Source organism: Modicisalibacter sp. (assembly GCF_055145905.1).
Map to the genome: position 1 here is coordinate 168,007 of NZ_JBSREH010000016.1, position 45,505 is coordinate 213,511.

48 protein-coding genes, 1 tRNA gene and 1 pseudogene (1 of these 50 cut by a window edge) are annotated in these 45,505 nt (G+C 64.8%); 19 read left to right on the top strand and 31 right to left on the bottom strand.

Annotated features, from left to right (window positions below; translation table 11 throughout):
- On the top strand, positions 1–445 hold the 3' portion of the coding sequence (locus ACTCB7_RS06325) for a helix-turn-helix domain-containing protein (RefSeq protein WP_224414906.1). The gene continues 185 nt to the left of window position 1, outside the view; only the last 445 of its 630 coding nucleotides appear in the window; its start codon lies off the left edge, out of view; it ends in the stop codon at positions 443–445.
- A gap of 25 nt (positions 446–470) precedes the next feature.
- Here the strand turns inward: ACTCB7_RS06325 and ACTCB7_RS06330 are convergent, their stop codons facing one another.
- The 9 genes from ACTCB7_RS06330 to ACTCB7_RS06370 form a co-directional block, all read right to left on the bottom strand.
- A complete protein-coding gene (locus tag ACTCB7_RS06330; protein WP_463005987.1) occupies positions 471–1,019 on the bottom strand; it encodes an acyl carrier protein phosphodiesterase in 549 nt (182 codons plus the stop codon).
- Positions 1,020–1,023: 4 nt separating this feature from the next.
- Entirely contained in the window at positions 1,024–1,377 is a 354-nt protein-coding gene (locus tag ACTCB7_RS06335; RefSeq protein ID WP_463005988.1) for a TusE/DsrC/DsvC family sulfur relay protein, read from the bottom strand.
- Positions 1,377–1,667 carry a sulfurtransferase complex subunit TusB gene (gene tusB, locus ACTCB7_RS06340; protein WP_463005989.1) on the bottom strand — a complete coding sequence of 97 codons (291 nt, stop codon included), beginning with the start codon at positions 1,665–1,667 and terminating at the stop codon, positions 1,377–1,379. Before tusB ends, ACTCB7_RS06335 begins: the two co-directional genes overlap by 1 nt.
- Before the next feature lie 21 nt (positions 1,668–1,688).
- Positions 1,689–2,063 (bottom strand): DsrE family protein, encoded by a 375-nt coding sequence (locus ACTCB7_RS06345; protein ID WP_463005990.1) that lies wholly within the window; start codon positions 2,061–2,063, stop codon positions 1,689–1,691.
- A gap of 9 nt (positions 2,064–2,072) precedes the next feature.
- Positions 2,073–2,465 carry a sulfurtransferase complex subunit TusD gene (tusD, locus tag ACTCB7_RS06350; RefSeq protein WP_463006023.1) on the bottom strand — a complete coding sequence of 131 codons (393 nt, stop codon included), beginning with the start codon at positions 2,463–2,465 and terminating at the stop codon, positions 2,073–2,075.
- A gap of 99 nt (positions 2,466–2,564) precedes the next feature.
- Positions 2,565–3,233, bottom strand: coding sequence for a Bax inhibitor-1/YccA family protein (locus ACTCB7_RS06355; protein WP_463005991.1), 669 nt, complete (start codon positions 3,231–3,233; stop codon positions 2,565–2,567).
- Between the two features lie 156 nt (positions 3,234–3,389).
- On the bottom strand, positions 3,390–3,665 hold the full coding sequence (locus tag ACTCB7_RS06360) for a hypothetical protein (RefSeq protein ID WP_463005992.1): 276 nt from the start codon (positions 3,663–3,665) through the stop codon (positions 3,390–3,392).
- A gap of 51 nt (positions 3,666–3,716) precedes the next feature.
- Positions 3,717–3,974: a hypothetical protein gene (locus tag ACTCB7_RS06365; RefSeq protein WP_463005993.1), complete on the bottom strand. Its 258-nt coding sequence runs from the start codon at positions 3,972–3,974 to the stop codon at positions 3,717–3,719.
- A gap of 26 nt (positions 3,975–4,000) precedes the next feature.
- On the bottom strand, positions 4,001–4,261 hold the full coding sequence (locus ACTCB7_RS06370) for a CsbD family protein (protein ID WP_463005994.1): 261 nt from the start codon (positions 4,259–4,261) through the stop codon (positions 4,001–4,003).
- Positions 4,262–4,411: 150 nt separating this feature from the next.
- Here ACTCB7_RS06370 and ACTCB7_RS06375 point away from each other — a divergent pair.
- From ACTCB7_RS06375 to ACTCB7_RS06385, 3 genes are all read left to right on the top strand, one after another.
- Positions 4,412–4,501, top strand: a tRNA-Ser gene (locus ACTCB7_RS06375).
- A 125-nt stretch (positions 4,502–4,626) separates the two neighbouring features.
- Positions 4,627–4,950 carry a hypothetical protein gene (locus ACTCB7_RS06380; protein WP_463005995.1) on the top strand — a complete coding sequence of 108 codons (324 nt, stop codon included), beginning with the start codon at positions 4,627–4,629 and terminating at the stop codon, positions 4,948–4,950.
- On the top strand, positions 4,943–5,086 hold the full coding sequence (locus ACTCB7_RS06385) for a hypothetical protein (protein ID WP_463005996.1): 144 nt from the start codon (positions 4,943–4,945) through the stop codon (positions 5,084–5,086). The genes ACTCB7_RS06380 and ACTCB7_RS06385 overlap by 8 nt, the downstream gene beginning before the upstream one ends.
- A 110-nt stretch (positions 5,087–5,196) precedes the next feature.
- Here ACTCB7_RS06385 and hrpB read toward each other — a convergent pair whose 3' ends face one another.
- The gene (gene hrpB / locus ACTCB7_RS06390) at positions 5,197–7,641 is read right to left on the bottom strand and encodes an ATP-dependent helicase HrpB (protein WP_463005997.1); all 2,445 of its coding nucleotides are present in this window, start codon (positions 7,639–7,641) and stop codon (positions 5,197–5,199) included.
- 139 nt (positions 7,642–7,780) lie between these two features.
- Here hrpB and ACTCB7_RS06395 point away from each other — a divergent pair, with 139 nt between their 5' ends.
- Together ACTCB7_RS06395 and ACTCB7_RS06400 are read left to right on the top strand one after the other, a co-directional pair.
- Positions 7,781–8,050 carry a hypothetical protein gene (locus ACTCB7_RS06395; RefSeq protein WP_463005998.1) on the top strand — a complete coding sequence of 90 codons (270 nt, stop codon included), beginning with the start codon at positions 7,781–7,783 and terminating at the stop codon, positions 8,048–8,050.
- A gap of 83 nt (positions 8,051–8,133) precedes the next feature.
- On the top strand, positions 8,134–8,343 hold the full coding sequence (locus ACTCB7_RS06400) for a hypothetical protein (protein ID WP_463005999.1): 210 nt from the start codon (positions 8,134–8,136) through the stop codon (positions 8,341–8,343).
- A gap of 18 nt (positions 8,344–8,361) precedes the next feature.
- Here the strand turns inward: ACTCB7_RS06400 and ACTCB7_RS06405 are convergent, their stop codons facing one another.
- Positions 8,362–10,068 carry a potassium/proton antiporter gene (locus tag ACTCB7_RS06405; RefSeq protein WP_463006000.1) on the bottom strand — a complete coding sequence of 569 codons (1,707 nt, stop codon included), beginning with the start codon at positions 10,066–10,068 and terminating at the stop codon, positions 8,362–8,364.
- A 150-nt stretch (positions 10,069–10,218) separates the two neighbouring features.
- Here ACTCB7_RS06405 and ACTCB7_RS06410 point away from each other — a divergent pair, with 150 nt between their 5' ends.
- Positions 10,219–11,367, top strand: coding sequence for an ABC transporter substrate-binding protein (locus ACTCB7_RS06410; protein WP_463006001.1), 1,149 nt, complete (start codon positions 10,219–10,221; stop codon positions 11,365–11,367).
- A 54-nt stretch (positions 11,368–11,421) separates the two neighbouring features.
- Here ACTCB7_RS06410 and ACTCB7_RS06415 read toward each other — a convergent pair whose 3' ends face one another.
- The 6 genes from ACTCB7_RS06415 to ACTCB7_RS06440 form a co-directional block, all read right to left on the bottom strand.
- Positions 11,422–12,204 (bottom strand): alpha/beta fold hydrolase, encoded by a 783-nt coding sequence (locus ACTCB7_RS06415; RefSeq protein WP_463006002.1) that lies wholly within the window; start codon positions 12,202–12,204, stop codon positions 11,422–11,424.
- A gap of 63 nt (positions 12,205–12,267) precedes the next feature.
- Positions 12,268–12,933 (bottom strand): 7-cyano-7-deazaguanine/7-aminomethyl-7-deazaguanine transporter, encoded by a 666-nt coding sequence (locus ACTCB7_RS06420; protein ID WP_463006003.1) that lies wholly within the window; start codon positions 12,931–12,933, stop codon positions 12,268–12,270.
- A 140-nt stretch (positions 12,934–13,073) separates the two neighbouring features.
- A complete protein-coding gene (gene nudC, locus ACTCB7_RS06425) occupies positions 13,074–13,853 on the bottom strand; it encodes an NAD(+) diphosphatase (protein ID WP_463006004.1) in 780 nt (259 codons plus the stop codon).
- Complete coding sequence (gene dnaQ, locus ACTCB7_RS06430) at positions 13,850–14,605, bottom strand: DNA polymerase III subunit epsilon (protein WP_463006005.1); 756 nt, start codon at positions 14,603–14,605, stop codon at positions 13,850–13,852. The genes nudC and dnaQ overlap by 4 nt, the downstream gene beginning before the upstream one ends.
- 36 nt (positions 14,606–14,641) lie before the next feature.
- On the bottom strand, positions 14,642–15,103 hold the full coding sequence (gene rnhA, locus ACTCB7_RS06435; RefSeq protein ID WP_463006006.1) for a ribonuclease HI: 462 nt from the start codon (positions 15,101–15,103) through the stop codon (positions 14,642–14,644).
- A complete protein-coding gene (locus ACTCB7_RS06440) occupies positions 15,096–15,890 on the bottom strand; it encodes a methyltransferase domain-containing protein (RefSeq protein WP_463006007.1) in 795 nt (264 codons plus the stop codon). The genes rnhA and ACTCB7_RS06440 overlap by 8 nt, the downstream gene beginning before the upstream one ends.
- 135 nt (positions 15,891–16,025) lie before the next feature.
- On the opposite strand from ACTCB7_RS06440, the gene gloB reads away from it, so the two are divergent.
- The 6 genes from gloB (at position 16,026) to ACTCB7_RS06470 (ending at position 23,892) form a co-directional block, all read left to right on the top strand.
- A complete protein-coding gene (gloB, locus tag ACTCB7_RS06445) occupies positions 16,026–16,793 on the top strand; it encodes a hydroxyacylglutathione hydrolase (protein WP_463006008.1) in 768 nt (255 codons plus the stop codon).
- 46 nt (positions 16,794–16,839) lie between these two features.
- A complete protein-coding gene (locus ACTCB7_RS06450) occupies positions 16,840–18,144 on the top strand; it encodes a LysM peptidoglycan-binding domain-containing protein (protein WP_463006009.1) in 1,305 nt (434 codons plus the stop codon).
- A 132-nt stretch (positions 18,145–18,276) separates the two neighbouring features.
- Positions 18,277–20,109, top strand: coding sequence for an extracellular solute-binding protein (locus ACTCB7_RS06455; RefSeq protein ID WP_463006010.1), 1,833 nt, complete (start codon positions 18,277–18,279; stop codon positions 20,107–20,109).
- 6 nt (positions 20,110–20,115) lie between these two features.
- Positions 20,116–21,195, top strand: a complete 1,080-nt coding sequence (locus tag ACTCB7_RS06460) for a microcin C ABC transporter permease YejB (protein WP_463006011.1) — start codon at positions 20,116–20,118, stop codon at positions 21,193–21,195.
- A complete protein-coding gene (locus tag ACTCB7_RS06465) occupies positions 21,195–22,325 on the top strand; it encodes an ABC transporter permease (protein ID WP_463006012.1) in 1,131 nt (376 codons plus the stop codon). The genes ACTCB7_RS06460 and ACTCB7_RS06465 overlap by 1 nt, the downstream gene beginning before the upstream one ends.
- A complete protein-coding gene (locus tag ACTCB7_RS06470; RefSeq protein WP_463006013.1) occupies positions 22,315–23,892 on the top strand; it encodes an ABC transporter ATP-binding protein in 1,578 nt (525 codons plus the stop codon). The genes ACTCB7_RS06465 and ACTCB7_RS06470 overlap by 11 nt, the downstream gene beginning before the upstream one ends.
- A 41-nt stretch (positions 23,893–23,933) precedes the next feature.
- Here the strand turns inward: ACTCB7_RS06470 and ACTCB7_RS06475 are convergent, their stop codons facing one another.
- Positions 23,934–24,641 (bottom strand): pseudouridine synthase, encoded by a 708-nt coding sequence (locus ACTCB7_RS06475; RefSeq protein WP_463006014.1) that lies wholly within the window; start codon positions 24,639–24,641, stop codon positions 23,934–23,936.
- Positions 24,641–25,444 (bottom strand): amidohydrolase, encoded by an 804-nt coding sequence (locus ACTCB7_RS06480; RefSeq protein ID WP_163648590.1) that lies wholly within the window; start codon positions 25,442–25,444, stop codon positions 24,641–24,643. Before ACTCB7_RS06480 ends, ACTCB7_RS06475 begins: the two co-directional genes overlap by 1 nt.
- 139 nt (positions 25,445–25,583) lie before the next feature.
- Between ACTCB7_RS06480 and rarD the strand changes: the two genes are divergently transcribed.
- Positions 25,584–26,492 (top strand): EamA family transporter RarD, encoded by a 909-nt coding sequence (gene rarD, locus ACTCB7_RS06485; RefSeq protein WP_163648589.1) that lies wholly within the window; start codon positions 25,584–25,586, stop codon positions 26,490–26,492.
- Between the two features lie 57 nt (positions 26,493–26,549).
- On the opposite strand, the gene ACTCB7_RS06490 is transcribed toward rarD, so the two are convergent.
- From ACTCB7_RS06490 to aptA, 3 genes are all read right to left on the bottom strand, one after another.
- Positions 26,550–27,566, bottom strand: a complete 1,017-nt coding sequence (locus tag ACTCB7_RS06490; protein ID WP_163648588.1) for a hypothetical protein — start codon at positions 27,564–27,566, stop codon at positions 26,550–26,552.
- A gap of 183 nt (positions 27,567–27,749) precedes the next feature.
- Positions 27,750–29,342 (bottom strand): methyl-accepting chemotaxis protein, encoded by a 1,593-nt coding sequence (locus tag ACTCB7_RS06495; RefSeq protein WP_163648587.1) that lies wholly within the window; start codon positions 29,340–29,342, stop codon positions 27,750–27,752.
- Positions 29,343–29,444: 102 nt separating this feature from the next.
- Positions 29,445–30,800: an omega-aminotransferase AptA gene (gene aptA / locus ACTCB7_RS06500; protein WP_463006015.1), complete on the bottom strand. Its 1,356-nt coding sequence runs from the start codon at positions 30,798–30,800 to the stop codon at positions 29,445–29,447.
- 250 nt (positions 30,801–31,050) lie between these two features.
- Here aptA and ACTCB7_RS06505 point away from each other — a divergent pair, with 250 nt between their 5' ends.
- Complete coding sequence (locus ACTCB7_RS06505; protein ID WP_163648586.1) at positions 31,051–32,790, top strand: SulP family inorganic anion transporter; 1,740 nt, start codon at positions 31,051–31,053, stop codon at positions 32,788–32,790.
- 39 nt (positions 32,791–32,829) lie between these two features.
- On the opposite strand, the gene ACTCB7_RS06510 is transcribed toward ACTCB7_RS06505, so the two are convergent.
- The 7 genes from ACTCB7_RS06510 to ACTCB7_RS06540 form a co-directional block, all read right to left on the bottom strand.
- A complete protein-coding gene (locus ACTCB7_RS06510; protein ID WP_163648585.1) occupies positions 32,830–33,954 on the bottom strand; it encodes an ABC transporter ATP-binding protein in 1,125 nt (374 codons plus the stop codon).
- A gap of 14 nt (positions 33,955–33,968) precedes the next feature.
- Entirely contained in the window at positions 33,969–34,847 is an 879-nt protein-coding gene (locus ACTCB7_RS06515; protein WP_163648584.1) for a carbohydrate ABC transporter permease, read from the bottom strand.
- Positions 34,840–35,772, bottom strand: coding sequence for a carbohydrate ABC transporter permease (locus ACTCB7_RS06520; protein ID WP_205596227.1), 933 nt, complete (start codon positions 35,770–35,772; stop codon positions 34,840–34,842). Before ACTCB7_RS06520 ends, ACTCB7_RS06515 begins: the two co-directional genes overlap by 8 nt.
- A 72-nt stretch (positions 35,773–35,844) precedes the next feature.
- The gene (locus tag ACTCB7_RS06525; RefSeq protein ID WP_463006016.1) at positions 35,845–37,098 is read right to left on the bottom strand and encodes an ABC transporter substrate-binding protein; all 1,254 of its coding nucleotides are present in this window, start codon (positions 37,096–37,098) and stop codon (positions 35,845–35,847) included.
- A gap of 37 nt (positions 37,099–37,135) precedes the next feature.
- Positions 37,136–38,335, bottom strand: a complete 1,200-nt coding sequence (locus tag ACTCB7_RS06530) for an AGE family epimerase/isomerase (protein ID WP_463006017.1) — start codon at positions 38,333–38,335, stop codon at positions 37,136–37,138.
- A gap of 116 nt (positions 38,336–38,451) precedes the next feature.
- Positions 38,452–39,915, bottom strand: coding sequence for an ATP-binding protein (locus tag ACTCB7_RS06535; RefSeq protein ID WP_463006018.1), 1,464 nt, complete (start codon positions 39,913–39,915; stop codon positions 38,452–38,454).
- Positions 39,912–40,625 carry a response regulator gene (locus tag ACTCB7_RS06540; RefSeq protein WP_463006019.1) on the bottom strand — a complete coding sequence of 238 codons (714 nt, stop codon included), beginning with the start codon at positions 40,623–40,625 and terminating at the stop codon, positions 39,912–39,914. Before ACTCB7_RS06540 ends, ACTCB7_RS06535 begins: the two co-directional genes overlap by 4 nt.
- 249 nt (positions 40,626–40,874) lie before the next feature.
- Between ACTCB7_RS06540 and ACTCB7_RS06545 the strand changes: the two genes are divergently transcribed.
- Positions 40,875–41,429 (top strand): sigma-70 family RNA polymerase sigma factor, encoded by a 555-nt coding sequence (locus ACTCB7_RS06545; protein WP_163648580.1) that lies wholly within the window; start codon positions 40,875–40,877, stop codon positions 41,427–41,429.
- Positions 41,408–42,118 carry an anti-sigma factor gene (locus tag ACTCB7_RS06550; protein WP_163648579.1) on the top strand — a complete coding sequence of 237 codons (711 nt, stop codon included), beginning with the start codon at positions 41,408–41,410 and terminating at the stop codon, positions 42,116–42,118. The genes ACTCB7_RS06545 and ACTCB7_RS06550 overlap by 22 nt, the downstream gene beginning before the upstream one ends.
- Positions 42,119–42,134: 16 nt before the next feature.
- Here ACTCB7_RS06550 and lhgO read toward each other — a convergent pair whose 3' ends face one another.
- On the bottom strand, positions 42,135–43,328 hold the full coding sequence (gene lhgO / locus ACTCB7_RS06555) for an L-2-hydroxyglutarate oxidase (RefSeq protein WP_163648578.1): 1,194 nt from the start codon (positions 43,326–43,328) through the stop codon (positions 42,135–42,137).
- 134 nt (positions 43,329–43,462) lie between these two features.
- Between lhgO and ACTCB7_RS06560 the strand changes: the two genes are divergently transcribed.
- The gene (locus ACTCB7_RS06560) at positions 43,463–44,008 is read left to right on the top strand and encodes an isochorismatase family protein (RefSeq protein WP_163648577.1); all 546 of its coding nucleotides are present in this window, start codon (positions 43,463–43,465) and stop codon (positions 44,006–44,008) included.
- Positions 44,009–44,015: 7 nt separating this feature from the next.
- Complete coding sequence (locus ACTCB7_RS06565) at positions 44,016–45,380, top strand: nicotinate phosphoribosyltransferase (RefSeq protein ID WP_163648576.1); 1,365 nt, start codon at positions 44,016–44,018, stop codon at positions 45,378–45,380.
- Positions 45,381–45,397: 17 nt separating this feature from the next.
- On the opposite strand, the pseudogene ACTCB7_RS06570 reads toward ACTCB7_RS06565, so the two are convergent.
- Positions 45,398–45,505 (bottom strand): annotated as a pseudogene (locus ACTCB7_RS06570) (IS481 family transposase); the annotation flags it as partial.

A 45,505-nucleotide genomic window follows, 5' to 3' on the forward strand; every position in this document is an offset into this window, starting at 1 on the left:
CTCTCCGACCTTCACGGCCGTGCAGAAGATGATTCGCGGTCTGGACATCGACCTGCCGCAGCTGCTCAGCGCGCCCCGGGCCCAGACCCGCACCATGGGGCGCCGGGACCTGACGCGCGGCGGCGACGGGCAGCGTCACCCCACCCCCACCTACGAGCACGAGCTGCTCTCCCATCAGCTGGCGCAGAAGCGCATGATTCCCTTCAAGACCATCGTCCGGGCCCGCGACTTCGCGGCGTTCAGCGAGTGGGTCCGTCACGACGGCGAGGAATTCCTGATCGTGCTCGATGGCAGCATCATGCTCTACACCGAGTTCTATGAACCCGTGCGCCTCGACCAGGGTGACAGCATCTATTTCGACAGCGACATGGGGCATGCTCTCGTTTCGTTGAGCGAACAGGATGCCACGGTGCTCTCGGTCTGCACGCGAGCCGACGGCACCTGACCCACCGGCTGTCGCGCTTGTCGCTTCAGACGGCGAGCGTTTGTGTCAGCGCCGGCCAGAGTTCGGCGAAATCGCGCTCGAGCCGCGCGTAATCGGCCTCGATCCACTCCGCCAGCTCGACCATCCGGTTCGGCCCGCGGAGACGGTTGCCGATTCCCTGCAGGGCCCGACAGGTGAAGTGAAGATCGGCGTAACGCGACAGCCAGTCCTCGGCGATCATGACGGGCACCATGCCCGCCAGTCTGTCCGGTGCGGGGCGTTGCTCCAGCACCCGATAGCAACGTTCGATCAGCGCCGGGTCGGCGATATCACGAGCCAGAAAGTGATCCCAGACCATGTCGAGCGCAATGCCGGCATAGCGTCGCCCGTCACGCGGTGCACGAGCCCGCGCTTGGTGCACCACCGGATGCTGGTCGACGCCGGCGTCGACCCGACGGTGATGGCGGATGCCTGCGGCGACGGGGGTATCCCAGGCCTGCAGATCGCTTCCCTTGACGCCGTCGGCGATCAGGTTGCCATAGAGGAAGTCGTCCGAACCGCCCCGGGCCAGCCAGCCATGCGCCAGGAAATTCATGATCCTAGAGGCAGTTGGTGGGCTTGGGCAATCCGGCGAGCCGAGCCGCCACCTTGGCGGGGCTTTCCGGGAACAGCCGCATCAGATGCAGTGAGCGGCCCTTTTCCGGCCCGAGCTGCTGTCCAGCCGCCTTGACCAGCGGACGCATGGCCGGGGCCATCTCGTAGCGTCGATAGAACTCGCGCAGCAGGTCGAGAATCTCCCAGTGCTCGGCGGTGAGCGTGCGGCCTTCCTCGGCAGCCAGGGCTTCGGCGACGGCAGGCGTCCAGTCGTCCAGGTCAACCAGATAGCCTTCGGGGTCGAGCGCCACGGTGCGGCCCCCGACGTCAAGGTGGCGGGCGATGCTTGTGGTTGCCATCAGTACCAGCTCACGGTGCGTTGGGTTTCGGCGGTCAGGGCCACGAAGCCGGCCATGTCCACGGGAATGATCCAGTCGGCATGGCGCTCGGCCAGGCCGCGGGCCGACAGATCGTCCTGCAGCGCGTAACAGCGCCCTTTCAGCGTTTTGAAACAGTCAGCCTGGGGCGACACGGCCCCATAGACACCCGATTCGATGAGCAGCAGGCGGTCGTCGGGGCCCATGGCGCGCAGCACGTCTTCGGGCAGACGGCTGCCGGCCGGGGAGCGGTTGAGTAGGTGCAGTAGCATGGCGCTTTCCCGTGCCCGGAGTCAGAAATTGAAGACGGGGGCAGCCGACGCGATCACGGCAGGTAGCTGCTCGGCGGTCACGGGCGTCGCCGACCATTGCAGTTCCGCCGTGGACAGCCCACGCTCGGCCAGCGAGATCGCGTCGACACGCAGATCCTCGATATCGTACATGGCGAGCATGTCGAGGGTGGGATGCGTCCCCTTCTGCCCCAACGGCCCCGCCGTCTGCCCCGGGCGCAGCGCCTCGACGCCGTCCCCCATGAACAGAAGTGTAACCGTGCGGCCGAAGGCGGCGGCGACCAGGGCCACGTCCAGCCCTTCACGCAACCAGCTGCCGTCATGCGGTGCATGACGCAGAATCACCAGCAGTGGCCTGTCAGCGGTGTCGTCGCTCATGTGGGCTCCTCAGGGGGCGAAGGTCACCATACGATCGTGGGTGATACCCGCCTCGACCAGCTGGCCGATCCCGGCGAGAACGAAGGGCGGCTCGACCGAAAAGGCGGGCTTGCCGTAGCGTTGTGCCTCGCGTTCATCGAGCAGGCCCCGGCGCAGCGCAGCGGCCACACAGACCAGCAGCTCCGTCCCCTGTTCGTTCGCCAGGCGCACCCAGGCATCGACCAGGTGGGGCTCGTCCTGGGGCGGCGCCGCCAGGCGCGACGTATTGTAGACCCCATCGTGATAGAAGAACACGGTATCCAGACGGTGGCCCTGCGTGATCAGTGCCTCGCCGAAGCGAAGGGCGGAATGGGTGGCCGCCTGACTGTAGGGGGCGCCCAGCACGACCAGTGCATAACGCAGCTTGCCTTGTTCGCTCGCCACTCTCGTTCTCCTGCCTTCCTTCAATGCAATGGCCCCGCCGACAAGGGCGGGGCCGAACTTGACGCGCTCCGGGAAGCGTCAGTCGTCGCTCATCACCCCCAGCAGGGACAGCAGGCTGAGGAAGAGATTATAGATAGAGACATAGAGCGTCACCGTGGCGAGGATGTAGTTGGTCTCGCCGGCACGGTGCACGATCTCGCTGGTCTGGTAGAGAATGACCGCCGAGGAGAACAACACGAAGCCAGCGGAGACGGCCAGGGCCAGCGCACCGATGTTGAAGAGCATCGCCACGACCATCGCGATGACCAGCACGATCGCGCCGGCCATCAGGAAGTTGCCGAGGAAGCTGAAGTCCTTGCGGGTCACCAGCGCCACGGCGGACAGGCCGATGAAGGTGGCACCGGTCATGGCCAGCGCTGTCATCACCAGCTGGGCGCCGTTGGGGATCGAGAGATAGAGGTTCAGGATCGGCCCGAGCGTGAAGCCCATGAAGCCGGTGAAAGCAAAGATGGATAGCAGCCCGGCAGCCGAGTTCGCGGTCTTGTGCACCAGGAACATCAGACCGTAGGCGCCCAGGAAGAAGATCAGGATGTTCATCTGGCCCATGCCCAGTGCCATGGCGCCGGCGGCCGTCACCGCCGAGAACAGCAGGGTCATTGCCAGCAGCAGGTAAGTGTTGCGCAGTGTCTTGTTGGTCGCCAGTACCGACTGACTGCGGTCTGTCGCATGCGAGGAGGGATAGGCCATGGGGTCGGCTCCTGTCGTTTTATAACGGCAATAATTGGACCTAGCATGCCCACTCGCGGTTCCCTGCGCAAGCCTGGCTCGGCCCCGGAACGGCGCAGCGTCAGGGGGATCCCGACACACACGGCGCGTGCCGGGATAACGATCGCCCACGGCGATTCAGGGTGCCTTGTCGCCCGCCAGATTGAGCTTCAGGGCGATGCCGGCATCGGGGGAAACATTGTTGACCTGCAGTGCGTGCTCGGTCATTTCCGCCTCCAGACGCTCGAAGGCCTCCGGATCATCACGCTGCATGGCAAGCAGCTGATTCTCGGAAAGGTTCCGGGAGCCGATGAAGTCCCTGCCGGTCTTGCGCAGGGCCGTACCGGTCTCGCCGGCAGCGGTTTCATGAAAGCTGCTACCGGGCTCGCCGGCATTCTGTAGCGTAATTTCCATGGCGGTCTCCTTGTGCCGGGTCATGGCGTGTCGATAACGCCAGAAACAGCGTCACTCCGCCCTGGTGACGAGCGCTGCATAATGTGCGGGAACATCGCCGATCTCGGGTTGAAAGCCCGGTTCGGTCACGGTCAGGCGTGTATCGCTCTGGTCGGAACGCCGGTGAATCAGTACATCGCCCGAGGCAATCTCGTGAATGGCCTCGACAATGACCCGATCGGCTTCAACGGTTCCGTGCAAGGGCCCCAGGCGCTCGCCGGAGCCCTTCTCGATGAACAGCGTGTCGTTGTACGGGGTTTCAGTGGGCATGGCCTTCTCCTTGGCAGCGCAACGCATCAAAGCGTGTCGTAGAGCGCATCGACTTCCTTCTTGGCTTGCTCGCGTTCCAGTCCGTGGCGCTCCTGCAGCTTGCCGACCAGCTTGTCATACTCACCGTCGACCACATCGAGGTCGTCATCGCTGAGCTTGCCCCAGCGGCGTTTGACCTCGCCCTTCACCTGATTCCAGTTACCTTTGACCTGATCACGGTTCATGATCGTCTCCTTGTCGAGGATGTCCTTCGGTTGCAGGCAGCCGTCCCGGCCACCCAGTTTCAACGTAGCAGTCCTGTCGGTGCTGCGCCTACCCCGTGATAAAAAACCATCTCGATATTGCCTCTCGTTGCTGGGAATCGAAATCGGGGCGACGTAAATCACCGAAGGAGTTGACGCCAAAAGAAAAAGTGGTAATATACAGCGCCGTGAGCCGGAGGGATGGCAGAGCGGTTGAATGCACCGGTCTTGAAAACCGGCGAAGGTTAACGCCTTCCCAGGGTTCGAATCCCTGTCCCTCCGCCACTTCGAACATGACGCCCCGAGATTTCAGTCACTTACTGGTCTCGGGGCGTTTTCGTTTCGGGCTGCCCCACCACCCTGTTACACTCCAATCCCTACACAAGCCCCACAACTTTACTGAGCCGGTCATGCAGAAACCCGGGCGCATGCGCAGGCGGCTTAAGCGGCTGATCCTTCGCGAGCAGGCCAAGCGGGCCAATCCCTCGCCTTACCGCAAGGCAGGAACGCACGCCACCCGGCAGCAGTTCCTGGAGGCCACGCGAAACGTGGGTGTCATTGTCGTGGCCACCTGTTTTACCGCCGGCTGGGTCATCACCAACCCGAGCGTCAACACGGATGGCGTCGGCTGGGGCGTGCTCATGGGGCTCGTGTTGATATTCATCGGCGCGTTCGGCTATGGTTACGTGGAACGCGACAAGGCCTCCGACGAGCGAGGTGATGCTCATGAATGAATGGGTACTGGCAGGTCTGCTGATGACGTTGGGCGTCGTTTCCTGCCTCATGGTCTGGAGCCAGAACCGTGAGCGGCACGGGAAACGCTCCATTGCCGACAGCCTGCTCAACTGGATCGCCAGGCACGTTGCCTGATATCGACACACGCCTCCATGCCAAAAGGGCTGCCATCGGCAGCCCTTTTTGTTGTTCCTGTTCCTGTTGCCTGCCCCGCCGTGGCACGGTGCTCCTCGACTTTCGACCAATCACAGACGCCGCTTGGTCCGCGCCGTGGGTATGGCGGTAGCCGGATCGTCGGGCCAGGGGTGCTTGGGATAGCGCCCGCGCATGTCCTTGCGCACCTCGAAGTAGCCTTGCGCCCAGAAGCTGCCCAGATCACGAGTGACCTGCAACGGGCGCCCTGCCGGCGAGAGCAGGTGCAGCAGCACCGGCACACGCCCGCCAGCCAGCCGCGGCGTTTCCGCCAGGCCGAACAGTTCCTGCAGCTTGACTGCCAGTACCGGTTCATCGCCGGTATAGTCGAGTCGCACGCGCGAGCCGCTGGGCACGCGGAGATGGGTCGGCGCGAGGCCATCCAGGGCCTGCTGCTTGGACCAGTCGAGCCGGTCGTGCAGGATCCGCGCGAACGGCAACGCATCGAGCCGGTCGAGTCGGCGTATTCCATTGAGATAAGGGGTCAGCCAGGCTTCCAGGGTGGCCAGCAGCGCCGCCTGTGACCAGTCTGGCCAGTCGTCGCCGAGCTCGCGACGCAGCAGGGCCACCCGGGCACACAGCTGCAGCGCCTCGCCATTCAGTGCCAGGCGCCCTCGCCGCCGGACCGCCCCCAGCAGGGCCTCCTGCACGGCGCTTTCGGGCAGTTCACGCAACAAGGGGCGCCGAGCCAGAATCAGCTCGCCCAGCGCCCTGACCTCCTCGCCCACCACGCGCTCCTCGGCATCGTCCCACGTCAGGCGAGGCCGATAGACACGAGCCTCGGGAAAAAGCGCGGTGATTGACTCCTTGTCGATCTCGGCCGCGCGGAAGATCCGCGCGCCCTGGGCCTGACCGTCGAGTTCCACCGCGACCAGCGCCTCGGCATGGGCCAGCGGATGGCGCTCATCGAGCCAGGCCTGATTGCCCGCTGCCAGCTTGAAGCGCCCGGGGGCCTGGCGTAGCGCCACCCGCTCCGGGTACGCCATGGCCAGCAGCTTCCCCAGCGGGGCCAGGGTGTCCACGGCCAGCCCGCATCTCAGCCGATCGGCCAGACGCCGGGCCTCGCGGTACCAGGACCCGGTCGGATCCTGCGCCTGACGTGCGGGGCGTCGCGCCACCACGGTCGCCAGATCGGGGTCGTCATTCGCCACACCGCGCCCCTCGAGCAATGCTGCCAGCCAGCAGGCCAACGGCCGGGCCCCGAGCTGTCCGGCGCGTTCGAGCATCACGGCCAGCCGCGGATGCGTCGGATGGCAGGCACAGGCACGCCCGAGCGCGGTCAGGTGGCGATGCTCATCCAGCGCGCCCAGGCGCTGCAGCAGGGCCTGCCCCGCCGCCAGCGCGGCGACCGGCGGCGGTGTTACCCAGGTGAGCTGGTCGGCGTCATCGATCCCCCAGCGGGCCAGCTCGAAGGCCAGTGGTGCCAGGTCCGCCTGCTGGATCTCGGGCTCGCCATGGGCCGGCAGCGGCTGTTCCCGTGCCCAGAGCCGGTAGCAGGCGCCGGGCCCCTGCCGCCCGGCTCGCCCGCGGCGCTGATCGGCACTGGCCTGATTGACACGGCGTGTGGCCAGACGCGTCAGACCGTGACGAGCCTGGAAGACCGGCACACGCTCGAAACCGCTGTCGATGACGGTGTGCACACCCTCCACTGTGACACTGGATTCGGCGATCGCTGTGGCCAGAACGATGCGTCGCCGACCCTCGGGATCACGGGCGATCGCCTGCTGCTGGGTATCGATCGACAGCCGCCCGTGCAGTTCGCGTACCACCATGCCGTCGGGAAGCGGCGCGAGCTCGCGGGCCAGGCGCCGGATCTCGCCGACGCCGGGCAGGATGACCAGCAGGTCCCCCGCTTCGTGGTCGAGTGCTTCATGCACTACCCGGGCCTGCTGCCGGGCCGGGTCGTCACGGGAGTCGAGTGGGCGATAATGCGTCGTCACCGGAAAGTGGCGCCCGGCGCACTCGATGAGCGCCGCGTCGGCGAGCACCGCCTGCAAGGCTTGAACATCGAGGGTAGCCGACATGACCAGCAGTCGCAGGTCGTCGCGCAGCCCGGTCTGGGCGTCCAGGGCCAGTGACAGGCCCAGGTCCGTCTCCAGGCTGCGTTCGTGGAACTCATCGAAGATGAGGCCGGCAACCCCCTCGAGCATGGGGTCGTCCTGGAGCAGGCGTGTCAGCACTCCCTGAGTGACGACCTCGAGCCGCGTCGCCTCGCTGGTACGGGTTTCGCCCCGCATGCGATAGCCGACCGTCCGCCCCACCGGCTCGCCGAGCTGCTCGGCCATGTGGCGCGCCGCCAGTCGAGCGGCAACGCGGCGCGGTTCCAGCAGCAACAGCTTGCCGGTACGACACCACTCGGCCTCGAGCAGGGCCAGTGGCACACGCGTGGTCTTGCCGGCCCCGGGTTCGGCGACCAGGATCGCCCGGGTGCGTGCTTGCAGGGCGTGCTGGATGTCTTCGAGGCGAGCCTCGATGGGAAGCTCTTGTGGCACTGTCATTCTCTCGTCGTTTCGTCAGGGTGCGACCATGGTACACATCGGCAGCCGTCGGCGGCGGTTGCGCGGCCTGTGTCACACTTTGTATCGTCGGTGGTTCACCCATGAATAATGCATTCCAGAACGATTTACAGGTGATGGCATGTCCGTGTACGCAGTGAACTACGATCTTCAACGCCCCGATACCTACGACGGGTTCTACGACATTCTCGAATCCGTACCGCACGTCGCCGTCATGGATGGCTTCTGGCTGCTGGAAGCCGAGGGCGATGCCGGAGCCCTGCGCGACCGGCTCAAGCGTCATGTCCATCAGGAGGACGCCGTTTTCGTCATGCATGTCGACGAGGACTGGGCCGGCGCCGGCACGCGCTGCGGCGCCTGGCTGAATGCCGAGGAACGGCGTGCGGGTTGACGCACGTTATGGACGCGTTGCGGGGGGTGGCGCCTATCGTGTCACCTTGGAAGCGCAATTCCTTCATGCAGGTAGGAGGCCCCATGTTGCAGCAAGCCCTGGCCGTCCGCGAACTTCGGCCCTCGCCGGATGACGCCGCCACCCGTTACGAACTCTACGACAGCGATACCGGAACGCCGCTGGGTACCTTTCCCAGTCAGGCCGCGGCGCAGGACGAGGTCGCACGTCTCGAGGCTTCGAACCGGGCCGCGCTCGACCCACCCGGCGGCCGGGAAGACCCCGGCACCGGCTAAGTCGCTCCCGGCGGCGTCTCAATAGAGGCGCAGCCCTACCCGGGTTACCTGGTTACCCTGCATCTCGCTGACCACCCAGTGGATCCCGTGCCAGTCGACATCGTCGCCGATCACGGGATGCCCGCCGACCCGCAGCGACACGAACTCCCCCAGTGTCATCTCCTGCTCTCCCGGGCTGAGCGTCAGCCCATAGGCATCCGCCACATCACGCATCAGCGCATGACCATCCAGGGTGAAGGTGCCGAAGAAGGCCCTTTCCTGCTTGAGTCGAGCGTCGCCATTGAACAATCGGTTGAGGGCCGGCAGATCGGCACTGCGGCCGATCACGCACAGCACGTCGCCCAGACGTAGCCGGGTGCTGCCCTTGGGATGCAGCATGGTGCGCTGACGAAATAGGGCGGAGATCAGGGCGCCGGAGGGAAAACGCAGCAGACGGATGGGCACGTCCTCGAGGGCGTCGTTTTCCACCTGATAGACGAACATCTCATAGTCGTTTTCCGGCAGCACGCCCAAGGGGCCGCGCCGATTGGGGGTGACTTGCGCTGGAATCTGGACCCGGGTCCAGCGAGCCACCAGCGACAGGGTGCCGCCCTGGACCAGCAATGACATGATCACGGCGAAGAAGGCAATGTTGAAGTAGACCGCCGCGTTCTCGACCCCACCGATGACCGGGAAGATCGCCAGTACGATAGGAACCGCACCGCGCAGGCCGACCCAGGCGATGAAGACCACCTCGCGCCACCGGAAGCGGAAGAACGGCTTGATGGCCAGCACCACAGCCAGGGGGCGAGCCAGAAAGATGAGCACGAACGAGAGTGCGGCGCCGGGCAGCGCGTAGGAGAGCATTTCCCGCGGGCTGACCAGCAGGCCCAGCACCAGGAACAGGCCGATCTGGCTCAGCCAGGCGAAGCCGTCATGCACCGGCAGGATGAAATTGAGGTGGCGCCCCGGGCGGTTGCCGATCATCAGCCCGGTCAGGTAGATGGCCAGAAAGCCGCTGCCGCCGAAGGCGCTGGTCAGGCCGAACACACAAAGCCCCAGAGCCAGCGTCAGCAGTGAATACAGGCCGGGGGCCAGGTCCAGCCAGCTCAGCAGGCGGGCGATCAGCCAGCCGGCTCCCACACCGACCACCATCCCCAACCCGAACTGATTGACGAACATGCCCAGCGTATCGAGCGGCCCGCCGATATCGCCGGTCAGCAGTGCGACCAGGGTCAGGGTCAGGAAGATCGCCATGGGGTCGTTGGTGCCCGACTCGATCTCCAGGGTCGCGCCCACCCGCTCGTTGAGATTGACGCCCTGCCCGCCCAGCAGCGAGAACACGGCCGCGGCATCGGTGGAACCGACGATGGCGCCGACCAGCAGGCCTTCCGCCGGGGACAGACCCAGCAGCCACATGGCGAACAGGCCGACGATGCCGCTGGTCAGGAAGACGCCCAGGGTTGCCAGCGACAGCGCCGGCTTGAACCCCACGCGGAACGTCTTGAGCCGGGTGCGCAGGCCACCGTCGAGGAGAATCAGCGCCAGGGCCAGATTGCCGATGAGAAAGGCCAGCGGGTAGTTGTCGAACTCGATGCCCAGCAGGCCGTCCTCGCCGACCAGCATGCCCAGGGCGAGAAAGACCAGCAGCAGCGGTACGCCGAACAGCGATGACAGCCGGCTGGCCAGTATGCTCAGGGCCAGCAGGGACCCGCTGAAGAGAAACAGGGTATTGACGCTATCCATGGCCGATCCTTGCCCAGACAGAGCACTATTATGCCATGGTCGTAGAAACCTGAGCAGGTGCCCCCGTTCTGGTCACTCCCTCGCGGCAAGGATAGACTGGTTCGCCGCCCGCTCGGCGGGCGTCTCATCGCGATCTACAAGGAATCCTTCATGCTGGAGCGACGCCTTTCGACACTCCTGATGAGTGTCTGGCTGGTGATCAGCCCCTCGGTGCCGGCGGCGACCACGGTCGACGCCGAAGCCGCTGCCTCGGCACAACAGGTAGCCGCGGGCGACGCCGCCCCGGTACTGCGCCTTCATGACAACCCCCTGATTCGGCAGCTGGCGGAAGGCGCTGAAGCGGCCTTTCTCGCCGCCCCGGACGAGCCGTACTTCGCCCGCAGCGAGCCGGAGCCGATTACGCCGCCCCCGACGCACACCCTGCGCGTGATGCTGGACTGGTACATCAATCCCTATCACGCACCGCTGATCGTCGCCCGGGAACGCGGGCTCTTCGACCGCGAGGGGCTCGACGTGACGCTGTCGGCACCGGCCGACCCCAGCGTACCGGCCAAGCTGGTCGCCGCCAATCGGGCGGAACTGGCCCTGACATCGCAGCCGACCCTGCATCGTCTGGTGGCCAGGGACATGCCGCTGGTCCGGGTTGCCACGTTGATCCCGCTTCCCTTGAGCGGCTTGCTGGTGCGTGACGACGCCAGGATCGACTCGCTGGCCCAGCTCAAGGGCAAGACGGTCGGCTACGCTACCGAAAGCGTGGCCCAGGTCTATCTTGATGCCCTGCTCGAACAGCAACCCCTGACCCCGGATGACGTTACGCTCAAGCCGCTCGATTTCGCCCTCGGCCGGGCGCTGGCGGAGGGCGACGTGGACGCGATCATCGCGCCCCTGCGCCCCACCGAGCGTGACGGCCTGGCCCAGCAGGGTGTGGCCACCCATGAGTTGACGCCCGAGGAGAGCGGGCTGCCGTTGTACGATGCCCTGATCATCGTCGCCAATCGCGACACGCTCGGGCAGCACCGGCGAGATGTCTCGCACTTCCTGAAGGCGCTTGAGCAGTCCACGCTGTGGATCATCCAGCATCCCGACAAGGCTTGGGATCTGATCCGCAAGGCCGAGCCGGCGCTGGATACCCAGGCCAATGCCGATGCCTGGCCGAACGTGGTGCGCTACTTCGCGTTGCGCCCCGCCCTGCTCCAGCCGGAACGCTATCGGGGCTTTGAGCGTTATCTGAAGGCACGGGGGCTCCATAAGACTATCACCCCGCTGTCGAACCTGGCCGTCGAGCTGGATGTGCCGTGACGGCGCTTGCAGCAGGCCCCCTGGAGCCGGCCGAGAGCCGGCTCCGTCGCGATATCAGTCGCCTTGCGCCAGAAAGGCGTCCACCGCCTCGCGGAACGGCTTGGGTACCTCGGCGTGTACCCAGTGGCCGGCCTCGAGGGTGACAATCTCGGCATTGGGGAGCACTTCACGCACGGCTGGCAAGGAACTATCCGGCACATACGGGGATTGTGAGCCCCGGATCACCAGCGCACGGCCCTCGAAGGGTCCCTCGCCGGCCGGCAAGTCGACGATGGCGTCGTAATCGGCCGCTATCTCGTCGAGGCCCACCCGCCAGCGCATGACCCCTTCTTCCCTGACCAGGTTGGTCGCCAGGAACAGGCGCGTGGCCGAGGTCTCGATTTCTTCGGCCATCAGGGCGTCGGCCTCCTGGCGCGATGCCGGCCGGGCTCGCTCGACGCGGCGCATGGCGGCGAAGATGCTGTCGTGGCCATGCGCGTAGGTGATCGGCGCGATATCGGCCACGATCAGTGATGCGACACGCTGTGGCGCCAGGCGCGCCACACTCATGGCGACCTTGCCGCCCATCGAGTGCCCCAGCAGGTCGCAATCCGTGATTTGCAGCCGGTCCAGCAAGGCGATCACGTCGTCGGCCATGGCGGCGTAGTTCATGCCCGCCACATGCGGCGAACGGCCGTGATTGCGCAGGTCGACGGCCACGACCCGGCGGCGACGCTGCCACTGTTTGGCATGGGAGCGCCAGTTGTCGGCGCTGCCGAACAGGCCGTGCAGGATCACCAGCGGGCGTGTGTCTTCCGGGCCTTCCGCCTGATAATAAAGCTCGACAGTGTCACTCATGGAAGCGTTCCCTTTCCGGTCGCGGGATGATGGACCGCCTCGCATCCACGAGGCGGCGACGATTCAGACGCCCTCGCGTGCAGGCTGCGCACCCCAGGACAGCAGCCGGCGTGTCATGACACCCAGCAGCAGGCCGTACATGGGCAAAAACAGCAGCAGCGAGATGGTCAGCTTGACGGCATAGTCCACCCAGGCGATCTCGACCCAGTGGCTGGCCATGAAGGCGTCGGGACTGTGATGGAAGGCGATGGCAAAGAAGGCGAAGGTATCCGCCAGGTTGCCGAACACCGTCGACACCGCCGGGGCCACCCACCAGCGCGCATTGCGCCGCAGGCGATCGAAGACCTGGATGTCCAGCAACTGCCCGATCACGTAGGCCATGAAGCTCGCCAGGGCGATGCGCGCCACGAAGAGGTTGAAGGTCCCCAGGGCGGCCAGGCTGCGAAATTCTCCCTTCTCGAACAGGACCGACAAGAGATACGAGATCACCAGCGCCGGCAGCATGACGCGGGCGATGATACGCCGGGCCGAGGTCTTGCCGAACAGGCGTACGGTCAGGTCGGTAGCCAGAAAGATGAAGGGGAAACTGAAGGCACCCCAGGTGGTGTGGATCCCGGCAACGGTAAACGGCAGTTGCACCAGATAGTTGCTGGCGGCGATGACCAGGATGTGAAAGGCGGCCAGTGTGGCCAGGCAGCGTCGGTACTGGCCGTGACTCAGCGATAGCATGCGGCGGTTATCCTTTTTGGGTAATGGCGCGAGGGGTGAGGGAACCCTCGGGGCGAGCCTTCCGGCCCGCCGGACTCAGGGGCGCGGATTATACGCGAAATCGTTTTCCGCGTCGCGACCCTGAACGGCCAGGTGCGATCTCAGCGAGCGTGAGCGTCAGCCAGAAAGGCGTCGATCAGTGCACGCGATATCGAGTAGCTTGGTGGCAACTGCGGCAGCCGACGCGGGGTAAACCAGGCCGCATCGGCAATTTCCACGCCATCGATGCGAATGCGCCGGCTGGTGGCTTCGGCGAAGAAGCCCAGCATCAGGGAATGGGGAAACGGCCACGACTGGCTGCGGAAGTAGCGCAGCCGGCCGATGGTGACGCCCACCTCCTCGAACACCTCGCGATGCACGGCATCCTCCGCCGCTTCGCCGGGCTCGATGAAGCCCGCCAGTGTCGAGTAGCGCCCTGGGGGGAAGCGAGGGCTGCGGGCCAGCAGCAGGTCATCGCCATGGGTAACCAGCGTGATGATACACGGCGAGATGCGCGGGTAATTGCGATGCCCGCAGTGATCGCAGTGCATGGCGAATTCGCCGCTGACTCGCCGTGGGGGATGCCCGCAGCGCCCGCAGAAACGGTGATTATGCTGCCAGGCGACGACCTGCAGAGCCGTCGACAGCAGCGCGAAGCGTGACTCGTCCCAGCCCTCCAGCCACTGCCGCGCCTTGGGCCAGTCGCGAGGCTCGGGGTCGGCGATCACGGCGACCGGCTGCTCCTCCCAGAACCCCAGGGGCTGCGCTGCGGCCGGCCAGGAAGCCACTTCGGTGAAGGGTTGATCGTCGGGGCCGGCGGCGATTCCGTTGGCGCCGTCCACCCGGATCAGCAGTCCTCCCGTGCAGGCTTCAGCATCGGCGAGCTCGCGGCGAAACGTCATGGAGACTCCGTGTCGGCCTGTTTCACGCCGTCCCAGACGCACTGGCCGGCCTTGTCGCGAATGGCGGCCATCTTGGCTTCATGGGCCGACCACTCCTGCTCGCTGGGGCGCACCACGGCAAGCGGTGGGCGATCCGTGTTCAGGCGGCGAATACGGGCGGCGCCGGGGCCCGACTCCCCTTCGTGGTCGTTGCCGTCGGCATCGAGCATCAGGGCTGTCTGCCCGCCGGTCATCGCCAGATACACGTCGGCGAGAATCTCGGCGTCCAGCAGGGCTCCGTGCAGTACGCGGTGGCCGTTGTCGATGGCGTAGCGCTTGCAGAGGGCGTCGAGGTTATTGCGCTGGCCGGGATGCTTGTCACGGGCCAGCTTCAGGGTATCCAGAATGCCGCAATGATCGGCGACCGGGCCGAGCTTCGGCTCGCCGCGCCGGGCGTTGAGCATCGAAAACTCGTGGTCGATGAAGCCGACGTCGAACGCGGCGTTATGAATAACCAGCTCGCCGCCCCGGATGAAATCCCAGAAGGCATCCGCAATCTCGGCGAAGACCGGCTCATCGGCGACGCGCTCATTGGTGATGCCGTGTACCTCGATGGCCTCGGCCTCGATCTCCCGCTCGGGGTTGATGTATTGGTGATAGGTCCGGCCGGTCAGCCGCCGGTTGACCATTTCCACGGCACCGATCTCGATGAGACGGTGCCCTTCCCGGGGGTCGATGCCGGTGGTTTCGGTGTCGAGTATGATCTGGCGCATGATGTCTCGCTGACTGCAGGGAAAGTGGCGGAGCTATCAATCCGCGGCCGCCATAGCGGCGTCGATGGCCTCGTTGGCCAGAGCGTCGGCCCGTTCGTTACCCGGATGGCCGCTGTGGCCCTTCACCCAGTGCCATTCGATCTGGTGGCGATGGGTCTCTTCGAGGAGTTCCCGCCAGAGTTCGGCATTCTTGACCGGCTGGCGCGAGGCGGTCTTCCAACCCCGCTTCTGCCAGCCGTGGATCCACTCGGTGATGCCCTTGCGCAGGTATTCCGAGTCGGTATAGAGGGCGACACGACAGGGGCGCTTGAGTTCCCGCAGCGCCATCAACGCCGCTTTCAGCTCCATGCGGTTGTTGGTGGTCACCGCCTCGAAGCCGTTGAGTGTCTTCTCGTGGGGGCCCGATTCCATGAGCGCCCCCCAGCCACCGGGGCCGGGATTGCCACGACAGGCCCCGTCGGTATGAATCGTGACACTGGGTAGCGGGTGGTCAGTCAAGCTCGGCAATCCTCTCGTGTTGGCATTCGTCGCGTTCGTTCGACGTGCGGGCGACGCGGGTGGCGTGCCCGATCAGCCGCCCGCCGGGCACGCTCGCGGGCAGGGGCGGTCGGACGATCTGCACACGGTGTACCCGACGATGCGCCTGGATCATGTAGCTGTCCCCCAGCGGCAGATTGTAACGCCGCCCCAGGGTTTCCAGCCCCGGGTTGCCGGGCTGGCCGCCGGGCAGCCGGAAGGCACAGTAGTCTACCCGTTCGATTTCGAAATCGACAAACGCCAGCCAGTCGCGCAGACGGCCGGGAGACCGCCAGCGTCCCCGCCACGGCAGCCATTCGCGTCGCCCCGGCCAGGGGCGACGCCACCCTTCGATTCCCATCGGCGACCAGCCGAAGAGAATCAGTCGACCGTCATCGGCAACCAGACGGGTGACTTCCTGCAGGAGTCGGTGCGGTTCCGGCACGACTTCCAGCAGATGGTGGACAACCACCAGCGACAGGCTTTCGTCGGGCAGCGGGAAATGATCGGGCAGGCAGACGACATGGCAGTCATCGGCCGCCAGTTCCCGTGTGGGCGCCCAGCTGAGTGCATGGCGAATCGGGCACATGTCGGTCAGGCGGGGCGCCATGCCGACCTGCAGGCTATGCTGGCCGAAGAGGCGCTCGCAGACCGGCCCCAGGCAGGCGCGCTCGGCCTGCCAGTGAGACTGCCCGGCGGGTGTCGACCAGTATCGGCGACCTTCTCGCACCAGTCGGGCCAGCTGAATCGACGGCTCCGAATTTGACACGGCGGCTCGATCCCCCCAAGGTTTATGCCATTTCACGCAGCCAGCATTTGCGGGGCCCCCTGTGGGCGACGACATCCCCGGCATCGATGCCACACGCCGCCGGCTGCCGACAACCGTGCTGAGGATAGATACCCCATGATGAGCGTGACACCGATTCCGGCTTTCTCGGATAACTATATCTGGCTATTGCGCCAGGACGCCACTCCCGACGTTGCAGTCGTCGATCCGGGCGATGCACGCCCGGTCATCGAGGCGCTCGAGCGCGAGTCGCTGGCACTCGATACTATCTTGATTACGCATCATCACCCCGACCATACCGGTGGCGTTGCCGAGCTGGTCAAGCGTTACGGCTGTCGGGTCGTCGGCCCCGCCGGATCGCGCATCGAGGGTATCGACGAGCCGCTGGGCGATGGCGATGCCTGCCGCATTCTCGGCCGGCGCTTCGAAGTACTCACGGTGCCGGGGCATACCCTGGACCACATTGCCTTCTTTGCCTCCGGCACACCGCCGCTGCTTTTCTGTGGCGACACGCTGTTTTCCGCCGGCTGCGGCCGGCTCTTCGAGGGCACGCCCGAACAGATGTTCGATGCCCTGTCGCGTCTGGCGGCCCTGCCGGAAGACACCCTGGTCTTCGCCGCTCACGAGTACACCCTGGCCAACCTGCGCTTCGCCCAGGCTGCGGACCCGGACAACGCGCTGCGTGACCGCTTCCTCGCGGAATGCCAGCAGGCACGCTCCCTCGATCGTCCCACCCTGCCCAGCACGATAGGCCGAGAGCGCCAGATCAACCCGTTTCTGCGCACATCGGAAGCCGGCGTGCGCCGGGCCGCCGCCGCCCAGGGCGAAACCGATTCGCCGCTGGCGACCTTCGCCACCCTTCGCGCCTGGAAGGACCGCTTCTAATTCGTCCCATGGACGCTCATTTTCGCGCCCACAAGGCTTCAATGACATGATCAACCGACCCCTGCCCCGCCGCGGCCGATGCCTGGCGGGCGGTCTGCTCCTGACTCTGACGTCACTGGCCGGCAGCGTGCACGCTGCTGCCACGACACCCGAGTCACCCGATTCATTCTGGGATGCACTGATCCTGCAGCCCGCGCCCCTGCAGGATGTCTGGCAGCAGCTGCGCCAGGGCTTTCAATGGTCCTTCGACGCCCGTGAGCCGCGGGTCCAGCGCTGGATCGACTACTACCAGAGCCGCCCCCGGGGCGTGGCGAGGATCGCCGAACGGGCCCGCCCCTGGTTGTACTGGATCACCCAGGAAGTCGAACAACGCGGCATGCCCGCCGAAATCGCGCTGCTGCCGTTCATCGAGAGCGCCTACAAACCCACGGCCAAGCACCCCGGTGGGGCTACCGGACTGTGGCAATTGATGCCGGGTACCAGCGATGCGCTGGGGGTACGCCGCGACTGGTGGTACGACGGACGTGTCGACGTGATCCGCTCGACCAAGGCGGCGCTCGACTATCTGCAGCAACAGGCCGACCAGTGGTATGACGGCGACTTCGAACTGGCGCTGGCCGCCTACAATGCCGGCGCCGGCACCGTGAATCAGGCAATTCGCCGAGCCCGAGCAAATGGCGGGAGCGGCGACTACTGGAGCCTGCACCTGCCGCGGCAGACCATGAACTATGTGCCGAAGTTGCTGGCCTTGTCCCGGATCATTGCCGCTCCCCACCAATACGGGATCGAGCTGCCGTCGATTCCCGATCGGCCGGCCTTTGCCAGAGTCAGGATTCCCGGCCAGATCGACCTGAGCCGGGCCGCGAAACTGGCCGGCATCGCACCGGTTCAACTGCGCCGCCTGAACCCGGGGCTGCTGCAGAACATGACGTTGCCGTCCCGGTCGCCGGCCCTGCTGGTGCCGGCGAAGGACCACGACAGGTTCGTGGCAGCGCTATCAAGGCAGCCTGATGACGCACTGGCTCGCTGGCAGCGCTATCAGGTTCGCCGTGGCGATACGCTTTCCGCGATTGCCTCGCGCAAGGACGTGCCCATCAGCGTTCTGCGCCGAGAGAACGGCCTGCAGGGTGACATGATCCGTATCGGTCAGGTCCTGAGAGTGCCCCTCGAGCGCACGGTGGCGGATGCCGACACGGGTGAACGAATGGTGGTCAAGGTCCGTCCCGGCGACAGTCTGAGCCGAATCGCCGCCCGGCATGATGTCAGCGCCGCGGATATCGCCCACTGGAACGGGCTGGATCCGTCGGCTTATTTACATCCCGGGCAGCGGCTGACACTGTATTCACACTGACCGCCCGGGCCGCACCGGGGAGCCGCCGGGAACCTCCTCCGCCCGGCGGGGTCGAGAAGACTCCCCGGGCTCGTCGACGACCGGCTGGCGTGGGGCACTGCGAGTGAATGCGTGACCAGAAGGAAACCATCCATGCTACGAAGCGCCCTGGCGGCGTTGCTTGCCGTTTCGCTGTTGACCCCCGCCTCCTTCTCCCTTGCGGCCGAGGCCGTTGACGTTCCTACGGTGGCAGGGCTATCCCTGTATGATCAGCCGGCACTGAAGCCCGGTTTTACCCACTTCCCCTACACCAACCCCGATGCGCCGCAAGGCGGGGAGCTGGTACGTGCAGCGATCGGCAGCTTCGACTCCACCAACCCTTTCATCGTCAAGGGAACGCCGGCCAGTGGCCTGATGGCGGTCTATGACACCCTGATGGTCAGCAACCCCGACGAGCCCTTCTCGATGTACGGCCTGCTGGCTTCCGGCGTGCGACTTGATCCCGACCGGCGCTGGATGGAATTCGACATCAATCCGAAGGCCCGTTTTCATGATGGGTCGCCGGTCACGGCCGAGGATGTGGTGTTCAGCTTTCGGCTGCTGCGGGACGAGGGGCAGCCCTTCTATGCGGCCTATTATGCGGATGTCACCTCGGCTCAGGCGTTGGATGACCACACCGTGCGGTTTGACTTTGCCGAGGACAACTCGCGTGAATTGCCGCTGATTCTCGGCCAGCTGCCCGTGCTGCCCAAGCACTACTGGGCGAAGCGGGATTTCACCCGCCCCACCCTGGACAAGCCGATGGGTTCCGGCCCCTACCGGATCGCTAGCGTCGAGCCCGGTCAGCGCATCGTCTTCGAACGGGTCGATGATTACTGGGGGCGCAACCTGGCGGTCAACCAGGGGCGTCACAATATCGACCGGCTGGTATTTGACTATTACCGGGATCAGACCGTAGCCCTGGAGGCCTTCAAGGCGGGCAATCTCGACCTGCGCATCGAGTCCAGTGCCAGCAACTGGGCGACGGCCTATGACTTTCCGGCCGCCAATCAGGGCTTCGTCAAGAAACTGCTGGTGCCGGACGGCCAGCCGGCGGGCATGCAGGCCTATGTGATGAACCTGAGGCGCAAGAAGTTCCAGGACTCTCGAGTCCGTGAGGCTCTGAATCTGGCGTTCTATTTTCCCTGGCTCAACGACAACCTGTTCTATGGCGCCTACAAGCGCACGCACAGTTATTTCGAAAACTCGCCGATGGCGGCCGAGGGCAAGCCCGGGCCGGGCGAGCTGGCGTTGCTCGAACCCTACCGTGACCAGTTGCCCGAGCCGGTATTCAACAAGCCGCTGCCCATCGAGGAACCACAGGATCTGCGCCCCCGGCTGCGCAAGGCGCTGGGCCTGATGCGTGATGCCGGCTACGAGATCCAGAACGGTCAAATGGTGGACCGGGAAACCGGCAACCCCTTTACCCTCCAGGTTCTACTTTATGACACCCAGTTCGAGCGCATCGTCCAGCCACTGCTCAAGAACCTCAAGCGCATCGGCATTCAGGGCAAGATCCGTACCGTCGACGTCAATCAGTACCTGAACCGGTTGCGCGGCTTCGACTACGACATGGTCATCGCCACCTTCCCGCAGTCGATCAACCCCGGCAACGAGCAGCGCGAGTACTGGACGTCGGCGTATGCCGATCAACCCCAGAGCCGCAACCTCATCGGCCTGAAGAATCCGGCGATCGATGCCCTGGTCGATGACCTGATCCGGGCCGACTCCCGTGAGGCACTGGACACGGCCGCCAGGGCCCTGGACCGCGTGCTGCGCTGGGGCTTCTACGTGATTCCTCAGTTCCATCTCGGTGCAACACGCATCGCACTGTGGGACAAGTTCGGCCATCCGCAGCCGTCTCCCGAATACGGCCTCGACCTCGATGCCTGGTGGGTTGACCCCGCCGATGGAAAGCGCATCGAAGCCCGTCAGCACGGAGGGTAGGCATCGGTGGCTGCATACATCGTCAGGCGCCTGCTGTTGATGATCCCCACCCTGCTGGGGATCATGCTGCTCAATTTCGTGATCGTCCAGGCGGCCCCGGGCGGGCCGATCGATCAGATCATTGCTCGCTACCAGGGTATGGACAGCAATGCCAGCACCCGGCTGGATGCCGGCGGCGGTGACCCCTCGGCCGGCAGCGATGCTACCTCGCGGGGCGCCCGTGGTGTGGATCCGCGCTTCATCGCCCAGCTCGAGAAGCAGTTCGGCTTCGATGAACCCGCCTACCAGCGCTTCTTCGACATGATCGTGGACTATGCGACCTTCGATCTGGGCGACAGCTTCTTTCGCGACCGGCCGGTACTGGACCTGATGCTCGAGCGATTGCCGGTCTCGATTTCGCTGGGGCTGTGGACGACGCTACTGGTCTACTTCATCTCGATTCCATTGGGTATCCGCAAGGCCCTGCATCATGGCTCGCGTTTCGATGTATGGTCGTCGGGGCTGGTCATCCTCGGTTATGCCATCCCCGGTTTCCTGTTCGCCATCCTGCTGATCGTGCTGTTTGCCGGGGGCAGCTATTTCGACCTTTTCCCGCTGCGCGGATTGACCTCGCCGGACTTCGACCAGCTCTCGCTGTGGGGCAAGGTCACCGATTACCTCTGGCACATCACCCTGCCGGTACTGGCCGCGTCGATCGGCAGCTTCGCCACGCTTACCATGCTCACCAAGAACAGCTTCCTCGACGAGGTTCACAAGCAGTATGTGCTGACGGCCAGGGCCAAGGGAGCGAGCGAGCGGCGTGTGCTCTACGGCCACGTATTTCGCAATGCGATGCTGCTGATCATCGCCGGACTGCCCTCGGCCCTGGTGGGGATCTTCTTTACCGGCTCACTGTTGATCGAGGTCATCTTCTCGCTCAACGGCCTTGGCCTGCTCGGCTTCGAGGCCGTCATGCAGCGCGACTACCCGGTCATCTTCGGCACCTTGTACCTGTACACCCTCATCGGCCTGATCCTCAAGCTGGTATCGGACTTGACCTACATGTGGGTCGATCCGCGCATCGATTTCGAGACACGGGAGTCCTGATGACCCAGAGTGCTTCGCATTCCCGACTCTCTCCCATCACGCGGCGTCGTCTGCAGGTCTTTCGGGACAATCGCCGTGCCTGGTGGTCATTCTGGTGCTTTCTGTTCCTGTTCGTTCTCAGCCTCGGCGCCGAAATGATCGCCAATGACAAGCCGATCGTCATGCGTTATCAGGGCGAGTGGTATACGCCGTTGCTGGTCGACTATCCGGAAACCGATTTCGGCGGCTTCCTGCCGACCACGGCGGATTATCGCGATCCCTTCGTGAAGGAAGAGATCGAGGCCCACGGCTGGATGCTCTGGCCGCCGATTCCCTTCCGCTACGACACACTGGACCAGGCGCTCAATCACCCTGCCCCATCACCACCCGATGGGCGGCACTGGCTGGGCACCGACGACCAGGGGCGCGATGTACTGGCCCGTGTGATCTACGGATTTCGTCTGTCGGTCCTGTTCGCGCTGGCCCTGACGATCGGTTCGCTGATGCTGGGCGTGGTGTTCGGCGGCATTCAGGGCTACTTCGGTGGCAAGGTCGACCTGATCGGCCAGCGGTTGTCGGAAATCTGGTCCGGCCTGCCGGTGCTGTTCCTGTTGATCATTCTGGCCAGTCTGGTCGAGCCCAACATCTGGTGGCTGCTGGGCATCATGCTGCTCTTTTCATGGCTGGGACTGGTGGACATCGTACGCGCCGAATTCCTGCGTGCACGCAATCTGGAATATGTGCGTGCGGCGCGTGCCATGGGGCTCCCCGCTCATCTGATCATGTGGCGGCACGTGCTGCCCAATGCCATGGTCGCTACCCTGACCTTCATTCCCTTCCTGTTCACGGGGGCCATCACCACGCTCACGGCGCTGGATTTTCTCGGCTTCGGCCTGCCGCCGGGATCCCCCTCGCTGGGCGAGCTGGTGGCTCAGGGCAAGAACAATCTGCAGGCACCCTGGCTGGGCATCACGGCCTTCGTCAGCCTCAGTCTCATGCTGTCGCTGCTGGTCTTTATCGGCGAAGGACTGCGCGATGCCTTTGATCCTCGGCATATCCAGAAAGCGGCCAGTGGGCCTGTGGTCGCACGTCAGCCGGTGAGTGAAGCGGATGATCTTTCCCTGCCACAGGAGTCCACCGATGAACGCTGAACCGGTACTGCAGCTCGACGAGGTCTCCATCGCCTTCAGTGGAACCACCGTGGTTGATCGCCTCTCCCTGGAGGTCGGCGCCGGCGAGACCCTGGCGCTGGTCGGCGAATCCGGCTCGGGAAAATCCGTCAGTGCACTGGGCGCCATGGGACTGTTGCCGGCCAATGCCCGGGTCGACGGTCGCTGCCGGCTCGAGGGGCGTGACCTGTCTTCCCTGAGTCCGCGCGAGTGGCAGCGCGTCAGGGGGAATCAGGTCGGTTTCATCTTCCAGGAACCGATGACCTCCCTCAACCCGCTGCATACCATCGGCAAGCAGCTTGGCGAGACACTTCGGCTTCACCAGGGCTTGCGGGGGCGCGAGGCCCGGGCTCGCGCGCGGGAGTTGCTGGCTCAGGTCCACCTGCCGCGGATCGAGGAGCTGCTCGACGCCTGGCCGCATCAATTGTCCGGCGGGCAACGCCAACGGGTGATGATTGCCATGGCCATCGCCAACCGCCCTCGCCTGCTGATTGCCGACGAACCCACGACGGCGCTTGACGTGACCGTCCAGCAAGAAATTCTGCAACTGCTCGGCGAGCTGAAGACGCGGCACGGCATGGGGGTGCTGTTCATCACCCACGACCTCAATCTTGTCCGCCGCCATGCGGATCGGGTCTGTGTCCTCTATCAGGGCCGCGTGCAGGAAACCGGCGCCGTCAGCCAGGTCTTCGATGCCCCCCACAGCGCCTATACCCGAACCCTGCTGGCCGCCGAGCCCGAGGGACGGCCGACGTCCCACCCGATGTCGGAAACCCTGCTGGAAGCACATCGGCTATCGGTTACCTTCCGCCGACCGAAACGGTTGTTTTCCCGGCGTCCGCCGGGCTTTGCGGCCGTCAAGCCACTGGATCTGTCGCTGGCTCGCGGTGAGACGCTGGGTGTCGTCGGGGAATCCGGCTCCGGAAAGACCACTCTGGCCATGGCCTTGCTGCGGCTGGTCGAAAGTGAAGGCCGAATAACCCTCGGCGACACACGACTGGATGAGCTGAGCGGTGGCGACCTTCGCCGCCAGCGCCGTCGTGCTCAGATCGTCTTTCAGGACCCCTACGGGGCGCTGTCTCCCCGCATGCCGGTTGCCGATATCATCAGCGAGGGGCTGCGCTACCATCACCCGGAACTGGGCAACGACACGGTGACGGAGCGTGTCCTGTCGACGTTGCGAGAAGTTGGACTCCCACAGGAAGTAGCCGCCCGCTATCCGCACGAGTTTTCCGGCGGTCAGCGCCAGCGGATTGCCGTGGCCCGAGCCATCATTCTGGAACCCGAGCTTCTGGTGCTCGATGAACCCACGTCGGCGCTTGACCGTACCGTCCAGAAGCAGCTGATTCGTTTACTTCGCGACTTGCAGGAACGACGTGGGCTGAGCTACTTGTTCATCAGCCACGATTTAGCAGTGGTACGCGCCATGGCTCACCGCATTATCGTGATGAAGGACGGTGATATTGTGGAGCAAGGACGTTGCGAGGATGTCCTTCATTCCCCTGCAGCAACCTATACACAATCCTTGCTTGCAGCCTCTTTTTTATAAATTAGATTTGAGGTTCAAGAATAAAGATAACGGTATAAAAATCATTCCAGGAAGAATGCCACCTCATCAGGGCGCAGATGACGACACTCGCCGGGAGCCAGGTCCGGGTCAAGGGCCAGCGGGCCGATGGATGTCCGATGCAGCGCCTCTACCCGGTTGCCCAGTGCCGCCACCATTCGCCGAACCTGATGATACCGCCCCTCGGTGACAGTCACTCTGGCCCGAGCGGGCGACAGCCACTCAAACTCAGCCGGCTGGGTCGGCCGTTCCTCGCCGTCCAGCTGGATGCCCTCGGCAAAGCGACGCCGGGCGGCATCCGCGTCCTTGGCTTGCAGGGGCGAAGCCAGCGTCACTTCATAGACTTTCGGACAGGCCTTGCGGGGAGATGTCACCCGGTGAGACCACTTGCCATCGTCGGTCAGCAGCAGGATCCCGGTCGTGTCGACGTCCAGTCGGCCGACTGGGTGAAGGCGCCCGACATTGGGCAGATCGATCAGCTCCAGCACGGTCGGATACTGGTCCGGGCGCGTCGTGCACTCCACCCCCAGCGGCTTGTAGAGCATGAGGTAACGATTGCCACTCAGGACCAGCGACTCGTCCAGCCAGCGAACGTCGTGCCCCTCCCCTACCTGAGTGGCCGGGTTCTTGATCACCACCCCATCAACCGTCACCTCGCCACGGTGCAGCGCTTTCTTGGCCAGACTTCGCGTGAGGTCCGTGGTATCACACAGGAACTTGTCGAGACGCATTACCTCTCCAGTTGAAAACGATCGGCATCCATCCAGGCGGGAAACTTGTCACGGAACTGTGACAGCGCTTCCCGCTCCAGGGAGCCGGTACGAATGAAGGGCTGGTCGCGCGCTTCGTCGATCAGCGGGTCGCCCTTGAAGTCGACCAGCATCGAGTCGCCGGCGTAGGCCAGCCCCTTGGCATCTTCACCGACGCGATTGACCCCGATGACATAGCACAGATTCTCGATCGCTCGAGCCTGCAGCAGGGTCCGCCAGGGGCCGCGCCGGGGAGCGGGCCAGTTGGCCACACAAAGCAGCGCATCATACTCGAAGTGCTCGTCCTGCGCAGGCTGTTGACGCAACCACACCGGAAATCGCAGGTCATAGCAGACCGTCAGCAGGATACGAAAGCCCTTGAGCTCGACGACCGCACGATTCAGGCCCATGCCGTATCGCTCGTGCTCGCCGGCCATGCGGAACAGATGACGTTTGTCGTAGTGCACCACCTCGCCGTCCGGCGTCGCCCAGATCAGGCGATTGTAGTAGTCGCCGGCTTCGGTGACGGCCACACTGCCGGTCACCACGCAGCCACGCCGCCGGGCCTGTTCCCGCATCCAGGCAACGCTCCGGCTGCTGGCCATGGGTTCGGCCATCTCCCGCGAGTTCATGGTGAACCCGGTGGCAAACATCTCCGGCAGCACGATCAGATCGGTCGTCGTGGCGTCCAGACTGCCGAGTTGCTCATCGAGCAGGCGGCAATTCGCCTCTGGATCCTCCCAGCGGAGGTCAGCCTGGACCAGCGTCGTTCGAAGGTTGCTCATGGAAACCTCTTGTTGAGAACAGGGGGTCAAGCCCGTGAACGCGTCGCGAAGCATCCGGCCATGCTAACATTAGCGCTCGCCGACGTGAGGATTCGTCCGGCGAGTCATTGACTTCACGCTCGACAGGACAAGGATCACCATGACACCGGCCATGCCCTCCGACAAGGATGCGACCCACGGCGTTCTCTTTGGACTTGGCGCCTATCTGATGTGGGGCTGCTTTCCCCTGTTCTTTGCGCTGTTCAAGGACACGCCGGCCTGGGAAATCCTGATCCACCGCGTGCTCTGGTCCTGTGTCTTTCTCGCGGGGCTCGTCATTCTGCTACGCCGCTGGCAACCGGTCATCGAGGCACTGGCGCGCCCGCAACGGCTGGGGCGCGTACTGGCCTGCGCTCTGTTGATCGGACTCAACTGGGGAATTTACATCTACGCGGTGGAAACCCATCACGTTCTCCAGGCCAGCCTGGGCTACTTCCTGACCCCCCTGGTCAACGTGGCATTGGGCATGCTGGTACTGAAGGAACGCATGTCACGCTGGCAGGCACTGGCGGTGGGACTGGCGGCAATAGCCATCGCCGTTCAACTGATTGTGCTGGGCAAGCTGCCCTGGATCACACTGGCACTGGCGTTGTCCTTCGGCACCTATGGCCTGCTGCGCAAGCAGGTGCCTCTGGACGGACTCTCGGGCTTGTTCGTCGAAACCCTGCTGCTGCTTCCGCTTGCCCTGCTGGCACTGGGCTGGCTGAGCGCCGAAGGCGCCTCGCATTTCCTGCAGGGCGACCCTCGGACCACGCTGCTGCTGATCGCCAGCGGCGTCTTCACCGCCCTGCCGTTGATGGCCTTCGCGGGTGCCGCGCGCCGCCTGCGGCTGGCGACGCTCGGTTTTCTCATGTATCTGAACCCGACCATGCAGTTCTTCATTGCCCTGCTGGTCTTCCATGAGCCCCTGTCGCCGATCCAGCTTGCCACATTTGTGTTGATCTGGATTGGTCTGGCCGTCTACTCCTGCTCAGCCTGGCAGGGGCGCCCGCAGTCGCGAGGCGCTTGAATGCTGGCGTCCCGCTTCTCCGGGCAACGGGGCGCCGTCATCAGGGGCTACATGGCTTCATCGTGCGCCAGCTCGGGCAGAGTGGCACGGCCGGCCGGCCGGCCCCAGTCGCAGAATGACCGCCTCCAGGCAGCTCAACGTCGGGACCTGGCATTGCAACAGCGACACGCCCGTCTCCAGACCCAGCGCTTCGCGATGCATGGCCGCGGAAGGATCCTGGCCGCGCTCTTCCCACTCGTCCAGCGGCAGGTCGATGATTTCATCGATCAGCATGTGCGGCAGCAGCAGGACACAGCTGCGCACCCCTTCCGTATTGAGTGCAAAACGCCGGCCACTGTCAGTCAACCGCCAGACCGACAGGCGCAAGCGGCTGATCGAGCGCTCGAAGACCACATTCTCGCGGTCGGCTAGCCAGTTGGCGGCCAGGCGACCGTTGATGCGGCGATCGACGGTCGACGCATTGATATGGGGATAGAGAAAGCCGCTACGCTGAACCATCCAGTCGAGCGCATCATCGAGCGCCACACCAACCCGGCGGTCATAGGGCATTTCGCGGCGAGACAGGGCATTACGGACCGTGGAGAGCTTGAGCCCGCAAAGCGCGGCAATCTCGGTGATGCTGAGCCCGCGTTCCTCGGTCTCCTGCAGCGAGAACGGTAGTGTACTGGTTATTCCCGCATGCTTTTCCAGGCGTAGACGCAACGCCACGAGCCCCATCATGTGAAGCAATCGAGCAGGGTGCCCGCGCCCGGCCACGCTGCCCAGGCTATGTGCCATGGCCACGAGATGCCACAAGTCGCTGAGCCGCTCAGCCTCAAGCCCCGAAGCCTCTTCCTCCGGCTGGGCCAGCGCCCAGGCTTGCAGTTCGCATAACGTTTCGCTCATGCGCACGGCCAGCGCACTGGCGGACAGCGCGTGCGGTCCGTCCATGGACTCCGTTTCGTGGCCCAGACAGAGTCGTCGCAATGGTCCGGCCAGGTCATGGCAGGCCGTCGACAGTTCCTCCGTCAAGGCATCCACCGACAGGACATCGCCTGCTGCAGTGCCTAGCAACGACTCCTGCAGCAGACTCATGGGGCTGGGAAGGCCCTCTGACATAATTGAACTCCTGCGTACCGGCTGGTCTCTTGAGGCCAGCTTCTTTTTTTGCGCTGATTTCAGGCGCTCTTGTCATGATTAACGGCAGATCGCTCATTTTCTTTAGGGTATGAGGGCATTACTTGCGGTCGAGTTCCTGCTTGCATTTGCGGTGTCGGTTCAGGCCACCGCTTCAGGCTGATAGCCGATTCGGAACCCGCCCCAGTGGCGCCCTTTCACGAACACCGGCACGGAAAGATCGTGCATGACTTCGCCGGTATCCCGCTTGTAGGTCTGCACCAGCAACGGTGATGTATGAGCGCCGCAGCGCCGTCCGGTGGGGTCGTCAAAGATGCGTTTGCTGCGACTGAACTTGAGATCGACGTCAGGGTCTCCCGTGGGCGGCCGGCTGACATGTGTATTGTGAGTCGGCACATACCCTCTCTGGTCACAGGCAATCGCATAAGCGGCTCCCAATGATTTCAGCAAAGGCTCCTGAATATCTGGAAGGTTTTTATCCGTGAACTGATCGTAGTCCGTTGAATATTTGGTTGGTTGGGTCTTTGAGATAACGGTATAATCAGAATTGAAGAGCGTTGCTTCCGCCAACTCCCCCCGCTGAATGGCCTTCTCGAATAGAAGGCCGATACGATCCGCCGTCTGCCGGGCCAGCCGATAGACCTGCTGATGGCGCCCGCCGAGGCGCTGCTGGGCCAGTTCACCGTCCACGGCTTCCGCGGCTTCCATCAGGTCACGCGCCTGCTTGGCCAGATCATGCATGTCCCGATGCCCCTCATCGACATGATGCTCGAGCGTGCCAAGCACCTCGGCCACCCGCTCGCCATGATCGCGCGTCTGACGCATGGCGTCGGCGATATCGGTGATCTCGCTCTCGACAGTATCGAAATCCCGCGACAGGGTCGCCAGGTGGCCTCCGACGGACTCCACCTCCTTGGCCCGATCACCCACATGACGCATCAGATGGCCGATGGTCTCGACCACCTGCTCACTGCTCTCGCCGATCTCGTCGATCAGGGACTCGACCTGCCGGGTGGCATCCCGGGTACGCCGGGCCAGCTCACGAACTTCGCCGGCCACAACCGCGAATCCCCGGCCGTGCTCCCCGGCTCTAGCCGCCTCGATGGAGGCATTGAGCGACAGCAGGTTGGTCTGCTCGGCGATATCCTCGATCATGTCGGTCACGTTGCGCACGCTCTGACTCTTGTCGGCCAGCGACTCGAGCAAGGTCAGTGCCTGCCCCGAGCGCTCGGCAAGCGCCGACATTTCCTCGAGGACGCCGCCCAAAGACTCGCGATTGTGCCTATTGGCTTCCTGGGAGCTGGCCGCCTGCCCGGCCACCTGGGTTGCACTGGCGGACACTCGCTGAATGGCATCGGTAATCGCCGCCATGCGCGTTACCGCATCCTTGACGATGGTTTCCTGCTCGCCCAGGCGTTGATCGAGCCGGTCTGCATGATGAGAGACTTCCGCGGACGCGATGGCCGTGCTGGAAGCCCGCCCGACCAGACGCTGTCCCATCTGCCTGAGTGACAGGTAGTCGCGCGCTGCCCGGCTCATGCCTCGCGCGGAGAATGTCGACAGGGCCTCGGGATCGGCCCGATAGATGCGCTCCATCCTGGGGTAAAGCCCGCCGGCAAGCATGCCGAGCCCCAGGGTGGCAAGCGGCGCCCCCCACCCTGCACCGGACCACAGCGCCAAGCCACAAGCGAGGACCACGAGCCCCAGGCAAAGCAAACGACGGGCAAGCTGCATGACATTTTCCTCATGGAGAATTCATGCCCATTAACCGCCAAACCCCGAGCCAAGTGAAGTGAGCTCCCATGGTACTTTCGCATGAAGGCAGTCACACATGACTCACGTCAACACAGCCAGCGCTGTGGCCACGGCATCGAAGAGATATTCCAGTTCGGCTTCCGTGGTCGCGAACGGCGGGCCGAACTGCAGCGTATCCCCGCCATAACGCACATAGAATCCCGCTTCCCACAGGGCAAGCGCCGCGTCTCGCGGCCGGATCGTGGGGTCACCGTCACGCGGCGCCAGCTGGATCGCCCCGGCCAGACCGTAGTTGCGGATGTCGACGATATGCGGGGAGCCCTTGAGGGCATGCAGCCGGGTCTCGAAGGCCGGGGCAATCGCACGAACCTGAGCCGGAAAGTCCTCCGCCTCGAACAGGTCGAGAGCCGCCAGCCCGGCGGCACAGGCTACAGGATGCGCGCTGTAGGTATAACCATGGGGGAACTCGATGCCATGTCGCGGCCCACCGCCCTGCATGAAGGCCTCGAAGATCGCCTGCGACGCGATCACCGCCCCCATCGGCACGACACCGTTGGTCACCTGCTTGGCCACGGTCATGATGTCCGGCGTCACCCCGAAGGCCTCGGCGCCGGTCGCCGCGCCACAACGCCCGAAGGCGGTAATCACTTCATCGAAGATGAGCAGGATGTCGTGCCGATCGCAGATCGCGCGCAGTCGCTGCAGGTAGCCTTCGGGCGGCACGATCACGCCGGCGGATCCCGACATCGGCTCGACGATCACCGCGGCGATGTTCGCGGCATCGTCGAGTGCGATGTGTTCGAGCAGGGCGTCGGCCAGCTCGGCGCCGCTTTTCGCCTGGCCCCGGGTGAATGCCTGGCCGGCCTGCAGCGTGTGCGGCAGGTGCCCCATGTCGAGCAGCTGCCCGTAATGCCGCCGGTTGGCGACGATCCCGCCGGCACTGGTACCGCCGACATTGACGCCGTGATAGCCCTTGGCACGCCCGATCAAGCGGGTCTTCTCGGGCCGGCCCTTGAGCCGCCAGTAGGCGCGCGCCATCTTGAGCGCGGTATCGGCGCTTTCCGACCCGGAATTGGTAAAGAAGACATGATCCAGCCCCGCCGGGGTGATCGCGGCGATACGCTCGGCCAGCTCGAAGGCCAGCGGATGTCCCATCTGGAAGCCCGGGGCATAGTCCAGCCGCCCCAGCTGACGATTCACCGCCTGGCGAATCGCCTCCCGGTTGTGCCCCGCCCCGCAACACCACAGTCCGGACAGGGAGTCGAACACCCGGCGTCCCGCCGTGTCGATCAGGTAACGCCCGTCGGCTCCCGTGACCATGCGCGGGTGATCGCGAAAGTCCCGGTTCGCGGTAAACGGCATCCAGTACGCCTGACTCGGCCGCTCCGCCATCTGCCTCGAATCGCTCCGGCCGACACGCTCCTCGAATTGCGACATGCCACGCTCCTTTTCTGATTATTGCTTGTTCACGGACTCAGTGGACGCCGAGTTCGCTCTGCTCACTTTGGCCGGAGACAGGGCCGTCGGGCAACACGCGAACATCATCAACCTGCCAGGCGGCTTGCACCCCCCTGCGCAACTCTTCATCATTTCGGCCAAACGACGCCGAACCGGTTGCAGAGCGCCGGATGGAACGGGGTTCGTCCCGGGCGCCTCCCATTACCGCTACCTTCTCGATGTCTGCCCCATGCTCAAGCGCTATCTGCCCATTCTCAGCTGGCTGCCCCACTACCGCCGCGAGACATTCAGCCATGACCTGATCGCCGGCCTGATCGTCACGGTGATGGTGATTCCTCAATCGCTGGCCTACGCCCTGCTGGCCGGTCTACCGGCGGTCATGGGCCTGTACGCCAGCATCCTGCCGGCCATCGTCTACATGGTCTTCGGCTCCAGCCGCACCCTGGCCGTCGGCCCGGTGGCGATCATCGCCCTGATGACGGCCTCGTCACTGTCGGCGATCGCTGCCCCCGGCTCCACCGACTATGTGCAGGCCGCACTGATGCTGTCGCTGCTGTCGGGACTGATGCTGACGATCATGGGCTTTCTGCGCCTGGGCTTTTTCGCCAACTTCCTCAGCCACCCGGTCATCTCCGGCTTTCTGTCCGCCTCGGGGTTGCTGATCGCGACCAGTCAGGCCTCCCACCTGCTGGGGATCGGCGTCTCCGGCTATACCCTGCCGACCCTGCTGAGCGGTCTGTTCACCCACCTCAGCGAGTTGCATCCGCTGACCCTGGGCATCAGCGTGTTCACCCTGGCCTTCCTGCTGCTGATGCGACGCCATGGCCGCAGCAGCCTGAAACGGATCGGCATGCCCGCCAAACTCGCCGACCTGATCGCCAAGGCCGGCCCCGTCTTTGCCGTGGTGCTCACCACGGCGGCCACCTGGCTGTTCGATTGGGAAAGTGCGGGCGTGGCGGTGGTCGGCGATGTCCCCGGCGGTCTGCCGCCCTTGACCCTGCCCGGCCTCGATCCAACCCTGTGGGGCCAGCTCTGGGTGCCGGCCCTGCTGATCAGCATCGTCGGCTTCGTCGAGTCGGTGTCCATGGGCCAGATGCTCGCCGCCAAGCGCCGCGAGCGCATCCTGCCGGACCAGGAACTGCTGGGGCTCGGCACGGCCAACCTGGCATCCGCCTTTACCGGTGGCATGCCGGTCACCGGCGGACTGTCGCGCACGGTGATCAACTTCGATGCCGGCGCCCGAACGCCGGCCGCCGGCCTGATCGCGGCACTGGGCATCGGTGTGGTGACGCTGTTCTTCACGCCGTTGATCCACTTCCTGCCCATCGCCACCCTGGCGGCAACCATCACGGTCTCCATCCTGACCCTGGTGGACATCCCCGCCATGCGGCGTACCTGGCGCTACTCGCGCAGCGACTTCGCGGCCCTGCTGGCGACGCTGCTGCTGACCCTGCTCGAAGGCGTGGAGGCCGGCATCATTGCCGGGGTGGCACTGTCGATCGGCCTGTTCCTGTATCGCACCAGCCGCCCTCACAGCGCCCTGGTGGGACGCGTCCCGGGCACCGAGCACTTTCGCAACGTGGCTCGCCACGATGTCGAGAGCCATGCCCAGATAGCCCTGCTGCGCATCGACGAAAGCCTCTACTTCGCCAATGCCCGCTACCTGGAAGACACGCTCTATGCGCTGGTCGCCGAGCGGCCCGAGCTGACCGACGTGGTGCTGATCTGCTCGGCGGTCAACCTGATCGACGCCTCCGCGCTGGAGAGCCTCGAAGCCATCAACGCGCGTCTCAGGGACTCCGGCGTCACACTCCATCTGGCCGAGGTCAAGGGGCCGGTCATGGACCGGCTCAAGCACAGCGACTTCCTCGATACCCTGACCGGCCGGGTGTTCCTGAGTACCTACGGTGCCTGGAGCGAACTACGCCCGCGCCATGCGGCGCGGGCGTCGATACAGCCACTTGAGTAGAGCGTCCGGCCCGCGCATGAAGGCGCGAGCCGATGAGCATCAAGCCAGGCGCGACTCGTCCTCGGTCGAAAACAGGACCGCGCGGCTCATGTCGACACGCAGCGCAATGCGATCCCCTGCCTTGATGCGGCTCTTGGGCCCCAGGCGCACGGTTGCCTCGACACCGCTCAGGCGGACCTGCAGCAGCGTGTCCGCTCCGGTGGGCTCGACCACCGTGGTGGTGGCCTCGAAGCGCGTGCCTTCCGCCTGATCCCCGAGCCGTTCGTCCTCCTCGCTGAAGTGCTCGGGACGCAGCCCCAGGGTCACCGGGCGGCCGACCTGCGACGCCAGGGCCTCCGTCTCGCGCTCCACGGGCCAGGGAAGCACCAGCGGTGCCTGCGCGCCCTCGGTCTCCACCCGTACCCGATACTCGCCGGGCCCACCCTCGAGGGACGCCGAGAGAAAGTTCATCGCCGGCGATCCCATGAAGCCGGCGACGAACATGTCGGCTGGATCGTTGTAGACCTCGTCGGGCGTCCCCAGCTGGAGGATGTGCCCATCGCGCATGATCGCGATGCGGTCGGCCAGCGTCATCGCCTCGATCTGGTCATGGGTCACGTAGACGATGGTGGTGCCGAGACGCTGGTGCAGCTTCTTGATCTCGGTGCGCATCTCGACGCGCAGCTTGGCGTCCAGGTTGGACAGCGGTTCGTCGAACAGGTAGATCTGCGGTTCCCGCGCCAGCGCCCGGCCCATGGCGACGCGCTGGCGCTGGCCGCCGGAGAGCTGCGACGGCTTGCGATCCAGCAGCTGGGATATCTGCAGCAGGTCGGCGACCCGCTCCACCGCCTGGTCGCGCTCAGCCTTCGGCACCTTGCGCATCTCGAGACCAAAAGCGATGTTCTGGCGCACCGTCATGCTCGGATACAGGGCATAGGACTGGAAGACCATGGCGATGTCCCGCTCGGCGGGCGTCCGCCAGGTGACGTCCTCGCCCCCGATGTGAATCTCGCCGGCCGTGACCGGTTCGAGACCGGCGATGGCGTTCATCAGCGTCGACTTGCCACAGCCCGAGGGGCCCACCAGGATCAGGAACTCCCCGGAGTCGATGGCCAGCGAGATCTCCTTGAGCACCTCAGTGTCACCGAAGGTCTTGCGTACGTTGCGAATTTCCAATGCGGACATGAAATCAGTTCTCCCTAGCCCTTGACGGACCCCGCGGTCAACCCGCGGACGAAATACTTGCCGGCCAGTACATAGACCACCAGCGTGGGTAGCGCCGCGATCATCGCCGCCGCCATGTCGACGTTGTACTCCTTCACGCCGGTCGAGGTATTGACCATGTTGTTCAGAGCCACCGTCACCGGCTGCGAATCGAATCCGGCAAAGGCCACGCCGAACAGGAAGTCGTTCCAGATCTGCGTGAACTGCCAGATCACCGACACGGTGATGATCGGCCCCGACACCGGCAGCAGAATCCGCCAGAAGATGCGGAAGAAGCCGGCGCCATCCAGCTTGGCGGCATTGATCATCTCGTCCGGGACGGCCACGTAGTAGTTGCGGAAGAACAGCGTGGTGAAGGCAATGCCATAGACCACGTGCACCAGCACCAGGCCACTGACCGAACTGGCCAGCCCCAGCCAGCCCAGGGTCCGCGCCATCGGCATCAGCACCACCTGAAACGGCACGAAACACCCGAACAGCAGCATCGCGAAGACCAGCTCCGATCCCCGGAATCGCCATTTGGTCAGCGCATAACCATTGATTGCCCCGACTAGCGTCGAGATCGCCACCGCCGGCACCACGATCTTGATCGAGTTGACGAAATACCCCGACAAGCCATCACAGCGCATGCCGGTACAGGCACTGCTCCAAGCCTTGATCCAGGGGTCCAGGGTGAAATGACTCGGCAGCGACAGCAGCGCTCCGGCGCGGATCTCCTCGATCGGCTTGACCGAGGTCAGCACCATCACCACCAGCGGCAGTAGATAGACCAGCGCGGCCGCGATCAGCAATGCATAAAGGCCGGCCCGCAGCAGCCGGGCACGTGGCGTCCGGCGACGTATCACGTTATCCATGCTTGCGCTCCCGCAGTTCGGAATACAGGTAGGGGATCAGGATGGCCAGCACCCCGCAGAGCATCATGATGGCACTGGCCGAGCCCAGGCCGATCTGCCCCCGCGTGAAGGTGTGGGCATACATGAAGGTGGCCGGCAGATCCGTGGCGTAGCCCGGGCCGCCGCCGGTTAGCGCCATCACCAGATCGAAGCTCTTGATGGCGATGTGCGCGAGAATCATCACCGCACTGAACACCACCGGACGCAGGCACGGCAGCACGATGCGCCAGTAGACACGCGGCAGACTGGCTCCATCGAGCGCCGCCGCCTTGAACAGGCTGTCGTCGATGCCACGCAGACCGGCCAGAAACAGCGCCATCACAAAGCCCGAGGCCTGCCAGACGGCCGCGATCACCAGGGTATAGATCGCCATGTCGGGATCCACCAGCCAGTCGAAGCGAAAGTTCTCGAAGCCCCAGCTCTGCACCAGTGCCTCGATCCCCAGACTAGGGTTGAGCAGCCAGCGCCATACCACACCCGTCACGATCAACGACAGGGCCATGGGGTAGAGATAGATGGTGCGCAGCGCCCCTTCCTGGCGGATACGCTGGTCGAGGAAGATGGCCAGCGCCAGCCCCAGCACCAGGCAGATGGCGATGAACAGGCCGCCGAACACCACCAGATTGGTGGCTGCCACGTGCCAGCGCTCGTTGGCGAACAGACGCGCATACTGCTCTAAGCCGACGAAGTTGTACTGCGGCAGCATGCGCGAACCGGTCAATGACAGGATGAACGTCCACAGCATGTAGCCGTAGACGAAGAACAGGGCCACGGCGAGCGACGGCGCCACCACCAGGCGCGGCAGTACCCGTTCCAGGGTACCGGCCAGCGAGCGACGGCCGGCCCGCCGCGACGAAGCGCGCGACAGGGAGTCGGTTGGAGTCATGGAACATGAACCTGACGGGATGGTCGGGAAAACCGGGGCCGGCCATTACCGGCCCCGGGGCGATGGCATCATTCAGCCGGCGGCACGTACCGCACTGGCCAGACGCTCGGCCGCCTTCTCGGCAGGCATGTCGGGATCATTGAAGAAGTTGGTGATGACGTCGAAGACGGCCCCCTGCACGCTTGCCGACACCGCCATGCCGTGGGCCAAGCTGGGCACCAGACCGCCCTGCGCCTGTGCGGCATCGAAAGCCTCGCGCGAGGACTTGGCGCAGGCATCGAAGTCATCCAGCGGTACGTCCATGCGCACCGGAATCGATCCCTTGGCCTTGTTGAAGGTGGTCTGGAAATCCTTGGACAGGATCAGCCCCGCCAGGTCCATCTGGGCCTGCTGCTTGCCCTTGTCATCGACCTTGAACATGGCGAAGCTGTCGACGTTGTAGGAAAACATGTGCTCGGTCATGGGCGCCGCTTCGCACAGGTAATCCTCACTCGGCGTCATGCCGGCGGCGGTGAACTCGCCCTTGGCCCAGTCGCCCATGATCTGCATCGCGGCCTTGCCGCTGATGACCATCGAGGTGGCGATGTTCCAGTCACGCCCGGCAATATCGGGGTCCATGGCGCCGCGCAGCTTCTTGAAGGTCTTGAGTGCCTTGACCATGGTGTCGCTGGTCAGCGCCTCGGGATCGAGATCGACAAAGGCCTTGCGGTAGAAGTCGGCACCACCGACGCCCATCAGAACCACCTCGAAGACGGTGGCGTCCTGCCAGGGCTGGCCGCCATGCGCCAGCGGAACGAAGCCGGCGTCGCGAATCTTCCTGGCATCGGCAAAGAATTCGTCCCAGGTCCTGGGCAGCGAATCGACCCCGGATTTCTCGAGCACCTCCGGGTTGGCCCACAGCCAGTTGATACGGTGGATATTCACGGGGACCGCGGCATAGTGGCCGTCGACCTTGTCATAGGCCGACAGCTCCGGCGGCAGGAAGGCGTCCCAGTTTTCTTCCTTGGCGACCTTGTCGATGTTGCCGAGGAAGCCCATCTCTCCCCATTCCTGGATGAGCGGCCCCTTGATCTGGGCGACCGCCGGCGGGTTGCCCGAGATGGCACGGGACTTGAGCACCGTCATGGCGCTGTCGCCGCCGCCACCGGCCACCGCGAAGTCCTTCCAGGTGTGCCCCTTGGCCTCGAGCTTCTGCTTGAGCAGGTTCGCGGCCTTGGCTTCACCGCCGGAGGTCCACCAGTGCAGCACCTCGATTTCGGCGGCGTTGGCCTGGGTCACGGCCGCCGCCAGTGCGGCGCCGGCAGCCAGTGTATAGAGCGGTTTCATGACGTGTCTCCCTTCTGGTTATTGTGGTGGCGCAGGGTCAGACGCGAGGCAGGCGCGCCTCGCGACGTTCGAGAATCGGCAGGATGTCATGGCAGGCGCCCATGGTGTGGTAGTCCACCTTGCCGGCCGGGCTCTTTTCGTCGGAATAGCGGCGGTTATCCGGCGTCAGGATGCGATACCAGCCTCCGTGACGATGGTCGATCATGTATTGCCAGCTGAAATCCGCCAGACGCCGGTACCAACGCCAGAAGCGGTGTTCGCCGGTGGCGTCGGCCAGCATCGCCGCCGCCGCCAGGCTTTCCGCCTGCACCCAGAAATACTTGTCGCTGTCGCAGTGGCGCCGCTCGAGGTCGACCCCGTAGACCAGCCCGCCATGATCGGCATCCCACCCCGCCTCGACCGCCTCGATGAACAGTCGCGCCGCCGTCGGCAGCAGCCAGACCTCGTCGGGGCAGTGGCGCGAAAGGATCGTCAGAAGCTTGGCCCACTCGGTCTGATGGCCGATCTGGAAGCCCCAGGGGCGGAAAAGGTGACGCGGATTGTCGCGGTTGTACTCCAGGTCCACGCGCCAGCGACGATCGAAATGCTCCCAGATCCAGCCATCGGTCTGCCGGGCCTGGCGCTGCCAGATCGCCCGTGCGACGGCGAGCGCGCGCTCGAGATAGGCCGGGTCCTGCGTCGCTTCGAAGGCGGCGATCAGAGCCTCGCAGCTGTGCATGTTGGCGTTCTGGCCCCGGTAGTCGCTCACCCACCAGCACGCGTCTGCTTCATCGGCATACAGTTGCCATTGGGGCTCCCAGAAGCGCCGGGTCTGCAGCGCATGAACGCGCTCTAGGCCGTCACGGGCTTCGGTGATGCCGCAACGCAGTGCCGTGGCATAGGCCAGCAGCACGAAGGCCAGGCCGTAACAGTGGTTGGTGGTATCCGCGGGTTGATGGTCGATCAGTGTCCAGGCATAGCCCTGGTAGCGAGTCTGGAAATGCGCCTGCTCGAGATAGCGAAGTCCGTGACGCGCCCAGTGCCGGTACTCTTCCCGCCCGGTAAACGCCGCATGGCGCGCATAGGTGAAGACATAGCGGGCACTCGACACCAGATGACGGTGACGGGTGTCGTAAACCTCGCCGTCATCCTTGAGATAATGGTGAAAGCCGCCGCCGGCATCGATGCAGCGCGGATGGTAGAAAGCCATGGTTCGCGCAAGATGCGACCGGAGCTGGCGCGGGTCGTCGAGAGGCATGGGCGTGATCCTGCAATCTTGTCGTTATAAGGCGTGCCGAACCGGGCATCAGGGACACGATAGCGCAGGTTGTTCCAGGCGGGGATTACCGAATCCTGCAAAGTCTTGCCGGAGTATTACAGGCTGGTAACACTCGACGTCTCGTCGCCGAGCGGCAGTTGCAGCCGCACCTCGAGGCCGCCGGCACTGGCCCGCCCCAGATGGATATCGCCCCCATGCGCCCGTGCAATGTGCCGCGCGATGGCCAGCCCCAGCCCGCTGCCGCCGGTATGGCGGCTGCGCGAGGGCTCGAGTCGCACGAAGGGCTGGAAGACACGCTCACGCTGCGCCTCGGGGATGCCCGGGCCATCGTCACGAACCCAGACATCCACTCGATCGACCTCACGGCGAACCGCCACATCCACGCGCTTGCCGTAGAAGATGGCATTCTCGATCAGGTTGGTCAGGCAACGCTTGAGCGCCAGCGGCTTGGCCATCACCGACCCGGCTTCGCCACTGAGGTGCAGCGGCTTGCCATGCACGGCCAGTTCATCCTGCAATTCGATCAGCAGGCCATCGAGATCCACTGGCTGGAGCTGCTCGTGCAGATCCAGTCCCTTGACCGACGCCAGCGCCCCCTTCACCAGCTGATCCATCTCATCGAGTGTGCGGATGAAGGCCTCACGCTGGTCATCCTCTTCCAGCAGTTCGGCACGTAGCCGCAGTCGGGTGATCGGTGTCTTGAGGTCATGCGAGATTGCCGAGAACAGCCGTTCGCGTTCCTCGACCTGCTGCCGGATCCGCTCGCTCATGCGATTGAAAGCCACCGCCGTGTCACGCAGCTCCCTTGGGCCCCGCTCGGCCAGTGGCGGTGTTTCCAGATCATCCCCCAGGCGCCGCGCCGCCCGCGCCATCACCGATAACGGCCGTGTCATCCAGCGAATCCCCATCAGCGACAGCGCAATCACCGTAACCAGCACCGCCAACAACGCGAACAGCCGATCGCCGGCCAGCCAGCTTGGCCCGTCCAGCAACCCGGCGACCGGCAGACTGGTGGCCACGAACAGCCATTGATGGGTGTCCAGTGGCATCTGCACCACCAGAATCGGCGTCGACAACGGTGCCATCGCCAGGCTGCGATGCGCCCAGTGGGCAGGCAGTGCATCCAGGGCCACTTCGTTGTTGAAGACCCGAAGATGCTCGGGGCGGGAGAAGTCGATGGTCAGCGCCACCTTGCCCAGCTGACGATGCAGCCCCTCGCGCAGGTTGCGGGCTACCAGTTGCCGAGCCCGGTCGGGGGGCGACCCCGTCAGATGGATACGGTGATCGTTGACGCTGACGAAGAAGCGCGTTCCTCCCATGTCGCGCAGCTGCTCGAGCACGATGTGCCGGTACTCGTAAGGCAGCGAGCGGAAGTAACGTACCGTGGCGGCCAGGCTGTCGGCCAGGTTGCGCGAGAGGGTATCGAGCTGGGCGAAGCGCTCACGGTTCTCCTGCCAGCTCCATAATCCATAACTGGCCACCTGGGCACTCAGCACCCCCAGCAGCATCAACAGCACGAAGCGGCCGCGCAGGGTCCGCGGTCGCAAAGCGGTTTTCACGCCTCCGCTTCCACGGTCGTAGCCAGCACGTAGCCGGCGCCCCGCACCGTGCGTATCAACTGCGAGTGCTGGGCATCCTCGCCGAGGCGTTGACGCAGTCGGCACACATGCACGTCGATGGAACGATCCAGCGGGGGCGCCCGGCGCCCGCGGCTGAGATCATAGAGCCGCTCACGCGAGAGGACCTGCTCGGGATGCTCGAGAAACACGCCGAGCAGCAAATAGTCGGCCCCGGATAATGCACTGCGCTGCCCCTCGGCGTCGATCAGCTCGCGGGTGATGCGATCCAGCCGCCAGTGGCCGAAGCGAACCACACGGGCGGCCTCGGGACTGATCGGGCGCGCACGCCGCAGCACCGCCTTGATGCGCGCCAGCAGTTCGCGCGGATTGAACGGCTTGGCCAGGTAATCGTCGGCCCCCAGTTCCAGCCCCAGAATCCGGTCGGTTTCATCAGCACTGGCGGTCAGCATGATGATCGGGACCTGATGATGGCGCCGCAGATCGCGACACAACGACAGGCCATCCTCACCGGGCATCATGATGTCGAGCACCACCAGATCCGGCACGGCTTCCTGCATCAGGGCCCGGAGCGCCTCGCCATCCTCGGCGAGAGCGACCGCGAAGCCCTGCCGCTCCAGATAGGTCTTCAGCAGTTCACGAATTTCGGCATCGTCATCGACCACGGCCACTGTCGAAGGCTGCATCGTCATAACCGGCAAGATTCCTGTTCCATCCCGGCTGGCGAGACGGCGGTGTTGATGGGACCAGTGCGGATGATGCGGCCTCCCGCCATAGCCATCAAGCCGCGCCCCGCCACGGGCGACCAAAGTGGCAGGCTCGACTTGCCGGGTGGCGATGGATGGCGGAGAGCGGCGTGGCGCATGTCATTGACGACCTGCGTATCGCAACCCAGCCGGGCTCGCTATGATGACCGGATACCCAGCGTGGCAGAGAGCGGCATGACCCGGTACGAACAGGATCCCCTCATCGACATCCTGGCTGGTTGCGCCAATGGCGAGGCTCGAGCCTTCGAACGGCTCTACCACGCCACCAGCGCGCATCTATACGCGCAACTGCTGCGTATCGTCAGGGAAGAAAGCGCCGCCCAGGATTGCCTGCAGCAGGTCTACCTGCGCGTCTGGCAGACAGCCGGGCGCTATGACGCCAACCTGTCGCGCCCCATGACCTGGCTGTCCACCATCACCCGTAACGTGGGCATCGACTGGCTGAGGCGCAGCCGCCGGAGAAGCGAGGATGGCGACGCGGCGCTCGAGACATTGGCCGATGACACCGACCTGACAGCCACCAGCGAGCTCGCCCAGCATACCGCGCGACTGCACGCCTGCCTCGAGACCCTGTCGGCCGATCAGCGACGGGCGCTGGAGACGGCCTATTTCGAAGGGCTGACCCATGGTGAGCTGGCCGAAGTCCTGAGCCAGCCGCTGGGTACCGTCAAGAGCTGGATACGGCGTGGACTCGAGAGGTTGAGAACATGCATGACCCGTGGGATTTGAGCGACCCGGACGAGCGTGACCTGGCGGCCGGCGAATACGTGCTGGGTACCCTGGACAGCCGGCAGCAGGCGCATTTCGAAGCCCTGCTCGCGGTCAGCCCGGAGCTCCAGCGCCAGGTCGCTGACTGGCGCGAACACCTGCAGGTCTTCAACACCCCCCTCGAACCGGTGGCGCCGCCGGACGCGCTGTGGCCACGCATCGTTCGGACGCTGGGCCTGACACCCCGCCCCTGGTGGCGCCGCCTGAGTGTATGGCGTTCCCTGAGCGCCGGCCTGGCCCTGAGCACGCTGATCCTCGGCACCCTGCTTCTCGTTCGCCCGGCGCCGTCCGGCATGCCAGGAGACGCCGTCTATGTCGTGCTCGACGACAACCGGGTGCCGGGCTGGATCATCTATGCGGAAAGTGATGGCGAGCTGATGGCCCAGGCGGTTCAGCCCACTGACATGCCCGACGGTATGGCCGGCGAACTGTGGATGATGAAGGACGGTCAGCCAGTGTCGCTGGGCATGCTGCCCGGCCGCGGCGAGGCGCGCATGCGCATGCCGGCGTCTCTGCGGCCGATGATGCACCATGCCGACTTCGCGGTCAGCATCGAGCCGGCCAGCGGTGCGCCACAGGGCCGTCCCACCGGTCGCGTCATCGACCAGGGCAAGCTGGTACCGATGCGCGGCGATAACTGGTCGCTGTGAGACCCCGGAGATACCGTCATCCGACCAGCGCCTGCACCTTCTCGACGATGTGCGCGCCGATCGGAATCGCCGACGTGGCGGCCGGCGACGGCGCATTGCAGACATTGACGGTGCGCGTGGTATTGACGAAGCGAAAGTCATCGATCAGCTTGCCGTCGCTGGAAACCGCCTGGGCCCTCACGCCGGCCGGATAGGGCTGCAGATCCTCGAGCGCCAGCTCCGGGCAGTACTTGCGCACCTCCTCGAGATACCCCTTCTTGAACAGGGAATTCTTCATCTCAATCAGGCCCGGCCGCAGATTGGCCTTGAGCACCTTGAGAATGCCCGGGTTGGTCAGCATCGCGGCACTGTCGGTCAAGGACACGTCGCGCTTGCGATACCCCTCACGCTTGAAGGCCAGCACCGCATTGGGGCCGACGGTCACACTGCCATCGATCATGCGGGTCAGGTGCACACCGAGAAACGGCATCGAGGGGTCCGGAATCGGGTAGATCAGGTGGTTGACGATGCCGTTATGGCGTTCGGGCAGCCGGTAGTACTCGCCCCGGAACGGACAGATGGTGAAGCCCGGCTTCACACCCAGCATGCTGACCACCCGGTCCGCCATCAGCCCGGCGCAAGAGACGAGATAGCGCGAGGTAAAGCTGCCCTGACCGGTCTCCACCACGACCTCCTCACGCCGCTCGCTGAGCCCCGTCACTTCGGTGTCGTAACGAATCTCGCCGCCTTGGCGACGAAACACCTCGCCCATGGCCTCCGCCACTCTGGCGTAGTCGACGATGCCGCTGGACGGCACGAAGATCCCGCCCTGCCCCGTGATGTTGGGTTCGCGTTCATGCAACGCCTCGGCCGACAGCCATTCACGCTCAAGGCCGTTGGCCGCCGTGCGTTCCCACAGGGCCTCCATGCGTTGCATCTCGAGCGCATTGGTGGCGACCAGCAGCTTGCCGCACACCTCGTAGGGAATCGCATGTTCGTCACAGAAGGCCTTGGTGGCGCGATTGCCGGCAAGACAGAAGCGTGCCTTGTGACTGCCGGGCGTGTAATAGACGCCGGCATGAATCACGCCACTGTTGTGCCCGGTCTGGTGCCGGGCCGGCCCTGCCTCCTTTTCCACGACCAGCATGCGCTTGTCCGGATAGGCCTCCTGAAGCTGCATGGCCGTGGACAGGCCGAGAATGCCGCCACCGATGATGATGAAATCGTACACGTCTACCTCTTGTCGTCCCGGGATCAATGCCAGCACTCGAGTCTACCCGATTCATCCGCCACCCGGGGATGGCCCTTGAAAAGCCGGGCAAAGGCAGCCACACCTGAAACAGGTTCCCCAACGGAGCAAGCGCCATGGCTACCCACGCCCTGCTGCTGGTCGACATCCAGAACGACTTCTGCCCCGGCGGTACCCTGGCCGTACCCGAGGCCGAGCGGATTCTGCCCGTCGTCAACCGCTGGATCGATGCGGCACAGCGCCAGGGCTGGCCGATCGTGGCCAGCCGCGACTGGCATCCGCAGGAACACTGCAGCTTCACTGGACAAGGCGGCCCCTGGCCCGCTCACTGCGTCCAGGACACACAGGGGGCCGCCTTCCCCACCAGCCTGCAGCTACCTGACAAAGCGGTACGCGTCAGCAAGGGCTGTGCCTTCGACCGCGACAACTATTCAGCCTTCGATGGCACGGGGCTGGCCGTCTACTTGCGCCGGCACGGCGTTCAGCGCCTGCTTGTGGCCGGACTGGCCCTAGATGTCTGCGTCAAGGCCACCGCCGAGGAGGCGCTCGGCCAGGGGTTCGAGGTCGAGTTGCTCGCCGAGGCCACCCGGGCCGTCGATCCGACACATGCCGCCGACTGCCTCGATGCCCTGCGTCGGGCCGGTGCCACCATCAAGGAGTGATTCAGGAATGCCCACCCAGGAACTGCCCCGCGACGAGGATCTCAGCCTGCTGGTCGACCTCTACGAACTGACCATGCTGCAGGCCTACTGGGCCGAAGGCATGCAGGAGACCGCGACCTTCAGCCTGTTCTTCCGCAAGCTACCGCCGCACCGCAACTACATGCTGGCCTGCGGCCAGCAGCACGTCGCCCGACTCATCTCCCAGTTGCGCTTCGGGGAGGAGCAGATCGCGGCCCTGCGTCGCCTGGATCTCTTCAAGCCGGCCTTTCTTGACTGGCTGGCCGACTTTCGTTTTACCGGTACCCTGCATGCCCTGCCCGAGGGCACACCGGTCTTCCCGCACGAACCCCTGCTGGAAGTCGAGGCTCCGATCGGCGAGGCGCAGTTTCTCGAGAGCCTGGTCATGAACTACGTCCATCTCGAGACCGTCCTCGCCTCCAAGGCCTCGCGCATCGTCAATGCCGCCCAGGGTCGCCCGGTCGTCGATTTCGGCATGCGGCGCATGCACGGCATCGATGCCGCCGTCCGTGGGGTGCGCGCCTATCGCATGGCCGGCATCTCCGCCACCAGCAACGTGCTCGGCGCCAGCCGCCATGATCTCCCGGCCCGCGGCACCATGGCGCACAGCTTCATCCAGGCGCATGACAGCGAAGACGTCGCCCTGCAGGCGTTCGCCCGGGAGTTTCCGGGTACGGCCCTGCTGGTCGACACCTACGACACCGTGGAGGCCGTCAAGCGCCTGATCGGCTGGCTGGATGCCAATCCCGACCTGCACATCAGCGCTATCCGCCTCGATTCCGGCGATCTCGGCGAGTTGGCGAAGACCTGCCGCCACCTGCTGGACCACGGCGGCTACCCGGAAATCAAGATCACCGCCAGCGGCGGACTCAATGAGTATCGCATTCAGGACCTGCTGGCCGATGACGCGCCCATCGACAGTTTCGGCGTGGGTACGGCCCTCGGCGCGGCCAGCGATGCGCCCTGCCTGGAACTGGCCTACAAGCTGACCGAATATGCCGGCGAGCCACGCCTCAAGCACTCGCCCGGCAAGCATTCCCTGCCCGGACGCAAGCAGGTCTATCGTGAATCCGATGCCGAGGGGTTCTACCGGCGTGACACCCTGACACTTCGTGACGAAACCGCCCCCGGCATGCCACTGCTGCAACCCATCATCATCGATGGTGAGTTTCAGGCCGAGCGGATGGCCGATCCCGATACCGCCCGTGAGGCCAGCCTGGATGCCGTCGCCCGGTTGCCCGAGGGGCTTCATCGTCTCGACCAGGGGGCCGCCTATCGGGTTGATATCAGCGAGCGCATTCATGACTATCGTCGTCAGGCCGAGGCCAGGCTGGGGCTGCCATCGGATGGGTGACCTGGCGATGCTCTTGTTTATGTGTTGGGTCCCGTGTGATTAACCACCCGTTTGGTAAATAACTCAGGTCGCTTGGCCTGCCACTCCTTCATCGCCGTGATCGGTGATTGATGATGCAGCGCCTT

Coding starts and splice junctions, on each gene's coding strand:
- ACTCB7_RS06330 (WP_463005987.1), bottom strand. CDS start 1,019: ATGAATTTCCTGGCGCATGGCTGGCTGGCCCGGGGCGGTTCGGACGAC.
- ACTCB7_RS06335 (WP_463005988.1), bottom strand. CDS start 1,377: ATGGCAACCACAAGCATCGCCCGCCACCTTGACGTCGGGGGCCGCACC.
- tusB (WP_463005989.1), bottom strand. CDS start 1,667: ATGCTACTGCACCTACTCAACCGCTCCCCGGCCGGCAGCCGTCTGCCC.
- ACTCB7_RS06345 (WP_463005990.1), bottom strand. CDS start 2,063: ATGAGCGACGACACCGCTGACAGGCCACTGCTGGTGATTCTGCGTCAT.
- ACTCB7_RS06355 (WP_463005991.1), bottom strand. CDS start 3,233: ATGGCCTATCCCTCCTCGCATGCGACAGACCGCAGTCAGTCGGTACTG.
- ACTCB7_RS06360 (WP_463005992.1), bottom strand. CDS start 3,665: ATGGAAATTACGCTACAGAATGCCGGCGAGCCCGGTAGCAGCTTTCAT.
- ACTCB7_RS06365 (WP_463005993.1), bottom strand. CDS start 3,974: ATGCCCACTGAAACCCCGTACAACGACACGCTGTTCATCGAGAAGGGC.
- ACTCB7_RS06380 (WP_463005995.1), top strand. CDS start 4,627: ATGCAGAAACCCGGGCGCATGCGCAGGCGGCTTAAGCGGCTGATCCTT.
- ACTCB7_RS06385 (WP_463005996.1), top strand. CDS start 4,943: ATGAATGAATGGGTACTGGCAGGTCTGCTGATGACGTTGGGCGTCGTT.
- hrpB (WP_463005997.1), bottom strand. CDS start 7,641: ATGACAGTGCCACAAGAGCTTCCCATCGAGGCTCGCCTCGAAGACATC.
- ACTCB7_RS06395 (WP_463005998.1), top strand. CDS start 7,781: ATGTCCGTGTACGCAGTGAACTACGATCTTCAACGCCCCGATACCTAC.
- ACTCB7_RS06400 (WP_463005999.1), top strand. CDS start 8,134: ATGTTGCAGCAAGCCCTGGCCGTCCGCGAACTTCGGCCCTCGCCGGAT.
- ACTCB7_RS06405 (WP_463006000.1), bottom strand. CDS start 10,068: ATGGATAGCGTCAATACCCTGTTTCTCTTCAGCGGGTCCCTGCTGGCC.
- ACTCB7_RS06410 (WP_463006001.1), top strand. CDS start 10,219: ATGCTGGAGCGACGCCTTTCGACACTCCTGATGAGTGTCTGGCTGGTG.
- ACTCB7_RS06415 (WP_463006002.1), bottom strand. CDS start 12,204: ATGAGTGACACTGTCGAGCTTTATTATCAGGCGGAAGGCCCGGAAGAC.
- ACTCB7_RS06420 (WP_463006003.1), bottom strand. CDS start 12,933: ATGCTATCGCTGAGTCACGGCCAGTACCGACGCTGCCTGGCCACACTG.
- nudC (WP_463006004.1), bottom strand. CDS start 13,853: ATGACGTTTCGCCGCGAGCTCGCCGATGCTGAAGCCTGCACGGGAGGA.
- dnaQ (WP_463006005.1), bottom strand. CDS start 14,605: ATGCGCCAGATCATACTCGACACCGAAACCACCGGCATCGACCCCCGG.
- gloB (WP_463006008.1), top strand. CDS start 16,026: ATGATGAGCGTGACACCGATTCCGGCTTTCTCGGATAACTATATCTGG.
- ACTCB7_RS06450 (WP_463006009.1), top strand. CDS start 16,840: ATGATCAACCGACCCCTGCCCCGCCGCGGCCGATGCCTGGCGGGCGGT.
- ACTCB7_RS06455 (WP_463006010.1), top strand. CDS start 18,277: ATGCTACGAAGCGCCCTGGCGGCGTTGCTTGCCGTTTCGCTGTTGACC.
- ACTCB7_RS06465 (WP_463006012.1), top strand. CDS start 21,195: ATGACCCAGAGTGCTTCGCATTCCCGACTCTCTCCCATCACGCGGCGT.
- ACTCB7_RS06470 (WP_463006013.1), top strand. CDS start 22,315: ATGAACGCTGAACCGGTACTGCAGCTCGACGAGGTCTCCATCGCCTTC.
- ACTCB7_RS06475 (WP_463006014.1), bottom strand. CDS start 24,641: ATGCGTCTCGACAAGTTCCTGTGTGATACCACGGACCTCACGCGAAGT.
- ACTCB7_RS06480 (WP_163648590.1), bottom strand. CDS start 25,444: ATGAGCAACCTTCGAACGACGCTGGTCCAGGCTGACCTCCGCTGGGAG.
- rarD (WP_163648589.1), top strand. CDS start 25,584: ATGACACCGGCCATGCCCTCCGACAAGGATGCGACCCACGGCGTTCTC.
- ACTCB7_RS06490 (WP_163648588.1), bottom strand. CDS start 27,566: ATGAGTCTGCTGCAGGAGTCGTTGCTAGGCACTGCAGCAGGCGATGTC.
- ACTCB7_RS06495 (WP_163648587.1), bottom strand. CDS start 29,342: ATGCAGCTTGCCCGTCGTTTGCTTTGCCTGGGGCTCGTGGTCCTCGCT.
- aptA (WP_463006015.1), bottom strand. CDS start 30,800: ATGTCGCAATTCGAGGAGCGTGTCGGCCGGAGCGATTCGAGGCAGATG.
- ACTCB7_RS06505 (WP_163648586.1), top strand. CDS start 31,051: ATGCTCAAGCGCTATCTGCCCATTCTCAGCTGGCTGCCCCACTACCGC.
- ACTCB7_RS06510 (WP_163648585.1), bottom strand. CDS start 33,954: ATGTCCGCATTGGAAATTCGCAACGTACGCAAGACCTTCGGTGACACT.
- ACTCB7_RS06515 (WP_163648584.1), bottom strand. CDS start 34,847: ATGGATAACGTGATACGTCGCCGGACGCCACGTGCCCGGCTGCTGCGG.
- ACTCB7_RS06520 (WP_205596227.1), bottom strand. CDS start 35,772: ATGACTCCAACCGACTCCCTGTCGCGCGCTTCGTCGCGGCGGGCCGGC.
- ACTCB7_RS06525 (WP_463006016.1), bottom strand. CDS start 37,098: ATGAAACCGCTCTATACACTGGCTGCCGGCGCCGCACTGGCGGCGGCC.
- ACTCB7_RS06530 (WP_463006017.1), bottom strand. CDS start 38,335: ATGCCTCTCGACGACCCGCGCCAGCTCCGGTCGCATCTTGCGCGAACC.
- ACTCB7_RS06540 (WP_463006019.1), bottom strand. CDS start 40,625: ATGACGATGCAGCCTTCGACAGTGGCCGTGGTCGATGACGATGCCGAA.
- ACTCB7_RS06545 (WP_163648580.1), top strand. CDS start 40,875: ATGACCCGGTACGAACAGGATCCCCTCATCGACATCCTGGCTGGTTGC.
- ACTCB7_RS06550 (WP_163648579.1), top strand. CDS start 41,408: ATGCATGACCCGTGGGATTTGAGCGACCCGGACGAGCGTGACCTGGCG.
- ACTCB7_RS06560 (WP_163648577.1), top strand. CDS start 43,463: ATGGCTACCCACGCCCTGCTGCTGGTCGACATCCAGAACGACTTCTGC.
- ACTCB7_RS06565 (WP_163648576.1), top strand. CDS start 44,016: ATGCCCACCCAGGAACTGCCCCGCGACGAGGATCTCAGCCTGCTGGTC.